General features: G+C 75.4%; 49 protein-coding genes and 1 riboswitch (2 of these 50 running past the window's edge). Of the genes, 19 read left to right on the top strand and 30 right to left on the bottom strand.

What is annotated here, in order from left to right; all coding sequences use genetic code 11:
• A protein-coding gene (locus CLV92_RS05880; RefSeq protein ID WP_146099430.1) for an Rv1352/Rv1906c domain-containing protein crosses the window boundary here: on the top strand, positions 1-230 show its final stretch. It extends 1246 nt beyond the left edge of the window; only the last 230 of its 1476 coding nucleotides appear in the window; its start codon lies beyond the left edge, outside the window; the stop codon is at positions 228-230.
• Positions 231-251: 21 nt separating this feature from the next.
• Here the strand turns inward: CLV92_RS05880 and CLV92_RS05875 are convergent, their stop codons facing one another.
• Positions 252-1811 (bottom strand): PHP domain-containing protein, encoded by a 1560-nt coding sequence (locus CLV92_RS05875; protein WP_158257146.1) that lies wholly within the window; start codon positions 1809-1811, stop codon positions 252-254.
• 82 nt (positions 1812-1893) lie between these two features.
• On the opposite strand from CLV92_RS05875, the gene CLV92_RS05870 reads away from it, so the two are divergent.
• Complete coding sequence (locus CLV92_RS05870) at positions 1894-3261, top strand: aldehyde dehydrogenase family protein (protein ID WP_158257145.1); 1368 nt, start codon at positions 1894-1896, stop codon at positions 3259-3261.
• Complete coding sequence (locus CLV92_RS05865; protein ID WP_158257144.1) at positions 3254-4054, top strand: aldehyde dehydrogenase family protein; 801 nt, start codon at positions 3254-3256, stop codon at positions 4052-4054. Before CLV92_RS05870 ends, CLV92_RS05865 begins: the two co-directional genes overlap by 8 nt.
• Before the next feature lie 123 nt (positions 4055-4177).
• On the opposite strand, the gene CLV92_RS05860 is transcribed toward CLV92_RS05865, so the two are convergent.
• The 10 genes from CLV92_RS05860 to CLV92_RS05815 all read right to left on the bottom strand — a co-directional run bounded on the left by CLV92_RS05860 (position 4178) and on the right by CLV92_RS05815 (position 16435).
• Positions 4178-5323 carry an adenosine deaminase gene (locus tag CLV92_RS05860; RefSeq protein ID WP_104431854.1) on the bottom strand — a complete coding sequence of 382 codons (1146 nt, stop codon included), beginning with the start codon at positions 5321-5323 and terminating at the stop codon, positions 4178-4180.
• A gap of 74 nt (positions 5324-5397) precedes the next feature.
• On the bottom strand, positions 5398-6627 hold the full coding sequence (locus CLV92_RS05855; protein ID WP_104431853.1) for a GGDEF domain-containing protein: 1230 nt from the start codon (positions 6625-6627) through the stop codon (positions 5398-5400).
• A gap of 113 nt (positions 6628-6740) precedes the next feature.
• Positions 6741-8024, bottom strand: coding sequence for a thymidine phosphorylase (locus CLV92_RS05850; protein WP_104431852.1), 1284 nt, complete (start codon positions 8022-8024; stop codon positions 6741-6743).
• Positions 8021-8551: a cytidine deaminase gene (locus tag CLV92_RS05845; RefSeq protein WP_104431851.1), complete on the bottom strand. Its 531-nt coding sequence runs from the start codon at positions 8549-8551 to the stop codon at positions 8021-8023. Before CLV92_RS05845 ends, CLV92_RS05850 begins: the two co-directional genes overlap by 4 nt.
• 92 nt (positions 8552-8643) lie before the next feature.
• Entirely contained in the window at positions 8644-9984 is a 1341-nt protein-coding gene (locus tag CLV92_RS05840) for an ABC transporter permease (protein ID WP_245886455.1), read from the bottom strand.
• On the bottom strand, positions 9981-11174 hold the full coding sequence (locus CLV92_RS05835; RefSeq protein ID WP_104431850.1) for an ABC transporter permease: 1194 nt from the start codon (positions 11172-11174) through the stop codon (positions 9981-9983). The genes CLV92_RS05840 and CLV92_RS05835 overlap by 4 nt, the downstream gene beginning before the upstream one ends.
• Positions 11171-12718: an ABC transporter ATP-binding protein gene (locus tag CLV92_RS05830; RefSeq protein WP_104431849.1), complete on the bottom strand. Its 1548-nt coding sequence runs from the start codon at positions 12716-12718 to the stop codon at positions 11171-11173. Before CLV92_RS05830 ends, CLV92_RS05835 begins: the two co-directional genes overlap by 4 nt.
• A 7-nt stretch (positions 12719-12725) precedes the next feature.
• The gene (locus CLV92_RS05825) at positions 12726-13823 is read right to left on the bottom strand and encodes a BMP family lipoprotein (protein WP_104431848.1); all 1098 of its coding nucleotides are present in this window, start codon (positions 13821-13823) and stop codon (positions 12726-12728) included.
• A 170-nt stretch (positions 13824-13993) separates the two neighbouring features.
• Complete coding sequence (locus CLV92_RS05820) at positions 13994-15217, bottom strand: amidohydrolase (RefSeq protein WP_104431847.1); 1224 nt, start codon at positions 15215-15217, stop codon at positions 13994-13996.
• Positions 15218-15229: 12 nt separating this feature from the next.
• On the bottom strand, positions 15230-16435 hold the full coding sequence (locus CLV92_RS05815) for a mannose-1-phosphate guanylyltransferase (RefSeq protein WP_104431846.1): 1206 nt from the start codon (positions 16433-16435) through the stop codon (positions 15230-15232).
• A 205-nt stretch (positions 16436-16640) separates the two neighbouring features.
• Here CLV92_RS05815 and sdhC point away from each other — a divergent pair, with 205 nt between their 5' ends.
• The 5 genes from sdhC (at position 16641) to fdhA (ending at position 21752) form a co-directional block, all read left to right on the top strand.
• A complete protein-coding gene (gene sdhC, locus CLV92_RS05810) occupies positions 16641-17051 on the top strand; it encodes a succinate dehydrogenase, cytochrome b556 subunit (RefSeq protein ID WP_245886454.1) in 411 nt (136 codons plus the stop codon).
• Positions 17052-17058: 7 nt separating this feature from the next.
• Entirely contained in the window at positions 17059-17544 is a 486-nt protein-coding gene (locus CLV92_RS05805; RefSeq protein ID WP_104431844.1) for a succinate dehydrogenase hydrophobic membrane anchor subunit, read from the top strand.
• Positions 17545-17567: 23 nt separating this feature from the next.
• On the top strand, positions 17568-19421 hold the full coding sequence (locus CLV92_RS05800) for an FAD-binding protein (protein WP_104431843.1): 1854 nt from the start codon (positions 17568-17570) through the stop codon (positions 19419-19421).
• A complete protein-coding gene (locus CLV92_RS05795; protein ID WP_104431842.1) occupies positions 19421-20293 on the top strand; it encodes a succinate dehydrogenase iron-sulfur subunit in 873 nt (290 codons plus the stop codon). The genes CLV92_RS05800 and CLV92_RS05795 overlap by 1 nt, the downstream gene beginning before the upstream one ends.
• A 196-nt stretch (positions 20294-20489) precedes the next feature.
• Entirely contained in the window at positions 20490-21752 is a 1263-nt protein-coding gene (gene fdhA / locus CLV92_RS05790; protein WP_245886453.1) for a formaldehyde dehydrogenase, glutathione-independent, read from the top strand.
• Between the two features lie 185 nt (positions 21753-21937).
• Here fdhA and CLV92_RS05785 read toward each other — a convergent pair whose 3' ends face one another.
• The 4 genes from CLV92_RS05785 to trpS all read right to left on the bottom strand — a co-directional run bounded on the left by CLV92_RS05785 (position 21938) and on the right by trpS (position 25012).
• The gene (locus tag CLV92_RS05785) at positions 21938-22165 is read right to left on the bottom strand and encodes an SCO4848 family membrane protein (protein ID WP_104431841.1); all 228 of its coding nucleotides are present in this window, start codon (positions 22163-22165) and stop codon (positions 21938-21940) included.
• Between the two features lie 61 nt (positions 22166-22226).
• A complete protein-coding gene (locus CLV92_RS05780) occupies positions 22227-23324 on the bottom strand; it encodes a YihY/virulence factor BrkB family protein (RefSeq protein WP_245886500.1) in 1098 nt (365 codons plus the stop codon).
• 81 nt (positions 23325-23405) lie between these two features.
• A complete protein-coding gene (locus tag CLV92_RS05775; RefSeq protein WP_104431839.1) occupies positions 23406-23966 on the bottom strand; it encodes a 2'-5' RNA ligase family protein in 561 nt (186 codons plus the stop codon).
• Positions 23963-25012 (bottom strand): tryptophan--tRNA ligase, encoded by a 1050-nt coding sequence (trpS, locus tag CLV92_RS05770; RefSeq protein WP_104431838.1) that lies wholly within the window; start codon positions 25010-25012, stop codon positions 23963-23965. Before trpS ends, CLV92_RS05775 begins: the two co-directional genes overlap by 4 nt.
• Positions 25013-25191: 179 nt before the next feature.
• On the opposite strand from trpS, the gene CLV92_RS05765 reads away from it, so the two are divergent.
• The 4 genes from CLV92_RS05765 (at position 25192) to galK (ending at position 30590) form a co-directional block, all read left to right on the top strand.
• On the top strand, positions 25192-27285 hold the full coding sequence (locus CLV92_RS05765; RefSeq protein WP_104431837.1) for a beta-galactosidase: 2094 nt from the start codon (positions 25192-25194) through the stop codon (positions 27283-27285).
• Positions 27282-28151, top strand: a complete 870-nt coding sequence (locus tag CLV92_RS05760; RefSeq protein WP_245886451.1) for a DeoR/GlpR family DNA-binding transcription regulator — start codon at positions 27282-27284, stop codon at positions 28149-28151. Before CLV92_RS05765 ends, CLV92_RS05760 begins: the two co-directional genes overlap by 4 nt.
• Before the next feature lie 83 nt (positions 28152-28234).
• Positions 28235-29332 carry a galactose-1-phosphate uridylyltransferase gene (gene galT / locus CLV92_RS05755; protein ID WP_104432000.1) on the top strand — a complete coding sequence of 366 codons (1098 nt, stop codon included), beginning with the start codon at positions 28235-28237 and terminating at the stop codon, positions 29330-29332.
• 1 nt (position 29333) lies between these two features.
• Positions 29334-30590 carry a galactokinase gene (gene galK / locus CLV92_RS05750; RefSeq protein WP_245886449.1) on the top strand — a complete coding sequence of 419 codons (1257 nt, stop codon included), beginning with the start codon at positions 29334-29336 and terminating at the stop codon, positions 30588-30590.
• Between the two features lie 57 nt (positions 30591-30647).
• Here galK and CLV92_RS21300 read toward each other — a convergent pair whose 3' ends face one another.
• Genes CLV92_RS21300 through CLV92_RS05735 form a run of 4 tightly spaced genes read right to left on the bottom strand, consistent with a single transcriptional unit; the run spans position 30648 to position 34319 of the window.
• On the bottom strand, positions 30648-31379 hold the full coding sequence (locus tag CLV92_RS21300; protein WP_104431836.1) for an ABC transporter permease subunit: 732 nt from the start codon (positions 31377-31379) through the stop codon (positions 30648-30650).
• Positions 31376-32371: an ABC transporter ATP-binding protein gene (locus CLV92_RS21295; protein WP_158257143.1), complete on the bottom strand. Its 996-nt coding sequence runs from the start codon at positions 32369-32371 to the stop codon at positions 31376-31378. The genes CLV92_RS21300 and CLV92_RS21295 overlap by 4 nt, the downstream gene beginning before the upstream one ends.
• Complete coding sequence (locus CLV92_RS21290) at positions 32368-33288, bottom strand: ABC transporter permease (protein ID WP_158257142.1); 921 nt, start codon at positions 33286-33288, stop codon at positions 32368-32370. The genes CLV92_RS21295 and CLV92_RS21290 overlap by 4 nt, the downstream gene beginning before the upstream one ends.
• Positions 33285-34319: an ABC transporter ATP-binding protein gene (locus CLV92_RS05735; protein ID WP_158257141.1), complete on the bottom strand. Its 1035-nt coding sequence runs from the start codon at positions 34317-34319 to the stop codon at positions 33285-33287. The genes CLV92_RS21290 and CLV92_RS05735 overlap by 4 nt, the downstream gene beginning before the upstream one ends.
• Before the next feature lie 85 nt (positions 34320-34404).
• On the opposite strand from CLV92_RS05735, the gene CLV92_RS05730 reads away from it, so the two are divergent.
• Together CLV92_RS05730 and CLV92_RS05725 are read left to right on the top strand one after the other, a co-directional pair.
• On the top strand, positions 34405-35805 hold the full coding sequence (locus CLV92_RS05730) for a dihydrolipoyl dehydrogenase family protein (protein WP_104431834.1): 1401 nt from the start codon (positions 34405-34407) through the stop codon (positions 35803-35805).
• A gap of 22 nt (positions 35806-35827) precedes the next feature.
• Entirely contained in the window at positions 35828-36238 is a 411-nt protein-coding gene (locus CLV92_RS05725) for a PPOX class F420-dependent oxidoreductase (RefSeq protein ID WP_104431833.1), read from the top strand.
• A gap of 10 nt (positions 36239-36248) precedes the next feature.
• On the opposite strand, the gene CLV92_RS05720 is transcribed toward CLV92_RS05725, so the two are convergent.
• From CLV92_RS05720 to CLV92_RS05700, 5 genes are all read right to left on the bottom strand, one after another.
• Complete coding sequence (locus tag CLV92_RS05720; protein ID WP_104431832.1) at positions 36249-37064, bottom strand: exodeoxyribonuclease III; 816 nt, start codon at positions 37062-37064, stop codon at positions 36249-36251.
• Positions 37065-37107: 43 nt separating this feature from the next.
• Positions 37108-38667 (bottom strand): hypothetical protein, encoded by a 1560-nt coding sequence (locus CLV92_RS05715; protein WP_104431831.1) that lies wholly within the window; start codon positions 38665-38667, stop codon positions 37108-37110.
• A 58-nt stretch (positions 38668-38725) separates the two neighbouring features.
• Positions 38726-39637: a bifunctional methylenetetrahydrofolate dehydrogenase/methenyltetrahydrofolate cyclohydrolase gene (locus tag CLV92_RS05710; protein ID WP_245886447.1), complete on the bottom strand. Its 912-nt coding sequence runs from the start codon at positions 39635-39637 to the stop codon at positions 38726-38728.
• A complete protein-coding gene (glyA, locus tag CLV92_RS05705) occupies positions 39634-40941 on the bottom strand; it encodes a serine hydroxymethyltransferase (protein ID WP_104431830.1) in 1308 nt (435 codons plus the stop codon). Before glyA ends, CLV92_RS05710 begins: the two co-directional genes overlap by 4 nt.
• 45 nt (positions 40942-40986) lie before the next feature.
• Positions 40987-41077: riboswitch (ZMP/ZTP riboswitch) on the bottom strand.
• Between the two features lie 3 nt (positions 41078-41080).
• A complete protein-coding gene (locus CLV92_RS05700) occupies positions 41081-42319 on the bottom strand; it encodes an isochorismate synthase (RefSeq protein ID WP_104431997.1) in 1239 nt (412 codons plus the stop codon).
• A gap of 64 nt (positions 42320-42383) precedes the next feature.
• On the opposite strand from CLV92_RS05700, the gene purU reads away from it, so the two are divergent.
• Positions 42384-43241 carry a formyltetrahydrofolate deformylase gene (gene purU, locus CLV92_RS05695; protein WP_170112719.1) on the top strand — a complete coding sequence of 286 codons (858 nt, stop codon included), beginning with the start codon at positions 42384-42386 and terminating at the stop codon, positions 43239-43241.
• Between the two features lie 18 nt (positions 43242-43259).
• Here purU and CLV92_RS05690 read toward each other — a convergent pair whose 3' ends face one another.
• The 3 genes from CLV92_RS05690 to CLV92_RS05680 form a co-directional block, all read right to left on the bottom strand.
• Complete coding sequence (locus tag CLV92_RS05690; protein ID WP_104431828.1) at positions 43260-44387, bottom strand: polyamine ABC transporter substrate-binding protein; 1128 nt, start codon at positions 44385-44387, stop codon at positions 43260-43262.
• Positions 44388-44612: 225 nt separating this feature from the next.
• Positions 44613-45827, bottom strand: coding sequence for an NADP-dependent isocitrate dehydrogenase (locus CLV92_RS05685; RefSeq protein WP_104431827.1), 1215 nt, complete (start codon positions 45825-45827; stop codon positions 44613-44615).
• Between the two features lie 96 nt (positions 45828-45923).
• Positions 45924-46412, bottom strand: coding sequence for a hypothetical protein (locus tag CLV92_RS05680; protein WP_104431826.1), 489 nt, complete (start codon positions 46410-46412; stop codon positions 45924-45926).
• A 103-nt stretch (positions 46413-46515) separates the two neighbouring features.
• On the opposite strand from CLV92_RS05680, the gene CLV92_RS05675 reads away from it, so the two are divergent.
• Positions 46516-47808 (top strand): metallophosphoesterase family protein, encoded by a 1293-nt coding sequence (locus tag CLV92_RS05675; RefSeq protein WP_211290894.1) that lies wholly within the window; start codon positions 46516-46518, stop codon positions 47806-47808.
• Positions 47805-51590 (top strand): AAA family ATPase, encoded by a 3786-nt coding sequence (locus CLV92_RS22795; RefSeq protein WP_104431825.1) that lies wholly within the window; start codon positions 47805-47807, stop codon positions 51588-51590. The genes CLV92_RS05675 and CLV92_RS22795 overlap by 4 nt, the downstream gene beginning before the upstream one ends.
• Before the next feature lie 64 nt (positions 51591-51654).
• On the opposite strand, the gene CLV92_RS05665 is transcribed toward CLV92_RS22795, so the two are convergent.
• On the bottom strand, positions 51655-52854 hold the full coding sequence (locus tag CLV92_RS05665) for a glycosyltransferase family 4 protein (RefSeq protein WP_104431824.1): 1200 nt from the start codon (positions 52852-52854) through the stop codon (positions 51655-51657).
• A 1-nt stretch (position 52855) separates the two neighbouring features.
• On the bottom strand, positions 52856-54004 hold the full coding sequence (locus CLV92_RS05660; protein WP_158257140.1) for a lysylphosphatidylglycerol synthase domain-containing protein: 1149 nt from the start codon (positions 54002-54004) through the stop codon (positions 52856-52858).
• A 211-nt stretch (positions 54005-54215) separates the two neighbouring features.
• Here CLV92_RS05660 and CLV92_RS05655 point away from each other — a divergent pair, with 211 nt between their 5' ends.
• Positions 54216-55025, top strand: coding sequence for a PIG-L family deacetylase (locus CLV92_RS05655; RefSeq protein ID WP_211290893.1), 810 nt, complete (start codon positions 54216-54218; stop codon positions 55023-55025).
• A gap of 231 nt (positions 55026-55256) precedes the next feature.
• Complete coding sequence (locus tag CLV92_RS05650) at positions 55257-56960, top strand: rhamnogalacturonan acetylesterase (protein WP_104431821.1); 1704 nt, start codon at positions 55257-55259, stop codon at positions 56958-56960.
• A gap of 34 nt (positions 56961-56994) precedes the next feature.
• Here CLV92_RS05650 and CLV92_RS05645 read toward each other — a convergent pair whose 3' ends face one another.
• Positions 56995-57671 carry the 3' portion of an alpha/beta fold hydrolase gene (locus CLV92_RS05645; RefSeq protein ID WP_104431820.1) on the bottom strand. Its footprint extends 52 nt past the window's final position, so the window shows 677 of its 729 coding nt (coding positions 53-729); its start codon lies off the right edge, out of view; its stop codon occupies positions 56995-56997.

The following is a 57671-nucleotide window of genomic DNA, read 5'->3' as shown; positions in this document are numbered from 1 at the left end:
ACGTGTTCGGCGAGGGCGACCACCTCGTGGGCGTCGACATCGCTCCCGGGCGGTACGCCGCCGAGCGACCGGAGGAGCTGTGCCGCTGGGTGCGGGGCCGCGACGCGACCCACGACCGGGGCGCCGAGATCGAGGGCGACTACGCCGACGGCCCCGTCACCGTCGAGATCCTGCCCACCGACGTCCTGTTCAGCTCCGAGTCCTGCGGCGAGTGGCGCCGGGTCGGCTGACGCCGCAGCGAGCCCGGGCCGTCAGCCGACGTCGACGAACACCGGGTTCGTGTAGCACCAGAGGTCGTCCCACGGGTCGCTGTCGCCGATGACGTCCACCAGGGGGTGCCCGTCGTCGCGGCAGTGCCGGCCGTCGCTCGCCCGGAACCGCAGGTACAGCGGATCGGCGACACCGCGCAGCACGAACTCGAACCGCTGCCGGCCGCGGGCGCGGGCGGGCACCTCGAACGTCTCGACGACCCGGGTCCCCGGTGCCTCGAACAGGTCCGCGTCGGCGTCCGCGACCCGGCCGGTGACCGTGCCGGCGATGACGTCGATGCGCGCCACCCGCGGCACCTCCCCCGCCCCGTTCGGGACGGAGGCCGGGTCCAGCAGCAGTTCCACGTGGACGTCGTCGCCGCGGTCGATGCGCAGGCGAGACCCGAAGGTGACCCCCGGGCCGGACGCCCCCGGGCCGGTTCCGGGCCGCACCCTCGCCTCGATCGCGTCGAGCAGCCCGCCGTGCGTGACGAACACCCGCCCGGTGCGCAGCGCCGCCATCACCGCGCGGTGGTCGCGGCTCTGCGCGCCGACGTAGGTGCGGCTGTAGAAGCCGGGGGCGAAGTCGACGTAGCCGTGCTGGGGGGTGCCGGTCTGCACCGGCACGCCGCGGTGGCCGTGCTCCTCGTAGAACGCCCGCGACGGCTCGCCGACGACGACGGTGTCCATGTGGTCGAAGTGGTTGTCGGAGTTCGCCGTGATCCACCACGGCAGTCCCTCGGCGAGCAGGCTGTCCCACAACCCGCCGACCCGGGCGGTGGCCGCGTCGAAACCGCCCCAGGTGCGGTACTGGTCGACGTCGTAGCCGGGGAAGGACAGCGGCCCGGGGAACTCGTCGTACTGCCCGCGCCCACGCGCCCGGCTGTACGGCTCGGGCAGGGCCGCGGCCTGGTGGCCGGGTGCGCCCTCCCAGCCGACGAAGACGCCCGGGGCGGCGTCGCGCCACTGCCGGATGCGCGAGGGGTCCAGACGGCCGGTGCGCATGGGGTGGTTGCCGAGGACGAGGGCGGTGTCGACGGTGCCGCGCTCCAGCTCGGCGCACATCCACGCCAGTGCCTCCAGCCCGAGCCGGCGGGCAAGCTCCCCGCCCTCCGTGGAGTGCCGCAGGAGCCGCGGGCCCGCGGGGTTGGAGGCGGCGGCGAGGATGTCGCCGTCCCAGCGCCGCTCGAACTCCTCGAGGAACGGCACGGTCCGCTCGTGCGGGGGCACGATGACCGTGGCGTGCTCCGCGCCGGGGATGTTCCACTCCAGCCCCTGGAACACCAGCGGCGAGTACCGCTCGCGGGCCGCGGCGATCTCCGGGGCCTGCCGGGCAACGGAGAGCTTCTGGTGGTCCGGGCCGCCGTGGTCGGTGATGACCATCCAGTCCAGGCCGCACTCCTGCCCGCGCCGGACCTGGTCGTCGATGGTGTACATCGCGTCGCGGGAGAACGTGGTGTGGATGTGGTGGTCCCCCGCGTACCAGGAGAAGCGCCGGTCGTCGCCGTCGCTGGGGGCCTCCTGGACGGGACCGGGCAGGTGGCTGTGGGGGTGCGCGGGCACGGCCCCACCCTGCCATCCGGCCGCCGCGCCTCCCGCGCCGGTCCTCCCGCCGGGCGGCCTCCCCGACCGTAGACTGCGCTGCGTGACGGGGCTGCCACCCACCGCGGACGGCACGGAGGTGCGCCCCGCCGGGGCCCTCCGCTCCGCAGCCGGCCTCCTGCCGCGGTACCCGGTCGTCGTCCCCGGACCCGCCGCCACCGGCGGCCCGGTCTCCCCGCTCCCCGACCCCGTCACAGGTTCGGTCCTCGCGGAGGTGGCCGAGGCGCTGCCGGCCGACGTCGAGCGGGGCCTGGACGCCGCCGCCCGCGCCCGCGACGAGGCCTGGGCCTGGGCCGGCAGCGCCGACCGCGCCCGCCACCTCCTCGCCCTCGTCGACGCCCTCGCCACCGAGGTGCGCCCGCTGGCCGCCACCGACGCCCTCACGCGGGGGCGCCCGGCCGCCCTCGCCCTCGCGGAGGCCGAGCAGCTCCCCGACCGCGCCTTCTCCGCCGCCGGGTGGGCCGACAAGCTCGACTGGGCGCCGCTGGGGGGTGCCGCCGTGGGTCTGGTGGCCGTCCTCGCCGGCTGGCGCACGTCGCCGGCGGCGCTGGTGGTCACCGCCGTCGCCGCCCTGGCCTGCGGCAACGCGGTCCTGCTGCGCCCGCGCCCGCCCGCCGCTCCCCTGGCGCACCGCCTGGCCGAGGCCGCCGAGCGCGCCGGGCTGCCCGCCGGACTGGTGACGGTGCTGCCCGGCTCCGCCGCCGAGGCCGACGCCGCCCTGCTGCGCGGGGTGGGGGCCGTCCGCGCCGGTGGCCGGGCGGAGGAGCTGCGGGCGCTGCGGGTGGCGATGGCGGAACGGGGAGCGGTGCTGAGCGCGGACCCGGACGCCCTCACGGCGGAGGTGGTGCTGCCCGCCGCCGACCTGGGCGAGGTCCTGCCCGCGCTCACCGCTGCCCTGCGCGAGGGGGCGGCCGGCCGGCCGGGCGGGACGCTGGTGCTGGCGCCGCAGGCGGTCCTCGACGAGCTCGCCCCGGCGCTGCAGGAGGCCGCCGACGGCCTGCGCCTGGGGGACCCGCTGGACCGCGCCACGGACGTCGGGCCGTGCCCGTCGCCGGAGCTGGCGGCGGATGCGGTCGCCGCACTGGGCGCGCGCGTGCCGCGGACGGTGCCGCTGGGCGGCTGGTGGTGCCCTCCCGGCGTGCTGCGCCAGGCGGGGCGCCGCCCGGCCCTGCCGCCGCCGGGGCCGGTGGTGGCCCTGCGCAGCGCCCCGTCGACGGCTGCCGCCGCGGCCGACCTCGCCCGCTACGGCGCCGCCGGGGCCGTCGAGGTGCGGGTCTGGGGCGCCCCGGCTGCCGAGGTCGCGCACCTGGCGGACGTGCCGGGCGTGCGCAGCGTGCGCACCGGTCCCGGCGGGGACGACGCGTGGGCCCCGGTGGCCGTCCTGGCGCAGATGGCGGCCTTCCGTGGCTGAGCGCGCCGGGGCCCGGGTCCTGCGGTCCCTCCCCTCCCGTCCCCCGCTGGGCGGCGGTGCGCGCACGGCGCCCCGCGAGCCGGCGGAGCTGCTGGCCGCGGCCGCGGCGGCGGCGCAGGAGTGGTGGCGGCTGGCCCCGGTGGCGCGTGGACGGGCGCTGGCGGCGCTGGCCGCGGAGGTCGAGGGGCGCCGCGGCCCCTTCGTGAGCGAGCTGCGCCGCAGCGGCCGGCCGCTCTCCGCGGCGCTGGGTGAGGTCGAGGCCGCGGTGGACCGGCTCGTGTGGTGGGCCGGGTGGTCCGACAAGCTCGACCTGCTGCCCGCCCCGGTGACCTCGCGGGGGCGGGTGGTGGAGCGCAGCGCCGGGGTGGTGCTCACCCTCGCCCCCACCACGCACGTCCTCCTCGGTGCGGTGTCGGTGCTGGCTCCCGTGCTGGTGGCGGGCGGGGCGTGCGTCCTCGTGCCGGGCCCCGGCGGCACCGGCGCGGCGCTGCAGCTGGCGGACGCCTCGGTGGTGGCGGGCATCCCGGTGGGGCTGGTGACGGTCCCCCAGGGCAGCGGGGCGGGGCGGCTGGGCGTGCTGGACCGGCTCGCCCCCGGGGTGGACGCCGTGGACGCCCGCGGTGGTGCGGGCCTGGAGGAGGGCGCGCTGCGGGCCCTGCGGGTCGCCGCGGCGGAGCACGACCGGGTGGTGCTGGCGCCGCTGGCCGGGGAGGTTCCGGGCCTGGCCGAGGGCTCCGCGCCGGACCCGGGCTGGCTGTTCCCGCTGCGCCGCAGCAGCACCGTCCGCTCGTAGCGTGCCCAGCCCGACTCCGGAGAGGACCCCTTCCGTGGTCCGGAGGCGGATCGGGACCACGGAAGGGGTCCTCCCCGGGCGTCAGCCGACCGGGAGGAAACCCTCTGCGCGGGGAACGGCGCCTCAGCCCGCCGCGTGGCGGGGGGTGCGCCCCTGGGCGGCGGCGAAGCCGGGCTCGACGACCGAGCTGATGATGCGGATGCGCTCGTCGTAGGGCAGGAAGGCGGCGCGCGCGGCGTTCGTCGTCGCCCAGCGCACGTCGTCCAGCGTCCAGCCGGCCTGCTCGACGAGCAGCGCGAACTCCCGGCTCAGCGAGGTGCCCGAGACGAGGCGGTTGTCGGTGTTCACGGTGACCCGGAAGCGCAGGTCCTTCAGCAGCGTCACCGGGTGCTCGGCCACGCTGCTCGCGGCCCCCGTCTGGACGTTGCTCGTGGGGCACAGCTCCAGCGGGATGCGCCGGTCGCGCACCCAGGACGCGGTGCGCCCCAGGCGGACCCGGGGGCGGCCGGCGTCGTCCGTCCCGCCGAGGACCTCGATGTCGTCGACGATGCGGACGCCGTGGCCGATGCGCTGGGTGCCGCAGACGGCGACCGCCTCGCGGATGCTCTCCAGGCCCGCGGCCTCACCGGCGTGGATGGTGACGGGGAACTCCCCCTCGTGCAGCATCCGGAACGCCTCGAGCTGGCGCGTGGGGGGGAAACCGGCCTCGGCGCCGGCGATGTCGAAGCCGACCACGCCGGCGTCACGGTGTCGCAGGGCCAGTTCGGCGATCTCCAGGCCCCGCTCGGCGTGGCGCATCGCGGTCACGAGGGTGCCGACCCGGATGGTGCGGCCCTGCTCGGCGGCGAGCTGCTCACCGCGGCGGAAACCCTCCTCGACCGCCAGGACGACCTCGTCCAGGCTCAGGCCCTGCGTGAGGTGCTGCTCGGGGGCGTAGCGCAGCTCCCCGTAGACGACGCCGTCGGCGGCGAGGTCCAGGACGGTCTCGGTGGCGACGCGGGCGAGGGACTCGGCGTCCTGCATCACGGCGGTGGTGTGGGCGAAGGTCTCCAGGTACAGCTCCAGCGACCCGGAGTCGGCCGCGGTGCGGAACCACTCGCGCAGCTCGTCGGGATCCGTCGTCGGCAGCGCGTGACCGTTCGCCGAGGCGATCTCCACGATCGTCTCGGGGCGCAGGCCGCCGTCGAGGTGGTCGTGCAGGGAGACCTTGGGGAGCGCGCGGACCGTGTCGAGCAGGTCCGCGGTGGGGGTGGGGACGTCAGCTGCCATGGTGCGAGCCTAGGGCCGCACCACGGCAGCGGTCGGGCCGGTCGGTCGGGCTGGCCGGGCCGAGCGGGTCGGGGTCAGCCGGCCCGCTCGGAGGTCACGTCCGCGCTGAGGGACTCCACCGGCTCGCTGAGCAGCTCGGCGGCGTTGACGACCTGGTTGCGCCCGCTGCGCTTGGCCGCGTACATCGCGACGTCGGCGTGCTCGACGAGGGACTCCGCGTCCGGCGCGCTCGCGTCGAGGCCGGCGACGCCGATGCTGGTGGTGACGCCCTCCACCGAGAACTCCACGGTCTCGCGGACCCGCTCGGCCACGTCGAGCCCCTCCTCCAGGGTCGCACCCGGCAGCAGCAGGGCGAACTCGTCGCCACCGAGGCGGTAGGCGCAGCCCGGCGGGACGTGCTCGCGCAGGACGAAGGCGACGGAGGCCAGCACCGTGTCGCCGCGGCGGTGGCCGAAGGTGTCGTTGACCTGCTTGAACCCGTCGAGGTCCACCAGCACGAGCGTGAGCGGGCGCCCGCCGCGCTGGGCCGCGCCCAGCTCCTCGCGCAGGGTCTCGTGGAAGCTGCGGTGGTTGCGCAGACCGGTGAGGGCGTCGGTGGTGGAGCTCTGCAGGGCCTGCCCGTGGCGGTTGCTGAGCTGGCGGCCGCCCAGGAGGTAGAACGCCGGCATGGCCAGCGCGAGCCCGAGCGCCAGGGTGAGCAGGAGGACGCTGCGCAGGTCCGCGACCTGCTGGCGCACCTCGTCCCCGGAGCGGACGACCTCCAGGACCCCGTGCTCCTGGCGCAGCAGCAGGGGCACGCGCACGACCTTGTCGCGGCCGTCGGCGTGGACGGTGGGCTCGCCGCTCCGGCTGACGGCGAGCACCAGGGCAGCGGTGGCGTCGTCGACGCGGCGCTTGACGATGCGCTGCGGGTCGAGGGCACCGCGGAAGGCGGTGGCCTCGGCGCCCTCGTGGACGGAGTGGGCGCCCACGTCGTGGCGGGGCCGTCCGACCGCGAGGACGAGGCCGGTCGCGTCCAGCAGGGCCACCCGGTGCACGCCGGGGCGCGCGGCGAGGTTGTCCAGGGCCTCCTCGGCCTCCAGGAGGCCCGCGCCGGGGGCGTTGTACAGCTCGCGCAGGACCTTCGCGTCGGCGGAGTGGTCCGAGGCCAGCTGCTCGTCGGCCCGCTGCGTGACGGTGTGGGCGACGAGGCCGTACTGGACCCCGCCGACGGCCGCCAGCGTCAGCCCGAGGCTGAGCATCATGCGCGTGGCGAAGCCGAGTCCCCGCTTGGGGGATCCGGACGAGGCGGCCTTGGTGAACATGCCATGAGTCTCGACACGCGGTGAGCGGGAGTGCACCCCGAGTCGACGGATTCACCTCCACGGCTCAGTCGCGGGGGCGGGCGCGCCCGAAACGCCCGCCCCGCAACCGGTCCTCAGGCGGTGATGCGCTCCCGCACCAGCGGGACCGCCGCCGCCCCACCGCCGACGGCGATGCCGCCCTCGAGCGCCTGCAGCGCCCACTCGAAGCGCTCCGGGGTGTCCGTGTGCAGGGTCAGCAGCGGCTGACCGGCGCGCACCCGCTCACCGCGCACGGCGTGCAGCTCCACCCCCGCACCCGCCTGCACGGCCTCCTCCCGGCGCGCGCGGCCGGCACCGAGGCGCCAGGCGGCCACGCCCACCGCGAGGGCGTCGACCGTGCTGAGCACCCCGTCGGCCTCGGCGGTGACGACGTGGGTGTGCCTGGCGGTGGGCAGCTCCGCGTCCGGGTCCCCGCCCTGGGCGGCGATCATCCGCCGCCACGCGTCCATGGCCCGCCCGTCGCGCAGGGCGTCGGCGGGGTCGACGTCGCGGATCCCCACCGCGTCGAGCATCTCCCGGGCGAGGACCACGGTGAGCTCGACGAGGTCGGCGGGGCCACCGCCGGCGAGGACCTCCACCGACTCCCGCACCTCCAGGGCGTTGCCGGCGGTGCGGCCCAGCGGGGTCGACATGTCCGTGATGAGGGCGCGGGTCTCGACCCCGGCGTCGGTGCCCAGCGCGACCATCGTCGTCGCCAGCTCCCGCGCGAGGTCGAGGTCCTTCATGAAGGCCCCCGAGCCGACCTTCACGTCGAGCACGAGCGCCCGGGTGCCCTCGGCGATCTTCTTGCTCATGATGGAGCTGGCGATGAGCGGCACGGCCTCCACGGTGCCCGTGACGTCCCGCAGGGCGTACAGCTTGCGGTCGGCCGGCGCCAGGTCGGCGGTGGCGGCGCAGATGACGGCGCCGACGTCGCGCAGCTGGGCGTCGACCTCGTCCAGGCTCAGCGCCGCGCGCCAGCCCGGGACGGACTCCAGCTTGTCCAGCGTCCCGCCGGTGTGGCCGAGGCCGCGGCCGGACAGCTGCGGCACGGCCGCGCCGCAGGCGGCCACCAGCGGCGCCAGCGGCAGGGTCACCTTGTCGCCGACGCCACCGGTGGAGTGCTTGTCGACCGCGGGGCGGGGCAGCCCGGAGAAGTCCAGCCGCGAACCGCTGGCGATCATCGCCCGCGTCCAGCGGCTGATCTCCGCGCGGGTCATGCCCCGCAGCAGGATCGCCATCGCCAGCGCCGACATCTGCTCCTCGGCGACCTCCCCGCGCGTGTAGGCGTCGATGACCCAGTCGATCTGGGCGTCGCTCAGCGCGCCGCCGTCCCGCTTGGTGCGGATGACGTCGACCGCCGCGAACTGCTGGCTCACTCCTGCACTCCCCCCGCACCGGTCCGGCCCGCAGGGGCCCGGCGCGTCTCGTCGTTGCCGGGTGCGCGTCGCGCCCCGTCGTCCTCCGGCGCGCGTCGCGCCTCGTCCTCGAGGTCCGCCGGCCCGAAGGCGTCCGGCAGGACCTCCGTCATCGCCACCACTCCGCGCGCGGAGTCCACCAGCAGCGAGGGCCCGCCGAACTCCCACAGCAACTGCCGGCAGCGCCCGCACGGCATGAGCACCCCACCGGCGCCGTCCACGCAGGCGAAGGCGACCAGTCGGCCGCCACCGCTCATGCGCAACTGCCCCACGAGGGTGCACTCCGCGCACAGCGTCAGCCCGTAGGAGGCGTTCTCGACGTTGCAGCCGCTGATGACGCGGCCGTCGTCGACGAGCGCCGCAGCGCCGACGGGGAAGCGGGAGTAGGGCACGTAGGCCCGCTCCGCGGCCTCCCGCGCCGCCGCCCGCAGCGCCTCCCAGTCGACCCGCGGGCCCGGTGCCGCCTGCGCACCGTCCGTCGCGTCCACGCTTCCGGGATCCACGCTTCCGGGATCCACGCTTCCGGGATCCACGCTTCCGGGATCCACGCTTCCGGGATCCACGCTTCCGGGATCCACGCTCACCTGGCCGGGTAGGGCTGGTTGCTGGCGGCGGGCGGGCGGACCCGGCCCACGAGCCCGGCGACCGCGAAGACGGTCACCAGGTACGGCAGCATCGCCAGCAGGCTGGAGGGCACGGGCACCGGCGTCTGCAGCGTCCCGACGAGCTGCTGCAGGGCGGTGGCGAAGCCGAACAGCAGCGCCGCCGCGGTCGCGCCCCGCGGGCTCCACCGGCCGAAGATGACCGCCGCCAGGGCGATGAACCCCTTCCCGGCGGACATGTTGTCGGTGAACGTGCCGATCGTGCCGATCGACAGGAACGCCCCGGCCAGCCCCGCCAGCGCACCGCCGGCGATGACGTTGACCCAGCGCACCCGCAGGACGCGGATGCCGACGGTCGCCGCCGCCTTGGGGTGCTCGCCCACGGCGCGCGTGCGCAGGCCCCAGCGGGTCCGGAACAGCACGACGTCGACGACGACGATCAGCGCGAACATCAGGTAGACGATGATGTTCTGGTTGAACAGCAGCGGCCCGAGGACCGGGATGTCCGACAGCAGCGGGATCGCGATGGGCTGCAGGAAGCCGTTCGGGGAGTTGTAGCGCTGCGGGTCGCGCTGCAGCAGCGCCTCGTACGCCCAGCCGGTCAGCCCCAGGGCCAGGGCGTTGAGGACGACGCCGAGGATGACCTGGTCCACCCGGTACTTCAGCGCGAACAGCGCCAGCAGCACACCCATCAGCGCACCGGCGACGACCGCCGCGACCACGCCGACACCGAGGCTGGCGGCGAGCGAGGCACCCACCGCACCGGCGAAGGCCCCGAGGAGCATCTGCCCCTCGATGGCGACGTTGACGACGCCGCTGCGCTCGCAGAGCACACCGGCCAGCGCACCCAGGATGAGCGGGGTGGCGAGGAACACGCTCGCCCGCAGGATCCGGGTGATGTCGACACCCGCGCCCGCCGCGCCGCTCTGCGCCCAGCAGAGGAAGCTCACGACGAAGCACACGGCCGCGAACGCGACCACGAACGGCGCCCACCGGCGCGGGAAGCCGCGCACGGCCTGCCACGCCGCCACGAGCAGGACCGCCACGCCGAGGGCGATGGGCGTCCCCGGCACGGGCAGGGTGAACGCGCCGGTGTCGCCCGCGACGCGGAAACCCGCCTCGGCGCGCTCCCCGGCACCCAGGCCCCAGCCGAGGATGCACGCCAGGCCGGCGACGGCGAGGACGCCCGCCCCGGCGAGGCGGCGCCCGGGCGGCGGCGGGGCGTCGACGTGCTGGTGGCTGGGGACCATCTCCGGGACCACGGGCCCGTCGGCGGGCCCGACGGGTTCGGTGGCCGCACCGGCTGGACGAGCGCTCACCGGGCACCTCCGAGGGCGAGCTGGGAACCGGCCCCGGCCCCGGTGCGGACGCGGAAGACGGTGCGCACCAGGGCGGGTGCGGCGATGAACAGGACGATGAGCGCTTGCAGCACGCCGACGAGGTCCACGGGGACGCCGCTGACGGACTGCATCTGGACGGCGCCCGCGCGCAGCCCGCCGAACAGCAGCGCCGCCCCCACGACCCCGGCCGGGCTGTTGCGTCCGAGCAGGGCCACGGTGATGGCGTCGAAGCCGATGGTGCCCGCGACGCTGCCGGTCACGCTGCCGGTCACGCCGAGCACCTGGGTGCTGCCGGCCAGCCCGGCGAGCCCACCGGCCAGCGCCATCGCCAGCACCTGGGTCCGCCCGACGTTGATCCCCGCGGTGCGCGCCGCGTCGGGGTTCGCCCCGACCGCACGCAACCGGAAGCCCGGCGTGCTGCGGGTCAGCAGCCACCACGCGCCGGCCGCGGCGAGGGCGGCGAGGAGGAGGCCGAGGTGCAGGCGCAGCCCCCCGCCGAGCAGCAGCGGCAGCCGCGCGGTCGGGTCCACGGTCTCCGAGATGGCCTGCCCGTACGGCGGTCGCTGGAACCCGGGCACGCCGAGCAGGAAGCCCAGCAGGTTCAGCGCGATGTAGTTCAGCATGATCGTCGTGATGACCTCGTGGGCGCCGGTGCGGGCCTTCAGCCAGCCCACCAGGCCGCCCCACAGGGCACCGCCGAGGATCCCGCCGACCAGCGCGAGGAGCAGGTGCAGGCCGACGGGGAGGTCGAGGGCGAAACCGATCCACGCCGCGCAGATCGCGCCGAGGATGATCTGCCCCTGGGCCCCGATGTTGAACAGCCCGGTGCGGAAGGCAAGCGCGACGGACAGCCCCGCCAGGACCAGCGGGGTCGCGTTGACGAGGGTCTCCGACAGCGGGCGCAGCGCGGCCCAGACCGAGCCGGTCTGCGCGGGGTTGAACACCGCCCCGTGGAACAGCGCGGTGTAGGCCTCGACCACCGCCCAGCCGGCCTCGGTGAAGGTGTCCAGGGGGTAGCTGAAGAAGTAGCCGGCAGCGGTGCGGGTGCGCTCGTCGCCGATGGCGATGAGCACGGCACCCACGAGCAGGGCGCCGACGACCGCCAGCAGGGTCACCAGCCACTCGCCCGTCCGGCCCCTGCGGGCGGTGGTGGCGCGTTCGGTGGTCACGCGGTGCTCTCCGGTGTCGAGGGGGCGGTGGTGCGGGTGCCGCCCGTGGGCTGCGAGCCGGCCATCAGCAGGCCGATCTCCTCCGAGGGGGCGTCGGGGCCCACCTCGCCGGCGATCCGCCCGCGGTACATCACCGCGATGCGGTCGGCGAGGGCGCGGACCTCGTCGAGCTCCGTGGAGACGAGCACGACGGCGGCACCGGCGTCGCGCTCCCGGATGATGCGCTGGTGGACGAACTCCTGGGAGCCGACGTCCACGCCGCGGGTGGGCTGCGCGACGACGAGCAGCCGCAGCGGGCGGGACATCTCCCGGGCGAGGACGACCTTCTGCTGGTTGCCGCCGGAGAGCGTGCTGACGGCGGCGTCGGCCGAGGAGGTCCGGATGTCGAACTCCTCGATGCGCTGCTCCGCGTTGCGCCGCAGCGCCGCCCGGTCCAGCGAGAACCCCTTGGAGTAGGGGGCGGAACCCACCAGGTCCAGCACGAGGTTCTCGATGATGCTGAAGGAACCGACGAGGCCGTCGTGCAGGCGGTCCTCGGGCACGTAGCCGACACCCCTCGCCAGGACGCGGTCGACGGGCTCACCCGTCACGTCCGTGTCGTCGATGCGGATGCGGCCCGTCTGCGGGCGCAGCAGCCCGACGATGCAGCGGGTCAGCTCGGACTGGCCGTTGCCGTCGACCCCCGCCAGCGCGAACACCTCGCCACCGCGGACGGTGAAGGAGACGTCGTCGACCAGGACCGTGCCGTCGTCGTCGACGACGCGCAGGTCCTGCACCTCGAGGACGGGCTCCGCCGGCGTCGCCGGGGCCTTGTCCACGACGAGCTGGACGGGACGGCCGACCATGAGCGCCGCCAGTTCCTCCGAGGAGGACGTCGGCGACGCCTCCCCCACGACCTTGCCGCGGCGGATGACGGTGATGCGGTCGGCGACCGCCCGGACCTCGCGCAGCTTGTGGGTGATGAAGACGATCGACGTCCCGGCGTCCGCGAGCTCCCGCATGACGCGCATGAGGTCGTCGGTCTCGCTGGGGGTGAGGACCGCCGTCGGTTCGTCGAGCACGAGCACCTTCGCATCGCGCACGAGCGCCTTGACGATCTCCACGCGCTGCTGCACGCCCACGGCCAGGTCGGCCACGAGCGCGTCGGGGGGCACGGCCAGGCCGAAGCGCTCCGACGTCTCCCGGACGAGTTCGCGGGCGCGGCGGGTGTCGAGGAACCCGCCCGCACGGGTCTGCTCCGCACCGAGCACGACGTTCTCCGCGGCGGTGAAGGTCGGCACCAGCATGAAGTGCTGGTGGACCATCCCGATGCCCGCGGCCATCGCGTCGCCCGGCCCGCCGAAGCGGACCGGGCGGCCGTCGATGACGATCTCACCCTCGTCGGGCTGGTACAGGCCGTAGAGCACGTTCATCAGCGTGCTCTTGCCCGCACCGTTCTCCCCGAGGAGGGCGTGGACCTCGCCGGGGCGCACGACGAGGTCGATGCCGTCGTTGGCGGTGAGGGAGCCGAACCTCTTGGTGATCCCTCTGAGTTCGAGCTCCACGCCAGCCCTACTCCTTCGGCTGGCTCTGGGAGGTGATGGTGATGGAGCCGTCGATGATGCCGGCCTTGACCTTGTCGAGGTCGGCCTTCAGCTCGGCCGGCACCTGGGAGTCGAACTCGTGGAACGGCGCGATGCCGGTGCCCTCGTTCTCCAGGGTGCCCAGGTACTGGCCCTCGGGGAACTCCCCGCCGGCGGCGGCCGTGGTGTACTCCTCCACCGCGCCGCTGAGGTTCTTCGTGACGCTGGTGAGGAAGAACGGGCAGTACTGCGCGGCGCTCTCGCAGCCGTCGGTGTCGACCCAGATGAGCTTGACGTCCTTGCCCTCGGCCTTGGCGGCCTCGGCGGCGGCGCCGGCGCCCAGGCCGGACTGGCCCGCCACCGGCAGGACGATGTCCGCACCCTGGGAGATCAGGGTCTCGGTGATGGAGCGGCCCTTGGCCTGGTCGAGGAAGTCCTCGGAGAAGGAGCCCTGCTGGGTGGTCTCGTCCCAGCCGAGGACCTGGACGTCGGTCCCCTTCTCCTTGTTGTGGTGCTGCACGCCCTCCCAGAAGCCGTCCATGTAGGCGGTCACGGGCGGGATGTTCAGGCCGCCCCAGGTGCCGACCTTGCCGGTCTTGGTCATCCCGGCGGAGAGGTAGCCGGCGAGGAAGCCGCCCTCGGCGGTGTTGAACTGCATGCCGTAGACGTTGTCCGCGGCCGGCGCCGCGTCGATCTGGGCGAACTGCTGGTCGGGGTTGGCCGTGGCGACCTCCTCCACGGCGTCGGTCATCAGGCCACCGACGGCGATGACGGTGTTGCAGCCCTTGCTCACCTGCGCCTGCAGGTTGGGCACGTAGGCGGCGTCGTCCGTCGACGGCACGTGCGAGATCTCGATGTCCGGGTTCGCCTTCTGCGCGGCCTGCAGGCCGGCCCAGGAGGACTGGTTGAACGAGCGGTCGTCCACGCCGCCGACGTCGAGGACCATGCACGCGCTGAACTTCTCCTCAGCGGCTCCGCCGGTGGCACCCGGGGTCGCCCCGGCACCCTCGTCGGGGCGCTCCCCACAGGAGGCCAGCAGCAGGGCGGCAGCGCCGACGGCGGCGGCGCGCGCGAAAGTCTTGGTCACGAGTTGAACCCTCCAGACGGACCGGGTGGGCACCCGGGCTGGGACACTGTAGGTGGAAGTCCACCCGTTCAGGAGCCCGACCACAGGAGATTGTCCAGTCGTTACCTGGCTGCAACGCACATCACCCCCGCGCCGCAACCTGCGGGCACCCCCCGGCGGGCGCGGGCGGCTCAGCGGGCGGTCGCGCTGCGCGGGTCGGGGCCCCAGGGCGGGCCGTCCAGCGCGGCGCCGGGGGCCACGGCAGTGGCCACCAGCAGGCGGGCGCCGACCTCGATGCACCCCTCGTCGGGCGCGTAGTCGCCGCGGTGCAGGTCGTAGGTGGGTCCGCCCGGGGTGCGGGTGCCGAGGCGGGCCATGGCGCCGGGCAGCTTCTGCAGGTACCAGGCGAAGTCCTCCCCGCCCATCGACTGCCGGGTCATCTCGACCCCCGCCGGCCCCAGCTCCGCGCGCGCCGCCGCGTCGAGCACCGCGGTGGCCCCAGGGTCGTTGTCGACCGGGGGCACCCCCCGCACCAGCGTCACCTCCGCCTGCACGGCGTAGGGGCGCACGAGGTCGGCCACGACGTCCTCGACGATCTCACCCGCGTGCAGCCAGGCGTCGCTCTCCATGCAGCGCAGCGTCCCGGCCACCCAGCCCTCGCTGGGCACCGCGTTGGGGGCCTCGCCGGCGCGGACCGCGCCCCAGGTGAGGTTGAGGCCCGAGCGGGGGTCGACCCGGCGCGTGAGGACGGCCGGCAGCTGCGTCACCACCTGCCCCAGGGCGAAGACCAGGTCGCCGGCGAGGTGCGGGCGGGAGGTGTGCCCGCCCGTGCCGCGCAGGTGCACCCGGACGTTGTCGGAGGCGGACGTGATCGGCCCCGCCTTGAGGCCGACGCGCCCCACCTCCAGGCTGGGGTCGCAGTGCAGGCCGTAGACGGCGGAGAGCCCGTCGACGGCCCCGGCCGCGACCACGTCGATCGCACCCCCGGGCATGACCTCCTCCGCCGGCTGGAAGATCAGCCGCACGGCCCGGGGCAGTCCGCCCGCGCGGTGCAGGTCGGCCAGCACGAGGCCGGCCCCCGCGACGCAGGCGGTGTGGATGTCGTGCCCGCAGGCGTGCGCCATCCCCGGCACGGTCGAGGCGTAGGGCAGCCCGGTGGTCTCCTGCAGGGGCAGGGCGTCCAGGTCGGCGCGCAGGCCGATGCGCGGCTCACCGTCGCCGACGTCCGCGACCAGCCCCGTGCCCGGCAGCCGCTGCACGCGCAGGCCCGCCGCCGCCATGCGGTCGGCGAGCAGGGCCGTCGTGCGGTGCTCCGCGCGGCTGCGCTCGGGGTGCGCGTGCAGGTCCCGGCGCAGCGCGAGCACACCGCCCGACCCGTGCAGGTGGGGCGCCAGCAGCTCGGCGAGGGAGGTCACAGTAGGTCGACGCTAGAGCACGTCCCCGCGGTCGGCCTCGCGACAGCGCTCGACCAGGCGCTTGACCTCCTGCGCCCGGGCCCGCGTGGTCACCATGAGCGCGTCCGGGGTGTCCACCACGACGAGGTCGTCGACGCCGAGCAGGGCGACGACGCGGCCGGAGGAGGGGACGACCAGGCCGCCGGCCACGCCGTCCGTCACGACGAGGTCCGGGTCGCCGAGCACCCGCGGGCGGTCGACGTCGGCCGGCAGCAGCTCCGCGAGGGAGGAGAAGTCCCCCACGTCGTCCCAGCCGAAGGTCGCCGGGACGACCGCGACCCGGCCCACCGCGGCGGCCGGCTCGGCCACGGCGTGGTCGATGGCGAGCGAGGGCAGCGTGGCCCAGCGGTCGGCGAGGACGGCGTCGCGCTCGGGGGTGTCCCAGGCGGCCGCGATCTCCACCAGACCGGCGTGCAGCTGCGGGACGTGCTCGGCGAGCAGGTGCAGCAGCACGTCGGCGCGGGCGACGAACATGCCCCCGTTCCAGCGGTAGTCGCCGGTGGAGAGGTAGGCGGAGGCGGTGCGGGCGTCCGGCTTCTCCTTGAACTGCAGGGCCCGACGGGCGCTGGGGGCACCCTGCAGGCGCAGGCGCTTGCCGAGACGGATGTAGCCGAATCCGGTCGCCGGGTGGGAGGGGGCGATGCCGATGGTCACCACGAAGCCGCGCCGGGCCGTGACGACCGCCTCCTCCACGGCGGACTCGAAGTCGTCGCGGCCGGAGATGACGTGGTCGGCGGCGAAGGAGCCCACCACGGCCTCGGGGTCGCGGCGCACCAGCACCGCGGCGGCCAGCCCGATGGCGGCGGCGGAGTCGCGCGGGCCGGGCTCGGCGAGGATGTTGGCGGCGGGCAGGTCGGGCAGCTGGGCGGCCACGGCCTCGGCATGGGAGCGCCCGGTGACCACGAGCGTGCGGGAGGCCCCCGCCAGCGGCTCCAGGCGGTCCCAGGTGGACTGCAGCAGCGTGCGCCCGCGCCCGGTGAGGTCCAGGAGGAACTTGGGCCGGTGGCTGCGGGAGAGCGGCCACAGCCGGGTGCCCGCCCCGCCCGCGGGGACCACGGGGTAGAAGTCGCTCAGGTCGATCGTGCCGTCCTCGAGGTCCGGCTCGGCCCACTCGAACGCGCCCGGGCCGGCGCCGGGGTCCTCCGGTCCCCCGGAGGCCCGGGTCTCGTCGCTCGCCATGGTGAGGAACCTACCGGGGGGCGGGGCCGGGGGACCGCGGGGCGTGAGTCCTTCGTCACAAACGCCGCGGGCGCGGCCGTCTCGAGCGGACCGTGAGCGACCGGGTGCCTACGATGTTGCTCGGACGACGCCGTTCCGCCCCGGGTGGTCCGCCCCGGGTGGTCCGACCTGTGACGGCCGTCCACGGACGACGAGGAGGACGCCGGTGGCCACCAGCCTCACACCCACCGCGAAGGACGGGCCCAAGCGCCCCGTCGGGACCCTGTACCGGGGGCGGGAGGGGATGTGGTCATGGGTCGCGCACCGGATCAGCGGTGTGGCGATCTTCTTCTTCCTCTTCGTGCACGTCCTCGACACCGCCACGGTGCGCATCTCGCCCGAGGCCTACGACGCCGTCATCGGCCAGTACAAGAACCCCGTCATGGGCGTCGGCGAGCTCGGCCTCGTCGGGGCGGTGGTCTTCCACGCCCTGAACGGGATCCGCATCATCCTCGTGGACTTCTGGTCCAAGGGCACCCAGCACCAGCGCAAGCTCTTCTGGGGCGTCGTGGTGCTGTTCACGCTGATGATGGTGCCGTTCGCCATCCGCCACCTCACCTTCGTCTTCGGCCACTGAGGTCCCCATGAGCTCTTCGACCGACACCCAGGGCACCGGCGCCTACGCCCCCGCCCTCGAGTCGCCCCGCTCCCCCTACCGCCGCGGCAAGCCCACCCGCAGCAACTGGGAGCTGCACGGCTGGCTCTTCATGCGCATGTCCGGCGTCCTGCTGCTGGTCATGGTCTTCGGCCACCTCTGGGTCAACATGGTCGCCGGCGAGGGCATCAACCAGGTCGACTGGAGCTTCGTGGCGGGCAAGTGGTCCAGCCCGTTCTGGCAGACCTGGGACCTCATCATGCTGTGGCTGGCCCAGCTGCACGGCACGAACGGCGTCCGCACCATCATCAACGACTACGCCGAGCGCGACGCCACCCGGTTCTGGCTGAAGATGGCGCTCTACACCGCCACCCTCGTCGTGCTGGTGCTCGGCACCCTCGTCATCTTCACGTTCGACCCCTGCATGGACCCTGCGTCCACGCTCGAGGTCTGCCGCACCGGCAGCGCCGGCTGATCCGGCGCAGAGAGGCAGCAGCCATGCAGACCCACAAGTTCGACGTCGTCATCGTCGGTGCCGGCGGCGCGGGGATGCGCGCCGCCCTGGAGTCGGGCCAGCGCGCGCGCACCGCCGTCCTGACGAAGCTCTACCCCACGCGCTCCCACACCGGCGCCGCGCAGGGCGGCATGTGCGCCGCCCTCGCCAACGTCGAGGAGGACAACTGGGAGTGGCACACCTTCGACACGGTCAAGGGCGGCGACTACCTCGTCGACCAGGACGCCGCGGAGGTGATGTGCAAGGAGGCCATCGACGCGGTCCTCGACCTGGAGAAGATGGGGCTGCCGTTCAACCGCACCCCCGAGGGCCGCATCGACCAGCGCCGCTTCGGCGGGCACACCCGCAACCACGGCGAGGCCGCCGTGCGCCGCTCCTGCTTCGCGGCCGACCGCACCGGCCACATGATCCTGCAGACCCTCTACCAGCAGTGCGTGAAGCACGAGGTGGAGTTCTTCAACGAGTACTACGTCCTGGACCTGCTGCTGCTCGACGCGAAGGACGCGCGGACGGGCGCGGAGATCGAGGGGATGGACGAGCGGCCCGAGGGCGGCTCCCAGGACCACGGCCCGGCCGGGGGCCCCGTGGCGGGCGTCCCGGCGGGCAAGCGCGTCGCGGGCGTCGTGGCCTACGAGCTCTCCACCGGAGAGATCCACATCTTCCAGGCGAAGGCGGTCGTCTTCGCCACGGGCGGCGCGGGCAAGGTCTACAAGACGACGTCGAACGCCCACACGCTCACCGGCGACGGGATGGCCATCGCCTACCGCCGCGGGCTGCCGCTGGAGGACATGGAGTTCTTCCAGTTCCACCCCACCGGCCTGGCCGGGCTCGGCATCCTGCTGTCGGAGGCCGCCCGCGGTGAGGGCGGCATCCTGCGCAACGCCGACGGCGAGCGGTTCATGGAGCGCTACGCGCCCACCATCAAGGACCTCGCACCCCGCGACATCGTGGCCCGCTCGATGGCCAACGAGGTGCGCGAGGGGCGCGGCGCGGGCCCCAACAAGGACTACGTCCTGCTGGACCTGACGCACCTGGAGCCGGCGCACATCGACGCCAAGCTCCCCGACATCACCGAGTTCGCCCGCACCTACCTCGGCGTCGAGCCGTACACGGAGCCGGTGCCCGTCTACCCCACCGCGCACTACGCGATGGGCGGCGTGCCCACGAACGTCAACTCCGAGGTGCTCAGCGACAACACCACCGTGGTGCCGGGCCTCTACGCCGCCGGGGAGGTCGCCTGCGTCTCGGTGCACGGCTCGAACCGGCTGGGCACCAACTCCCTCCTCGACATCAACGTCTTCGGCAAGCGCGCGGGCATCGCGGCCGCCGAGTACGCCAACCGCGCCGACTGGGTGGCGGTGCCGGAGGGCGCGGAGGCCGAGACGGTGGCGATGCTGGAGGGCATGCTCGCGCGCACGACCGGCGAGCGTCCGGCCGCCATCCGCCGTGCCCTGCAGGACACGATGGACGCCAACGCCCAGGTGTTCCGCACCGAGGGGACGCTGAAGCAGGCGCTGAGCGACATCGAGCGCCTCAAGGAGCGGTTCTCCCGCGTGGTGGTGCAGGACAAGGGCCGCCGCTTCAACACCGACCTGCTGGAGACGGTGGAGCTGGGCTTCCTGCTCGACCTCGCGGAGGTCATCGTCCTGGGGGCCCTGGAACGCAGGGAGTCCCGCGGCGGGCACTTCCGCGAGGACTACCCCAACCGCGACGACGTGAACTTCATGCGGCACACGATGGTGTACCGCGAGACCACGGCCGACGGCAGGCTCGTGAACCGCCTGGACTTCAAGCCGGTCGTGCAGACCCGCTACAAGCCGATGGAGCGCAAGTACTGATGGCAGGCGAGAAGGAACCAGGCACCCGCTCGGCGACGGGCGAGGAGGGCGGCGAGGGCATCGCCACGTCCGGCGCGGCACCCTCGTCCGACTACGACCACGCCGGGAAGGGCGGCGCGTCGCCCCGGCAGGAGAAGGGCACCGACGGGGCCGGTGGCATCCCGTCCTTCGACGTGACGATGCGGCTGCGCCGCTACAACCCGGAGCTGGACACCGAGCCGCACTGGGAGAACTACACCGTCACGATGTACGGCACGGACCGCGTGCTGGACGCCCTGTCCAAGATCAAGGCCGAGATCGACGGCACCCTGACCTTCCGCCGGTCCTGCGCCCACGGCATCTGCGGCTCCGACGCGATGCGCGTCAACGGCCGCAACCGGCTGGCGTGCAAGACGCTGCTGAAGGACCTCGACATCTCCAAGCCCGTCGTGGTGGAGCCCATCAAGGGCCTGCCCGTCGAGAAGGACCTCGTCGTCGACATGGAGCCGTTCTTCGCGGCCTACCGCGAGGTCATGCCCTTCCTCATCACGAGGGGCGCGGAGCCGACGCGGGAGCGGGTGCAGTCGCAGCCGGACCGCGAGCGCTTCGACGACACCACCAAGTGCATCCTCTGCGCGGCGTGCACCTCGTCCTGCCCGGTCTTCTGGACCGACGGGCAGTACTTCGGGCCGGCGGCGATCGTCAACGCGCACCGGTTCATCTTCGACAGCCGCGACCAGGGCTCCGACCTGCGCCTGGAGATCCTCAACGACCGCGAGGGCGTGTGGCGCTGCCGCACGATCTTCAACTGCTCGGAGGCCTGCCCCCGCGGCATCCAGATCACGAAGGCGATCGCCGAGGTCAAGCAGGCGCTCATCGCGCGCAAGCTCTGACCACCGCACCGCCCCGGAGAGGGCCCCCTCCGTCCCGCGCGCCCCGCGGCCGACGGAGGGGGCCCTCTCCGACGTGCGGGGACCGACGGGTGATACCCCCCTCAACCTCCCCTTGCGCCCCGCCGATCGCAGGAGTTGGGTGGGGCCGAGGCCCGGCGACGATGCCGGCGCCCGCCCCGACGGAGGGAGTGCCATCGTGAGCACCAGCACCTCGGAGGACCTGCAGGTACGCAAGAGCACCTCGAACAGCAACCGGGCGATCGCCTACACCGGCCCGGGCAGCGTCGAGGTCCAGACCATCGACTTCCCCGACTTCGTCCTCAAGGACGGCCCCGGGGTCAACCCCGCCAACGTCGGCCGCCGCGTCGACCACGGCGTCATCCTCAAGCTCGTCGCGACGAACATCTGCGGCTCCGACCAGCACATGGTGCGCGGGCGCACCACCGCACCACCGAACCTCGTGCTCGGTCACGAGATCACCGGCGAGGTGGTCGAGAAGGGCCGCGACGTGGAGTTCCTCGAGGTCGGCGACCTCGTCTCCGTCCCCTTCAACATCGCCTGCGGGCGCTGCCGCAACTGCAAGGAGCGCAAGACCGGCATCTGCCTCAACGTCAACCCCGACCGTCCGGGGTCGGCGTACGGCTACGTCGACATGGGCGGCTGGGTGGGCGGGCAGGCGGAGTACGTCCTCGTCCCCTACGCCGACTTCAACGCACTGAAGTTCCCCGACCGCGACCAGGCGATGGAGAAGATCCTCGACCTGACGATGCTGTCCGACATCTTCCCCACCGGCTTCCACGGCTGCGTCACCGCCGGGGTGACGGTCGGCTCGACCGTCTACATCGCCGGAGCCGGGCCGGTCGGTCTCGCAGCGGCCGCAGGGGCGCACCTGCTCGGCGCGGCCGTCGTCATCGTCGGCGACCTGAACGCCGAGCGGCTGGAGCGCGCCCGCAGCTTCGGCTGCGAGACGGTGGACGTGTCCAAGGGCGACCCCCGCGACCAGATCGAGCAGATCCTCGGCGTCCCCGAGGTCGACTGCGGCGTCGACGCCGTCGGCTTCGAGGCCCGCGGGCACGGGGAGGGCGCGAAGCAGGAGGCGCCGGCCACGGTGCTGAACTCGCTGATGCAGCTCACCGCCGCGGGCGGCGCGCTCGGCATCCCCGGCCTCTACGTCACCGGCGACCCCGGCGGGGTCGACGAGGCCGCGAAGAAGGGCTCGCTGTCCCTGGACCTCGGCACGGGCTGGGCGAAGTCCCTGGCCTTCACCACCGGCCAGTGCCCGGTGATGAAGTACAACCGCCAGCTGATGATGGCGATCCTGCACGACAAGGTGCAGATCGCGAAGGCCGTCGGCGCGACGCCCATCTCCCTCGACGAGGCACCGGACGCGTACGCGAAGTTCGACGCCGGGGCTCCGCAGAAGTTCGTGATCGACCCCCACGGGATGATCCCGCGCTGACCCCTCGCCCATCCGGCCACTCCCCCGGGCGCACTCCCCCGGGCGCACTCCCCCGGGCGCACTCCCCCGGGCGCACTCCCCCGGGCGCACTCCCCCGGAAAGGACCCTTTCCGGGGGCGGGGGTGTGCCGGGGGGCGGGCCGGGGGTGTGCCGGGGGGCGGGCCGGGGGGTGGGGTCGGGAGCGGTCAGCGCGGGGCGCGGCGCCAGCCCTTGACGCCCAGGACCCCGATCGCCGTGCCGATCGCCAGGCTGGCCACCACCAGGACCAGGTGCACGTAGAAGAAGGGCTGCGGCGCGCCGCCGACGAAGGACTTCTCGTTCTCGGCGATGTTGCGCAGGAAGTTCGGCCAGATGGCCCAGGTCCACAGGCCGACGGCGATGAGGAAGGCGCTGGTGCGGCGGGTCAGGAGCACCCCGCCATCCTCCCCCACCGCCCGCGGTGCCCCCGCCGCAGCCATCCGGTCGGGGCCGGGCTCAGCGTCGCCGGCGCAGCAGCACCCGGGCGCCCGTGGCCTTGCGCGCGGCCAGGGCGGCACCCGTGCCCAGCGCCCCGAGGAACAGCGCCCCGGCGTAGGTGACGGGGTCGGCCAGCAGCCCGCGCCGCGGCCGCGGGGTGCGGTGCGCGCCGGCGAAGACCCGCTCCGGCTCGGCCTCGGCGCCGTCCTCTGCAGCCGCGTGCGGGTGCAGGGTGCCCCGGTCCTCCGCGTGCTCGGCCGCCCACGCCGCCGCGAACAGCACCAGCCGGCCGATGAGGTTCATCAGGATGAGGATGACCACGATGCCCGCCGCGGCCTTGAGGAAGGGGTTCTCGGCGCTGCGGCTGGCGACGAGGGTGCCGACCTGCTTGAGGATGCCGAGGCCCACGCCCCCGACGACGGCCCCGGAGAGCAGGTCCCGCAGCGGCACGTCCGCCCCCGGCATGAGGCGGAAGACGGCCACGAACATGGCGGTGTCCACCACCAGCGGCACGACGATGCCCAGCCCCCGCAGCAGCACGTAGCTGACCGCGGAGTGGTCGAGGTCCACCTGCGCGAGCAGGAAGTCCGTCGCAGCGACGCTGGCGACGACCGAGAGCACCGAGACCACGACGCCGAGGCCGATGACGATGAGCACGCCGAGGTCGTAGATCTTGACCACGACGATGTTGCCGCCGGCGTCCTCGTCGCCGAAGACGGCCCGCACGCTCTGGCGCAGCGCGTCCATCCACCCGAGCCCCGAGACCAGCAGGGTCACCACGCCCACGCTGGCCACGACCCCCAGGACGTCGCTGGAGAGCCAGTCCTGCACGTAGATGCCCGGCTGGTCCACCCCCGAGGCGCTGCCGGGGTGCAGGAGGCCGGGGACGTAGGAGTTGACGCCCTCCACGATGCGCTCGATGAGTTCGTCGCGCCCCCGCAGCAGGGTGCCGAGGATGCTCAGGCCGACCGCCAGGGCGGGGAAGAGGGAGAAGAAGGCGAAGTAGGCGATCCCCCCGGCGAGCACGTTGCCGCGCACGGACGTGTAGCGGTCGTAGGTCCGCATCGGGTGCGACCCCTTGACCGCCGCGACCACCGCGGCGACCCGCTCCTTCACCGTCAACGCCGTTCCTCCCCGACTGCCGGGCGCCCCGCACGGTGCGGGGCGCGCCTCGGGCAGCCTCGTCCCGACTCCGCCCTACCCACCGGGCGCGAGGGGGAACGTGAACTCCTCGCGCGGGCGCCAGACGCCGTCCTCACCGTGCTCGTAGAGGCAGAAGCCCGTGACGGTGAAGGTGGCCTCCCAGTCCCGCAGCGTGCGCTCCGCGCGGTCCAGCGAGGCCTCGTCCACGTCGTGGGCGACGGTGACGTGCGGGTGGTACGGGAAGGCGAGCTCCCGGTGCAGGGGCCCACCCCGCACCGCCGCCTCCAGCAGCTCGCACTCCGAGATGCCGCGCGCCACCTGCACGAACACCACGGGCGAGACGGGCCGGAACGTGGCCGTGCCGCGCAGGTGCATGGGGAAGGGCTGCGCCGCGGCCGCCACGGCGCGCAGGTGCGCCCGCACCACGTCCAGCTCCGCCAGGGGCAGCACGGTGGGCGGCAGCAGGGTGACGTGCGGGGGGATGCGGTCGGCCAGGGGGTCGCCGAAGTCGCTGCGCCAGCGGGTCAGCTCCGCGTCGTAGGGCGCGGGGACGGGCACGGCGATGCCGATGGTGCCGACCTCCTCGCCGCCCGCAGACGGACCGGCCGCGCTCACCGCCTCGCCGCCAGCAGGCCCACGCGCTCGTAGACCCGGGCGAGCGTCTCCGCGGCGAGGCCGCGGGCGCGGCGGGCGCCCTCGGCGAGGATGTCGTCGAGGGTGGCGGGGTCGGCCAGCAGCTCCAGGGTGCGCTCGCGCACGGGCCCGAGGGCGTCGGTGACGACCTCGGCGAGCTCCTTCTTCAGGTCGCCGTAGCCCCGCCCTGCGTAGTCGGCCTCGAGCTCGGGGACGGTGCGCCCGGACAGCGCGGAGTGGATGGCCAGCAGGTTGGAGATGCCGGGCTTGTCCACCGGGTCGTAGCGGACCTCCCGGCCGGTGTCGGTCACGGCGGAGCGGATCTTCTTCGCGGTGACCTTGGGGTCGTCGAGCAGCTCGACGATGCCCCCGGGCGAGGACGAGGTCTTGCTCATCTTCGACGTGGGGTCCTGCAGGTCGAAGATCTTCGCGGTCTCCTTGAGGATGTGCGGCTCGGGCACCGTGAAGGTCTGCCCGTAGCGGGAGTTGAAGCGCTGCGCGAGGTTGCGGGTCAGCTCCAGGTGCTGGCGCTGGTCCTCGCCCACGGGCACGGCGTCCGTGCCGTACAGCAGGATGTCCGCGGCCATCAGCATCGGGTAGGTGAAGAGGCCCACCGAGGAGGCCTCCGCCCCCTGCTTGGCGGACTTGTCCTTGAACTGCGTCATCCGGCTCGCCTCGCCGAAGCCCGTCAGGCAGCTCATCACCCACGCCAGCTCGGCGTGCTCGGGGACGTGGCTCTGCAGGAAGAGCGTCGAGCGCTGCGGGTCGATGCCCGCGGCGAGGTACTGCGCGGCGGTGCGCCGGCAGCGCTCCCGCAGCGCCGCCGGGTCCGGCCCGACGGTGAGGGCGTGCAGGTCCACGACGCAGTAGATGGCCTCGTGGGTGTCCTGCAGTGCGACCCACCGCGTCAGCGCCCCCAGGTAGTTGCCGAGGTGCAGGGAGTCCGCGGTGGGCTGCATGCCCGAGAAGATGCGGGGCCGGCGGTCTGCCGCACCGGGGGATGCTGCGGAGGGGGCGAGCTCGGACATGCGCTCCATCCTGCCAGCCGGTCGCCGGTGCTCCGGGCGCCGGTGGGGCGCGGGACACCCGGGTGCCCCGTCCCGACCCTCGGTGATGTCAACGTCACGCGCCGTCGACCGCACAGATCAGCACACCGCTGTGTTCGATCGTGTTGACTTCATGTCCGTTCGTGCCGCATCCTCGACCCGTGAGGCACTGGAACGGCCCGGCCCTGGCCTTCGGGGGCGACTACAACCCTGAGCAGTGGCCCGAGGAGGTGTGGGCCCAGGACCGCCGCCTGATGCGGGAGGCCGGCGTGACGCTGGCCACCGTCGGCGTCTTCTCCTGGGCCCTGCTGGAGCCCGAGCCCGACCGCTTCGACGCCGGCTGGCTCGACCGGGTCCTCGACGGGCTGCACGGCGACGGCATCGGCGTCTGCCTCGCCACCGCCACCGCCTCCCCGCCGCCCTGGCTCAGCGAGCGCTGGCCCGAGGTGCTCCCCGTCGACGCCGACGGCCGGCGCGCCGTCTTCGCCAGCCGCCAGACCTACTGCCCCAGCTCCCCCGTCTACCGCGAGCGCTCCCTGCTGCTCGTGGAGCGGATGGCCGAGCGCTACGGCGAGCACCCCGCGCTGCGGCTGTGGCACGTCAACAACGAGCTCGGCTGCCACAACTCCCGCTGCTACTGCCCCGTCTCCACCGCCGCCTTCCGGCAGTGGCTGCGGGCCCGCTACGGCAGCGTCGAGGCCCTCAACGACGCCTGGTGCACCCGCTTCTGGTCGCAGGGCTACACCTCCTTCGAGCAGGTGCAGGCGCCCGCGCACACCACGACGTTCCCCAACCCCACCCAGGCGCTGGACTTCGACCGCTTCTCCTCCGACGCCCTGCTCGGCCAGTACACCGCCGAGAAGGACGTCCTGCGCCGCATCACCCCCGACGTGCCGGTGACCACCAACCTCATGGTCCACAGCGGCACCCGGAACATGGACTACGGGCGCTGGGCGCGCGAGCAGGACGTCGTCTCCAACGACCACTACGTCCTGCACCGGCCGGCCAACCCCACCACCGACCCCCGCGCGGAGCTGGCGTTCTCCGGGGACTGGACCCGCGGCCTCGCCGGCGGGCAGCCCTGGCTGCTCATGGAGCACTCCACCTCCGCCGTGAACTGGCAGCCGGTCAACTACGCCAAGCTGCCCGGTGAGCTGGTGCTGGACTCCCTCACCCACGTCGCCCGCGGCTCCGACGGGGCCTGCTTCTTCCAGTGGCGCGCCTCGGCCGGCGGCGCCGAGAAGTGGCACTCCGCGATGCTCCCCCACGGCGGGACCGACACCAGGGTGTGGCGGGAGGTCGTGGAGCTCGGCGGGATCCTCCAGCGCATCGCGGAGGTCCAGGGCTCCCTCGTGCAGTCGGACGTCGCGATCCTGCTCGACTACGAGAGCTGGTGGACGGTCGAGCAGCCCGGCAACCCCGCCCACACCGAGGAGCTGCGCTACCTCGACGTCGCCCTCGCCCTCCACCGCCGGCTGCGGGAGCGGCAGGTCACCGCCGACGTCCTCACCGTCAGCGCCGAGCACGACGCCCTCGCCGAGCGCCTCGCCGGCTACCGGGTCGTCCTCGTGCCGACGCTGCACCTGAGCGACGACGCCACCACCCGCGCGCTCGCACAGGCCGCCGCCGCCGGCACCCAGGTCCTCGTCACCTACTTCTCCGGCGTCCTCGACCCCGACGGGCGGGTCCGCCTCGGCGGCTACCCCGGCGCCTTCCGCGACCTGCTCGGGGTGCGCGTGGAGGAGTTCGCCCCGCTGCCGCCGGGCACCACGACCCCCCTCGACGACGGCACCCGCGCCGCGGTGTGGTCGGAGCTGGGTCGCGCGGAGCCGGGCACCGAGGTCCTCGCCTCCTTCACCGAGGGCCTCGCCGCCGGCAGCCCCGCCCTGACCCGCCGCGACACCGGCACCGCCGGGGGCGCCGCATGGTACCTGGGGACCGCGCTCGACGACGACGGCTACGACCGCCTCCTCGACCGGCTCCTCGCCGCCGGCCGGGTGCAGCCGGTCGTGAGCGGGGCACCCGCCGGCGTCGACGCCGTGCGCCGCGCCGCCGCCGACGGCAGCGCCTCGTGGCTGTTCCTCCTCAACCGCACCGACGCCGCCGTGCGGGTCCCGGCCCGCGGCCACGACCTCGTCGGCCGCCGCGACGCCGAGGGCGCGCTGGAGCTGCCGGCGCGCGGGTGCGCGGTGGTGCGGGAAGTCCCCGCCCAGCCGGGCGGGCAGCGGGCGTCCGCCCGGCTGGAGCCGGAGTGAGCGCCGCGCTGGCCCGGCAGCGGCAGGCGCTCATCCTCGAGGCCGTGCGGCGCGACGGGGCCGTGCGCGTCTCCGACCTCGTCGAGCAGCTCGGCGTCTCCGACATGACGATCCGCCGCGACATCGGCGAGCTGTCCCGGCGCGGACTCGTCGCCCGCGTCCACGGCGGCGCCGCGGCACCGGAGGGGCGCAGCAGCGAGGAACCGGGCTACGTCGCGAAGTCCGCCCTGCAGACGGAGGAGAAGCGGGCCATCGGCGCCGTGGCGGCCGCCCTGGTGCGGCCGGGCTCGTCCGTGGCGCTGTCCGCGGGGACCACCACGGTGGAGGTGGCGCGGGCGCTGCTCGACGTGCCCGGCCTCACCGTGGTCACGAACTCCCCCCGGGTGGCGGAGGTGCTGCACGAGCCCGCCCGCCACGACCGCACCGTCATCCTCACCGGCGGCATCCGCACTCCCTCCGACGCGCTGGTGGGCCCCGTCGCCGTGCGCAGCCTGCAGACCCTGCACGTCGACCGGCTCTTCCTCGGCGTGCACGGCCTGCACCCCGACGCGGGGCTGACGACCCCCAACCTCGTCGAGGGAGAGACCGACCGGGCCCTCATGGCCGCGGCCAGCTCCGTCGTCGTGGTCGCCGACCACACCAAGTGGGGCGTCGTCGGCCTGAGCACCATCGCGGCGCTGGACGAGGTGGACGTCCTCGTCAGCGACACCGCCCTGCCCCCCGAGGCCCGGGAGATCGCCCGGGAGCGCACCGGCCGGCTCCTGCTGGCCGGCGCCCGCCCCGGCGACACCGGGCACCCCGGCGACGCCCCCGACGCGGGACCCGACACCGACACCCACACCGAGGACGAGGAGAGCCTTCCGTGAGCGCTCAGCCCACCGACCCGCCGCGGACCGCCGACGGCGCCCTGCTGGGTGGCGCGCACCCCGTGCGCAAGACGTCGCGGCGGATGGCCGACGGCCGGGAGATCGTCTACTACGACGACAGCGAGCCGTACCTGTCCGGCGCGACCCCGCGCGAGGCCGTGGACACCCGGCCGCTGCCCCCGGCGGAGGACGTCGTCCGCGGCGGCGCGCAGGTCCGCTACGACCCCCTGACGGGCGAGTGGATCGCGATGGCCTCCCACCGCAACGACCGCACGTTCATGCCGCCCGCCGACGAGGACCCCCTCGCCCCCACCGTGCCGGGCAAGTTCCCCACGGAGATCGCCGAGCCCGACTACGACGTCGTCGTCTTCGAGAACCGCTTCCCGTCGTTCTCCACCCGCATCGGCGGTGAGCCGGGACTCGTCGACGGCGAGGAGCTGTGGCCCGTGCGCCCCGCCGCCGGCCGCACCGAGGTCATCTGCTTCTCCCCCGAGCACGCCGGCTCCTTCGGGTCGCTGCCGCCGCACCGCGCCCGCACGGTCATCGAGGCGTGGGTCGACCGCACCCGCGAGCTGTCCCGCGTCGAGGGCGTCGAGCACGTCTTCATCTTCGAGAACCGCGGCAAGGAGATCGGCGTCACGCTGCCCCACCCCCACGGGCAGATCTACGCGTTCCCGTTCATCCCCCCGCGCGCCGCCCGCATGCTGGAGATGGCGCGCAAGCACCGCGACGCCACGGGCCGCAACCTGCTCCGCGACGTCCTCGACGCGGAGCGGCGCGCGGGCAGCCGCATCGTCGCCACCTCCGAGCACTGGACGGCCTACGTCCCGGCCGCCTCCCGCTGGCCCGTCGAGGTCCACCTCGCCCCCCACCGCGACGTGCCCGACCTGCCCGCCCTCGACGACGCGGAGAAGGCCGACCTCGCGCAGATCTACCTGGACGTCCTCGGCCGCCTGGACCGCTACTTCCCCGGCGACGACCCGCTGCCCTACATCTCCGGGTGGCACCAGGCGCCGGTCCACCAGGACCGGGACCTGATGCGCCTGCACCTGCAGGTGTTCTCGGTGCTGCGCGCGCCGGGGAAGCTGAAGTACCTCGCGGGGGTCGAATCGGCCATGGCCGCGTGGATCAACGACACGACGCCGGAGCGGGTCGCCGCCCGGCTGCGAGAGGTGGGCTGACGTGACGAGCACCGGGACGACCGGGCACGGGCTGGAGTTCCTCGAGGCGCCCGCGCGCCCGTCCGCCGCGGCGGACGCGGCGCAGCGGTTCCGCGAGGCCTTCGGCGCCGAGCCGGCCGGGGTCTGGTCCGCGCCCGGGCGCGTGAACCTCATCGGCGAGCACGTCGACTACACCGGCGGGCTGGCCCTGCCGCTGGCCCTGCCGCACCGCACCTTCGTCGCCCTCGCCCCGCGCACCGACGGCACCGTGCGGGTGCGCTCCGCGCAGGAGGCGAGCGGCTGGGACGGCTCCCTCGCCGACGTCGGCCCCGGCCGCCCCGACGGCTGGGCCGCCTACGTCGCCGGGGTCCCGTGGGCCATGGCGCAGGTCGACGGCGCCCCCTTCAGCGGCGCCGACGTCCTGAGCGGCGGGTTCGACGTCCTCGTCGACGGCCACGTGCCGCTGGGCTCCGGGCTGTCCTCCTCCGCGGCGCTGGAGTGCGCCGTCGCGGTGGCGCTGGCCGACCTCGCCGGGGTGGACCTGCGCGACCCGCGGGCCTCCGACGCCGTCCGCGCCCGGCTCGCCGAGGCGTGCGTGCGCGCCGAGAACGACGTCGCCGGCGCCCCCACCGGGGGCATGGACCAGGCGGCGTCGCTGCGCTGCCACGAGGGGGCGGGCATCCTCCTGGACTGCCGCGACGGCACCGTCCGGCACGTCCCCCTCGACCTCGCCGCCGCCGGGCTCGCCCTGCTCGTCGTGGACACCCGCGCCTCCCACTCGCACTCCGGCGGCGAGTACGGCCAGCGCCGCGCCTCCCTGGAGGCCGCCTGCGCCGCCCTCGGCGTCCCCGACATGCGCGCCGTCGACCCCGCCGGCCTCGACGCCGCCCTGGCGGAGCTGCCCGACGACGTCACCCGCGCCCGCGTGCGCCACGCCGTCACGGAGATCGACCGGGTCCGCCGCGCCGCCGCGCTCCTCGCCGAGGGCCGGGAACGGGAGATCGCGGGCCTGCTCGACGCCTCCCACGAGTCGCTGCGCCACGACTACGAGGTCTCCTCCGTCGAGCTGGACCTCGTGGTGGACACCGCCCGCAGCGCCGGTGCGCTGGGGGCCCGGATGACCGGCGGCGGCTTCGGCGGCTCCGCGATCGCCCTCGTGGAGATCGACGCGGTGCGCTCCGTCGCGGCCGAGATCGGGATCGCCTTCGCGGCCCAGGGCCTGCGGGCCCCGCAGTTCCTGCCCGCCCTGCCCTCGGCGGGAGCGGCGCGCGACCTGTGAGCAGCGGCCCGTGCCCGCAGCCGCTCGTCGTGGGCGGCTGCGGGGCGGGCCGGTGCCTCAGCCCGTCGTGACGTCCATCCGGTGCAGGCGCACCCCGCTGAGCGCCCACGTCCCCGCCACCACCGCCAGCAGCACCACCACCGCCCACGGCGCCGAGAGGGTGGAGACCACACCCGTCTGCACGTCGTCCGGCAGCGCCAGCTCCGCCACCCGCCGCGCGTAGGAGCCCACCGACAGCCCCCGCAGACCCGGCGACAGCCCCGCCAGGAACCCCTCCCACAGCACCACGTACGCCAGGCCCGCCAGCAGTGCCCGCCGCGTCAGCAGCGACAGCAGCACGAACAGCCCGCAGTAGGCACCCGCCGCCAGCGCCGTCGCCAGCAGCACCCCGCCCACCACCGGCACCAGGGGCTGGTTCACCGAGGCCGCGAACACGATGCACGCCACGCTCGCCGGCAGGCACACCAGCCACGTCGACAGCCACGCCGCGAACAGCTTCGCCGCCACCAGGTGCCAGCGCGGCCGGGCCACCCCCCGCAGCAGCGGCAGCGTCCCGCCGTCGCGCTCGTCGCCGAACGCGCCGGTGCCCAGCACCAGCGCGACCACCGGGACCACCAGGCCCACCAGCAGCTGCGCCGTCACCGTCCCCACCGCCCCGTAGCGGCCCGGCACGCTCGTGAGGAACACCACCGCCAGCACCACCGCCGCCACCGCCAGCGGCAGCAGCGCGAACGCCGCCGTCCGCCCCCGCAGCAGCACGCCCCGCAGGGCCGCCTCGAACAGGCTCACCGTCCCACCCCCCGCGCCGCCGCCGTCAGGTGCGCGAACACGCTCTCCAGGTCGTCGCCGACGGCCTCGACCCGCCGCAGCGTCGCCGCGCAGTCCCGCGCCAGCGCAGGCAGCCGCGTCGCCAGCGCCATCGCCGCCGGGGTCTCCACCACCAGCGCCTCCTCGTCGTCGGAGCGCACCCCCGCCGCCACGTCGTGGCGCACCGCCGTCACCAGCCCCTCCCCCAGCAGCACTCCCGCCAGGGCCGCCACCCCCCGCCCCGCCAGCCGCAGCGTCCGCGGCCGGTCCGTCATGAGGTCGCGGATCGCCGCCGGCTCCCCCTCCGCGACGAGGCGGCCGTTCACCACGACCAGCACCTCGTCCGCCATCCGCTCGACCTCGCCGAGCACGTGGGAGGACACCAGCACCGTGCGGCCCTCCGCGCCCAGCGCCCGCACCAGCTCCACGTCGGCGCGCCGCTGCACCGGGTCCAGCCCGTTCAGCGGCTCGTCCAGCAGCAGCACCTCCGGGTCGTGGGCCAGGGCCTGCGCGAGCTTCACCCGCTGCCGCATGCCCTTGGAGAAGCCACCCACCCTGCGGTCCGCCGCGTGCGAGAGCCCCACCCGCTCCAGCGCCGCGCCGGCGGCCGCCCGCGGATCCGCCACCCCGCGCTGCTTCGCCAGCAGCGCCACGTTCTGCCGCGCCGTCAGGTACGCCCAGGTGCCCTCCCCGTCCGGCACCACCCCCAGGCGCCGGTGCACCGCCAGGTCCGAGTGCGGGTCCACCCCCAGCACCCGCACCTCCCCCTGGCTCGGCCGCGCCGCCCCGGACAGCAGCGACAGCACCGTGGACTTGCCGGCGCCGTTGTGCCCCAGCAGCCCCGTCACCCCGGGGCGCAGGGCGAAGCTCACGTCGGAGAGCGCGACCGTGTCCCCGAACCACTTGCTCGCCGCGCGCACCTCCACCGCGGCGTCCAGCGCCGTCCGCCCGGGCACCGCCGTCGCACCGCTCACGAGTCCCGCCCTCCCCGGTACCGCAGCCACAGGCCCAGCGAGCCACCGCCCACCACGACCCCCCACATCCCCCAGGCCAGCGCCCCGGAGCCCTCCATCGGATCCCCGAGCACGCGGGTCGCCAGGCGCATCGGCCCGCTCGCCGGGTCCAGCCCCAGCCAGCCGTCGTCGCCCAGCACGTTCGCCAGCAGCACCGCCAGCGCCGGCCCCACCAGCACCACCGCCAGGTAGCCGCCGACCGCGAACACCCGGCGCGACGTCAGCGAACCCACCAGCAGCCCCAGCACCGCGTGGAACCCGCCGACCACCAGCGCCGCACCCACCAGCCGGGGCAGGTCCCCGGCGTGCTCGGCGAGCCACTCCCCCGGCGCGTCCGCGCTGATGACCGAGCCCCCGAACAGCACCAGCAGCGGCCCCAGCACGATGATCAGCACCAGCGACAGCGCCGCCAGGGCCTTGCCGAGCACGTACTCCCCCGGCGACAGGGCCGTCGCGAAGTACAGCGACAGCACCCGGTCCCGGCGGTCGCGCGTCAGCAGCGACGGCACCGTCGTGGCGACGAACGCCAGCAGCACCATCGTGTCGGTGGCCAGCAGCGCGCTGTAGCTGAGCATCTCCAGCGGTTCCAGCGGCACGCCGGGCACCAGCAGCGGCACGGCCACCACCGCCAGCGCCGGCAGGTACGCCGCCGCCAGCAGCAGGAACGGCCACACCTTCGCACCGGCGCTGCGGCGCAGCCCCAGCGGGCGCATCACGTCGGTGCGCACCAGGTCCGCCACCGACGACGCCCGGGAGCGCAACTGCCCCGAGAACCGCGAGTAGCGGATGTCGTGCAGGACGGCGCGGGACGACTGCCGCCCGCCCACCTCGTCCCGCGTCCCGCCCGTCGCCGGGCTCCCCGTTCCGGGCACGCTCACCGCCGCACCACCGCCTCCTGCCCGCCGGGCCGCCCGGGCTCCGGCAGCGCCGGAACCCCCGCCCCCGCGGTGGTCGCCATCGCCGCCACCACCGTCTCCTCCAGTCCCGCGTCCTCGCTGCTCAGGCGCAGCAACCCCACGCGCCGCTCGGCGGCCAGGTCCCGCACCAGGTCCAGCACCCGGTCGCTGGAACGGTCGAGGCCGATGTCGCCGTCCTCCCGCGGGGCGAGCACCACCCGCTCTCCCACCGCCTCCAGCCGCTGCGCCAGGACCGCGGCGAACGCGGCGAGGTCCCCCGTCACCCGCAGCGCCACCGGGCCGCCCCGGCGCGGCGCCAGCACCACCGGGCGCTGCGCCGCCAGCCGGCCCGCGTGCACCACCACCACCTCGTCGCAGGTGCGCTCGATGTCGTCGAGCACGTGCGAGGAGGTCACGACGTGCACGCCCAGGTCCCGGGACAGGTGCCGGACGATGCTCAGCATCTCCGCCCGCCCCGCCGGGTCCAGCCCCGACGTCGGCTCGTCCAGCAGCACCAGGTCCGGGCCGTGCACCAGCGCCTGGGCCAGCTTCGTGCGCTGCCGCATCCCCAGGGAGTACGTGCCCACCGGCCGGCGCCGCTCCTCCTCCAGCCCCACCGCGAACAGCACCTCGCTCGCGCGGCGCACCGCGTCCCGCCGCCCGAGCCCGCGCAGCCGCGCCAGGTGCACGCACAGGTCCTGCGCCGACATGTCCACCGGCAGGCACGCGTGCTCCGGCATGAAGCCGATGCGCCGGCGCAGCTCCCGCCGCTGCCGGCGCGCGTCCAGGCCGAGGACGCGCAGGCTGCCGGAGTCGACGGGGATGAGGCCGAGCGCCGCGCGCATGAGGGTGGACTTGCCCGCGCCGTTCGCGCCGAGGAGGCCGGTCGCGGGGGACGTGAGCCGGACGCTGAGCCCGTCCAGCGCCCGCACGGCACCGAAGCTCCTGACGACCTGCTCGCACTCGAGCACCGGCGCCGTCGGGGGCGCCGCGCTCGCGGTCTGATGCGTCACGCCTGCCAGCCAACCACCGTCGTCCAGACGCGGGCGTCCGTCGATCGACGTGCCGTCCCTACGACCTTCGGGAAGCATCGTCCCCATGACGCAGCCTTCCAGCCGGACGTTCGACGTGGTGGTCATCGGAACGGGGTCCGGGGGCAAGATGGCCGCCCAGGAACTCGCCCGGCAGGGCCGCCGGGTGGCGGTCGTCGAGGACACCCGCGTCGGCGGCTTCTGCCCGTACCTGTCCTGCGTGCCCGCCAAGTCGATGCTGCTGTCCGCGCAGGCCGGCATCCCCTTCGACGAGGCCGTGCGGATGCGCGACGAGTCCGTGGCCCACCGCGACGACTCCGGCGCGGCCGAGGGGCTGTCGGAGGACGACGTCGAGCTGGTCCGCGGTCGCGGCCGGCTCGCCCCGGGGACCCCGCGCACGGTCCTCGTGGAGCGCGCCGACGGCGGCACGGAGGAACTGCGCGCCGCGATCGTCGTCCTCGCCGCGGGCAGCGTCTCCGCCCGGCCTCCCGTCGACGGCCTCGACGACGTCCCCGCCTGGACCAGCGAGGACGCGCTGTCGGCGATGCAGCAGCCCGAGCGGCTGGTCGTGCTCGGCGGGGGCTCGGTCGGCTGCGAGCTGTCGCAGGCCTACCAGGGCCTCGGCACCCAGGTCGTCCTGGTGGAGATGGGCGAGCAGCTCCTGCCCGGCGAGTCCCGCGAGATCGGCGATTTCATGGAGCGCACCCTGAGCGGCGGCGGCGTCGAGGTCCGCACCGGCGTCACCGCCAAGCGCGCGACGCGCAACGGCGACGGGGTGGTCCTGCACCTCGACGACGGCAGCGAGGTGCGCGCCGACCGGGTGCTCGTCGCGGGCGGGCGCAGCCCCCGCACCGGGGGCCTCGGGGTCGAGGAGGCCGGCGGGTCCCTCGGGGAGGACGGCTCCGTCCGCATCGACAGCCGCTGCCGGGTGCTGTCCCCGGCAGGGGAGCCGGTGGAGGGCCTCTACGCGGTCGGTGACGTCACCGGGGTGTCCACCTACACGCACTCCGCCAACATGCAGGCGCGGGTGGTCTCGGAGTGCCTCGCCGGCCGGGACCGGGAGGCCGACTACTCCGCCGTCCCCCGGGCCGTCTACACCGCGCCGCCTGTGTTCGCCGTGGGGATGACGCAGCGGGACGCGGAGGAGGCCGGTCACGAGGTCGACGTCGCGCGGTTCCCCCTCACCGACCTCAAGCGCGCCAACCTCATCGAGATCGGCTGCGGCGATGACGTGCCGGGCCTGGTGGAGGTGGTCGTCGACGCCCGCACCGGTGTCGTCCTGGGGGCGGCGTGCGCGGGCCGGGAGGCGGACTCGTGGGGAGCGGAGCTGGCCCTGGCCGTGCGCGCCCGCCTCGACGTGGAGCTGCTGGAGCAGCACGTCCGGGGCTTCCTCACCTGGTCGGAGGCCGTCTACCCGGCGATCGAGCAGCTGCGGGAGCGGCGGCTGGAGCGCACTACCGGCGGCTGAGCGAGGCGGACAGGATGGGGCGATGGAGATCGCCGAGGCAGTCCGCTTCCTGTCGGAGAACCACCGCGCCGTCCTGCACGTCGCCCGCCGCGACGGCGGCCCGGCCCTGTCGCCCGTGACCGTCGGCGTGGACGACGAGGGGCGGGTCTGCATCAGCACCCGCGAGACGGCGGTGAAGGTCGCGCACGCCCGCCGCACCGGGACCGCGGCGGTGTGCGCGTTCACCGATGCCTTCTTCGGGCCGTGGGTGCAGGTCTCGGGGCCCGTGGAGGTCGTCTCGCTGCCGGAAGCGATGGACCTCCTCGTGGACTACTACCGCCGCATCTCCGGGGAGCACCCCGACTGGGACGACTACCGCGCGGCGATGCTCCGCGAGCACCGCTGCATCCTGCGCATCACGCCGGAGCGGGTCGGCCCGACCGTCAGCGGGTGAGGGGCGCGGGTCAGCCGTAGGCGACGACCACCGGCGCGTGGTCGCTGAAGCGCTCGGCGTAGGACGCGGCGCGGTCGACGACGGCCTCGCCGGCCAGGGCCGCCAGCTCCGGCGTCGCCAGCTGCAGGTCGATGCGCCAGCCGGTGTCCTTGTCGAACGCCTGCCCGCGCCAGGACCACCACGAGTAGGGCCCGTCCACGCCGGGGTGCAGCGAACGCACCACGTCCACCCAGCCGAGCTCGTCGAACCAGTGGTCGTAGTGGGCCCGCTCCTCGGGGAGGAAGCCGGCCTTCTTCAGGTTGCCCTTCCAGTTCCTGATGTCCTCGTTGCGGTGCGCGATGTTGAAGTCCCCGCACACCAGCGCCGGCCGACCCGCGTCCCGCAGCTCCGCCATCCGCGCGGTCATCGCCTTGAGGAAGGCGTACTTGTCGTCCTGCTTCGGGGTGTCCGCCTCGCCGGTGTGCACGTAGACGGACACGACGGTCACGGTTCCCGCGGGGGTGTCGACGTCCAGCTCCACCCAGCGGCCGGCGCCGTCGAAGCGGGGGTCGAGGCAGGCCCGCTGCTCCCCCACCGGCAGCCGGGTGGCCACCGCGACCCCCGCCCTGCCCTTGGTGCCGGTGTCGGTGGGCTCGCAGTGGGCGATGTGCCAGCCGTCGCCGAGGGCGTCGGTGAGGATCTCGCAGAGCACCTCGTCGGGCGCGCGGACCTCCTGCAGGCACAGCACGTCCGGGTCGCGCTCGGCGAGCCAGGAGCACATGCCCCGGCGCACGGCGGCGCGGATGCCGTTGACGTTCACGGTGGCGACGGTGAGGGGGGTGGGCACGGGTCGCCAGGCTACCGGCGCCGCCCGGCGCGGACGGCCGGGATCAGGCCGGTTCCGGCGGGTCCAGGACCAGGGCGACGTATCGGCGCCACGGGTAGAGGTCCATGTGCCAGAACGAGGACCCCGCGGGGACCTCGTGCGGCTTGAGCAGGCGCAGGGAGCCGGCCACCGGGACCTCCGCGGCACCCAGGTCGCGGTGGCGGTAGTTCAGCTCCAGCAGCCACCGCCCCGCCCCGTCGGCGTCGGCCAGGGCCTTCCGGATGCCGGGCACCACCCGGGCCGGGTCGGCGAAGCCGTCGACGACGCAGTCGCAGACGTAGGCGAGGTGGCCGATCTCCCCGAACGTCATCACGCGCCGGCCCCGCAGCTCGGCGGCCAGGTCTGCCCCCATGACCTCGTAGCGGGCGGAGGTGGCGTAGTTCGTCTGGATCGGCATGACCCGCCAGGGCTGGTGCCGGGCCGCGTCCACCACGAGGGAGGCGCCGATCTGCACGAGCAGCAGGGCGGCCACCACCACGCGCAGCCGGGCGCGGCGGGCCACCAGGGCGGCGGTGGCCGCGACCGCGCCGACGGTGCCGAGCCCGAGGACGGGGGCGAAGTACCAGTGGTACGGCGGCACGCCCAGGACCACCAGCGTCAGCCAGTGCCCCGCCCCCGCGGCGGTCAGCGCCAGCCACGGCAGGGTGCGCGGCACGCCCGGCCCGGACCTGCGCCGCAGCAGCGCGACCAGCACGACGAGGGCGAGGGCGGCGAGCAGCATCGGGGCGAACGCGACGACCGCCACCGTGCCGTAGAGCTCGCGGTACCAGCCCCACCCGTTCCCCACCGTCCAGGGCCCGAAGCTGCCCTGCTGGGTCTTGATGAGGAACGTGTCGGGGATCGCGGTGCCGAGCGCGTACCAGCTCCACGACATCCACGACAGGGCCACGGCCAGCGCGGGCAGCACGGCCAGGTGCAGGCGGCGCAGCACCGGCGGGCTCAGCAGGGCCAGGAGCACCAGCGTCGGGCCGGCGTCCATGCGGGTCAGGAAGACCGCCCCGGCGAGCAGCCCGAACAGCACCGGGCGTCCCGCTGCGCCCGCCAGCGTCGCCGCCGCCAGGAGCAGGACGAGCAGGCCGCTCTCCATGCCGGTGACGCTGAGCAGCAGCGGCTGCACGACGACCGCGGCCGCGGCGGCGGGGCCCGTCCACACCGGCAGGTGCGTGCGCCGGGCGAGGGCGCTCAGGACGGGGACGAGGCCGGCGCTCACCCCGACGTGCGCGAGGGCCAGGGCGGTGAACGGGTCGGCGGTCAGCGACGTCAGGCCCGCCAGCACCAGCACCCACAGCGGGGAGGTGGCGGTGGCGGAGGGGACGTCGGACAGCAGCCCCCACGTTCCGTGCTCGGCCAGGTTCCGGGCGTAGGTGAGGGTGATGTAGGCGTCGTCGATGAGGGCGCCGCGGGTGACCCACGCGGCGCACGCGGCGAGCAGGGCCACCAGCAGCGTGGGCGCGAGGAGGCGCAGCAGCCGCACGGGCAGGGGCGGGGCGACGGCCACGGCGGCCCCCCGCTTCAGGGGGGCCGCCGTGGCCGGGCCGTCGAGGAGAGCGCCCGGTTCGATCACACGCGGATCCAAGCAGACGCCGGGGCGATCCGGTCCCTTTCAGTGCGCACGAGGGCCGTCAGCGCAGCCCGGCAGCGCGTTCGGCGGTCTCGACCACGTTGGTCAGCAGCAGCGCCCGCGTCATCGGCCCGACCCCGCCGGGGTTGGGCGCGAGCCAGCCCGCGACCTCCGCCACGGCCGGGTCGACGTCGCCGGCGAGCCTGCTCCTCCCCGTCTCGGGGTCGAGGACCCGGGAGACGCCGACGTCGAGCACGGCGGCGCCGGGCTTGACGTGCTCGGGGCGCACGAGGCCCGCCACCCCCGCCGCGGCGACGATCACGTCGGCGCGGCGCAGGTGCGCGGCGAGGTCGCGGGTGCCGGTGTGGCAGAGGGTCACGGTGGCGTTGACGCCGGCGCGGGTCAGCAGCAGCCCGATGGGCCGGCCGACGGTCACGCCCCGCCCCACGACGACCACCTCCGCACCGTCCAGCGGCACGTCGTGGCGGCCCAGCAGGTCGATCACCCCGCGCGGGGTGCACGGCAGCGGCGAGGTGACGTCCTCCCGGACGCGCAGGACCAGGCGCCCGAGGTTGGTCGGGTGCAGGCCGTCGGCGTCCTTGTCGGGGTCGACCAGCTCCAGGACGCGGTTGGCGTCCATGCCCTTCGGCAGGGGCAGCTGGACGATGAACCCGGTGCAGGCGGGGTCGGCGTTGAGCCGGGCGATCTCGCTCTCCACCTCCGCCTGGGTGGCGGTGGCGGGCAGCTCGACCTGGATCGAGGCGATCCCCACCTCGGCGCAGTCCCGGTGCTTGCCGCGCACGTAGCTGGCGCTGCCGGGGTCGTCGCCGACGAGGACCGTGCCGAGGCCGGGCACGACGCCCCGCTCGCGCAGGGCGGCGACCCGCCCGGTGAGGTCGTCCTTGACGGCCGCGGCCGCGGCCCGGCCGTCGAGGACGACCGCCGTGGTGGACTGCACGGCCGGCTCCGTCACGCGCTCACCTGGGCGGGGGTGGAGGGGTAGAGCGGGAACTGCTCGGTGAGCTTGCGGACGCGGGCGCGCAGGGCGTCGGCGTCGAAGCCGGGCTGAAGGGCGGCGGCGATGACGTCGGCGACCTCGGTGAACTCCTCCGCGCCGAAGCCGCGGGTGGCGAGCGCCGGGGTGCCGATGCGCAGGCCGGAGGTGACGCGCGGCGGGCGCGGGTCGAAGGGGACGGCGTTGCGGTTGACGGTGACGCCGACCTCGTGGAGGCGGTCCTCCGCCTGCTGCCCGTCGAGGGCGGAGTTGCGCAGGTCGACGAGCACGAGGTGCACGTCGGTGCCGCCGGTGAGGACGGAGACGCCCGCGTCGACGGCGTCCTTCTGCATGAGGCGCTCGGCGATGATCTGCGCGCCCTCGAGGGTGCGGCGCTGGCGGTCGCGGAACTCCTCCCCCGCGGCGAGCTTGAACGCGACGGCCTTGCCCGCGATGACGTGCATGAGCGGGCCACCCTGCTGGCCGGGGAAGACCGCGGAGTCGATCTTCTTGGCGAACTCCTCGCGGCAGAGGATGACGCCGGAGCGGGGACCGGCGAGGGTCTTGTGGACCGTGGAGGTCACGACGTCGGCGTGCGGCACGGGGCTGGGGTGCAGGCCGGCGGCGACGAGGCCCGCGAAGTGGGCCATGTCCACCATGAAGTGGGCGCCGACCTCGTCCGCGATGGCGCGGAAGGCGGCGAAGTCGAGGTGGCGGGGGTAGGCCGACCAGCCGGCGATGATCAGCTTCGGGCGGGCCTCGAGGGCCTTCTCGCGCACGACGTCCATGTCGACGCGGAAGGTCTGCGGGTCCACGCCGTAGGCGGCGACGTCGTACAGGCGCCCCGAGAAGTTGATCTTCATGCCGTGGGTGAGGTGGCCGCCGTGGGCGAGCTCCAGGCCGAGGATGCCGTCGCCGTGGCGGATCAGCGCGTGCATCGCCGCGGCGTTGGCGGTGGCGCCGGAGTGCGGCTGGACGTTGGCGTGCTGCGCGCCGAAGAGGTCCTTCACGCGGGCGATGGCGAGCTGCTCGGCCACGTCGACGTGCTCGCAGCCGCCGTAGTACCGCTTGCCGGGGTAGCCCTCGGCGTACTTGTTGGTCAGGGCGGAGCCCTGCGCCTCGAGGACCGCGCGGGGGGCGAAGTTCTCGCTCGCGATCATCTCGAGGGTGTCGCGCTGCCGGCCGAGCTCGGCGTCGAGGACCGCGGCGATCTCGGGGTCCACCTGGGCGAGCGGGGCGTCGGTGAGCTGGGCGGTCGTGGCGTCGGGCAGGACGTCGGTCACGGGGTCCTCCGGGGCATCTCGGCGGTCGGGTGCGCTGTCGGTGGCGACCAGGGCCCAGGCGGACGACCCGTCAGTCGGTGTGCCTCGTGCGCCGCTCCCCGGTGGTGACCCACCTTCGCCAGTCGCGACTGCGCCCAGGTTAGCCGACGGCGCGGCCCGTTCCGCCGGATCCGGCGACGCTCCCCCGTCCGGAGGCCACCCCGGCCTCGATGCCCAGGGCGTCGAGCACGGTGCGCAGCTTCGCGCTGGTCTCGGCCAGCTCCGCCTCGGGGTCCGACCCGGCGACGATGCCCCCGCCGGCGAACAGGCGCAGGCGGTTGCCGGCCAGCTCCGCGCAGCGCACCCCGACCGACCACTCACCGTCCCCGGCGCCGTCCTGCCACCCGATCGCCCCCGCGTAGCAGCCCCTGTCGAAGCCCTCCAGCTCCGCGATGAGGGCGACCGCGGCGTCGCGGGGGGTGCCCGCGACGGCCGGGGTGGGGTGCAGCGCCGCCACGAGGTCGGCGGACGTGGTGGCGGGGTCGCGCAGCCGCCCGGTGATGGTGGTGGCCAGGTGCCAGACGGCCGGGGTGGCGAGCAGCTCGGGAGCCGGCGCCCGCACCTCCGTGCACAGCGGGCGCAGGGCCTCCACGATGGCCTCCACGACGAAGTCGTGCTCGCGGCGGTCCTTGTCCGAGCCGACCAGCCGGGCGGCGCGGGTCGCGTCCACCGCCGGGTCGGACGAGCGCGGCTGGGAACCGGCCAGGGGCACCGACACCACCTCACGGCCGCGGCGGCGCACCAGCAGCTCCGGGGTCGCGCCCACCAGCCACGTCCCGGCCGGCGCCGGCAGCGGCACGGCCAGCACCCGGGCGGTCGGGTTGGCCGCGGCGAGGCGCTCCACGACGTCGGCGACCGCGGGTGCGTTCCGCAGGCGCACGTCGACGGAGCGGGCCAGCACCACCTTCGCCAGGTCCCCGGCGGCGATGCGCCGCACCGCGTCGGCCACGGCCTGCCGGTGCTCCTCCGGCGAGGGCCGGGGGGTCGAGCGCAGCACCTGCAGGCCCCCGCCGCCGGGCACCGAGGGCGGGACCGCGGCGCCGCGGCGGTGGCTGCGGGGCAGCCGCAGGACGTCGGTGGCGATGGCGAGGGCACCGGGTGCGGCGGGGTCGAAGGGCACGGCACCGATCGCCAGGGAGCCGGCGGGGGCCGCCGCGAGCTCCTGCGCCAGCCCTGCGAGCTGCTCCCGCCCGCTGCGCCCCGCGACCGGCGTGCGGCGGGCACCGACCAGCAGCTCCTCCGGCGAGACCAGCACGGCCGCGTCGCGCTCGAGGGCGGCGGTGACCTGCGGCGGCAGGACTCCCCCGCCACGACCGGCGGGTCCTCCGGGGCTGCTCACCGCCGTCCTCCCGCTGCCTGCACCGCGCACACCCTCGACACCCCAGCACCCTAGGCTCACGCAGGTGACCGACCGATCCCGGGTTCTCACCCTCTCCTGCCCGGACCGCCCCGGCATCGTCCACGCCGTCTCCGGCGCCCTGGTGGCGCTGGACGCGAACATCACGGACAGCCAGCAGTACGGCAACCCCGCCACCGGGCAGTTCTTCATGCGCGTCGCCTTCGAGGCCGACGCCTCCGACGAGGCGCTGCGCGCGAACCTGCAGGTGGTGGCCCGCCGCTTCGACCTGGCGTGGCGGCTGGTGCACGCCGAGCGCCCGGTGCGGACGGTGGTGATGGTGTCCAAGGAGGGGCACTGCCTCAACGACCTGCTGTTCCGGCAGCGCTCCGGGGCCCTGCCGGTGGAGGTGGTGGCCGTCGTGTCGAACCACCCCGACCTGGCGCCGATGGCGGAGTTCTACGGCGTGCCGTTCCACCACGTGCCGGTGGTCGCCGGGGACCCGGAGTCCAAGCCCGCGGCGGAGCGGCGCCTGCTGGAGCTCGTCGAGGCCGAGGCGGTGGAGCTGGTGGTGCTGGCCCGCTACATGCAGGTGCTCTCGGACGCGCTCTGCCAGTCCCTGGCGGGGCGCGCCATCAACATCCACCACTCGTTCCTGCCGAGCTTCAAGGGGGCGCGGCCCTACCACCAGGCCCACGACCGCGGCGTGAAGCTCATCGGCGCCACGGCGCACTACGTCACGGCGGACCTCGACGAGGGGCCGATCATCGAGCAGGACGTGGAGCGCGTCGACCACCGCTCGACCCCGGCGGACCTGGTGCGCCTGGGCCAGGACGTGGAGTGCCGCGCGCTGGCGCGCGCGGTGCGCTGGCACGCCGAGCAGCGGGTGCTGCTCGACGGCCACCGCACCGTCGTCTTCCGCTGACCGCCCCGGCGGGGGTGGTCAGCGACCGAGCTTGCTGCGCATGGCGTTGACGGCCTCGGCGATGACCGAGGTCCCCTGGTTGCTCTTCAGCCGGGTGGCGCGCGTGCGGACGTCCTCGGTGGGGAAGACCAGCTCCGGCAGTTCCACGTCGAGGCGCGCCACCTCGTCCCGCAGGCCACCGATGCAGGTGTCGTAGCCGTGCACGCGGACCTCCTCGGCGGAGGCGTCGCGGTGGAGGAGGTGGTCGATGAAGGCGTGGGCGACGTCGGGCTGGGACGCCTCGGCGAGGATGCACCAGTTGTCCATCCACATGTTCGCCGTCGGCTTCGGGTAGACGAAGCGCCACTTGGCCGGGTCGGCGGACTTGAGGATCCCCTTGCGGGCGTCGCCGTTGTAGCACTGGCTCAGCGCGTAGCGGTCCGCGGCGAGCGCCCCGATGCCGATCTTCGAGTCGAAGCCGGCGATGTGCGGGGCGAGGACGTCGACGAGGAACGGCTGGATCTGGCGCAGGGCGGCGACGTCCTCGGTGTTGGGGTCCAGCCCGCGGGCGGCCAGCACCGCGCAGCCGATCTCCAGGGGGTCCTCCAGCAGTGACGTGCGCCCGCTGGCCTCGTGCTGGGCGGCGTCGAGGAAGTCCGCCCACGACGTCAGCTCCCGCGGGATCACCGTGGTGTCGTAGACGAAGCCGGTGGCGCCGGAGTTCTTCGGCACCGACCAGCGGTTCTCCGGGTCGAACTCGAGCCCGAGGTGGGCGACGTCGAGGTTGTCGAAGTTCTTCAGCTTCGCCCTGTCCAGCGGCAGCAGCAGGCCCGCGGCGGCCAGGTCGCCCACGTAGTGGCTCGACGCGACGATGACGTCGTACTTGACCGTCCGCTTGGGGTCGAGGAGCTTGGTGACCATGTCCTCGCTGGAGTCGTAGACGTCGATCTTGACCCAGGGGGCGCCCGCGAAGGCGCTGATGTTGGCCGCCGCCACGGGGTCGGCACCGGAGAAGAGCTGGAGGGGCTCCGGCGGCGGCGCCGTCGCCGGGGCCGAGCCGGTCTGGCAGCCGGTGAGGGTGAACGCCGCACCACCGGCCAGGCCCGCCAGCACGGCACGTCGCCCGAGGGCGCCGCGGCGGTCCGCGAGCACGTTGATGTCGTCCATCTCTCCCCAACCTCCACGAGGGCCGGTGACGGTCTCACCGGTCTTCTCTCCGTGTCGGCTCGCGCAGGTCCCGCGTCGAGCGCGGTCACCCGAACGGCCGCACCGGCGGGTGAGCCGTTCGGGCTGCGCACGCGGGGCGTCGAGGGCGCCCCGACGCCCGGTCCCGGACGTGCCGGCGGCCCGGAACCCCGCGGGGTTCCGGGCCGCCGGCGACGAGCGGTCGCGTCAGGCCAGGCGGGCCTGCAGGTTCTCGTCCAGCGCGCCCAGGAACTCCTCGGTGGTGAGGAAGCCCTGCTCCGGGCCGACGAGGATCGCGAGGTCCTTGGTCATCTGCCCGCCCTCGACGGTCTTGATGACGACGTCCTCGAGGGTCTCGGCGAAGCCGGTCACCTCGGGGGTGGAGTCCAGCTTGCCGCGGTGGGCGAGGCCGCGCGTCCACGCGTAGATCGAGGCGATCGGGTTGGTGGACGTGGGCTTGCCCTGCTGGTGCTGGCGGTAGTGGCGGGTGACCGTGCCGTGCGCCGCCTCGGCCTCCACGGTGCGCCCGTCCGGCGTCGCCAGCACGGAGGTCATCAGGCCCAGGGAGCCGAAGCCCTGCGCGACGGTGTCGGACTGCACGTCGCCGTCGTAGTTCTTGCAGGCCCAGACGTAGCCGCCCTCCCACTTCAGGGCAGAGGCGACCATGTCGTCGATGAGGCGGTGCTCGTAGGTCAGCCCGGCCTTCTCGAACTGCTCCTTGAACTCCGACTCGTAGACCTCCTCGAAGATGTCCTTGAAGCGGCCGTCGTAGGCCTTGAGGATCGTGTTCTTCGTGGACAGGTACACCGGGTAGTTCCGGGCCAGGCCGTAGTTCAGCGACGCGCGGGCGAAGTCGATGATCGAGGAGTCGAGGTTGTACATCGACAGCGACACGCCCGCGCCCGGTGCCTGGAACACCTCGTGCTGGATGGGCTCGGAGCCGTCCTTCGGCGTGAAGGTCACCGTGAGGGTGCCCTCGCCGGGGAAGCGGAAGTCGGTGGCGCGGTACTGGTCGCCGAAGGCGTGCCGGCCGACGATGATCGGCTTGGTCCAGCCGGGGACCAGGCGCGGGATGTTCGAGATGATGATCGGCTCGCGGAAGATGACGCCGCCGAGGATGTTGCGGATGGTGCCGTTCGGCGAGCGCCACATCTTCTTCAGGCCGAACTCCTCGACGCGGGCCTCGTCGGGGGTGATGGTGGCGCACTTGACGCCGACACCGTGCTCCTTGATGGCGTTGGCGGCGTCGATGGTGACCTGGTCGTCGGTCGCGTCGCGGTTCTGCATCCCGAGGTCGTAGTACCGCAGGTCGACGTCGAGGTAGGGGTGGATCAGGCGGTCCTTGATGAACTGCCAGATGATCCGGGTCATCTCGTCGCCGTCGAGCTCGACGACGGGGCCCTGCACCTTGATCTTCGCCACGCCTGGTCTCCTCGCTAGGTCGGACGCCCGCGGCGGCGCGAGCGGCACATCTGTTTCGACATCAAGATACCGGGCATCGCCGTGCGGCGGCACGGCTCAGGGGCGCCAGCCCTCGCTGCGGTCGGCACCGACCTGCTCCCCGCGCCGGCGCGGGACCTCCGGCCTCGGCGCGCCCTGCCACTGCGCGGCCGGCTCCGGAGCCCAGCGCGGCTCCCCCCACACCGGCTCGCCGGGGGCCGGGGCCTCCCGCTCCACCGGTGCGACGGAGGGCGCGTCCCACGCCTCCGCCTCCCGCGCCTGCGACTCCCGGGCCACCCGCATGCCGGCCACGATGCCCTCCCGGACGCCCTCGCGCACGGCGGAGCGCACCAGCCGCGGCAGCACCACCAGGGCCACCACGACGACCACCACGAGCACCGCCGGGGCGAAGACCGACAGCAGCTGCAGCGCCACGAAGTACCAGGGCATCCCCTCCAGCCCGAAGTACCCCAGGAACGAGGAGGGCTGGACCACGTACGAGCTGCTGTAGGCGGTGAGCGCGGCATCACCGGTGGACTCGGCGAGCGCGGCGGCGAGGCTGGGCACGGGCCCGATGCTAGGCGCAGCGGCCTCGCCTCCGGGAGCCCCCGCAGGCACCGGTCGCCGCGGCTGCGGCCCGGTGTCCGCGGGATCGCCTAGCGTTCGGGCCATGCCCGCCGACCACCGCGACGCCGCGCCCGCCCCGGCGCCCGCGCGCCCGCCCTCGGCCGTGCGCATCGTGCACGCGGCGGACATCCACCTCGACTCCCCGCTGCGGGGCCTGGCCCGGCTCGGCGACGACGACCTCGCCCGGACCCTGCGTCAGGCCAGCCGCGGGGCGCTGGCCAACCTCGTCGCGCTCTGCGAGGAGCAGGGCGCCGACGTCCTCGTCATCGCGGGCGACCTCTACGACGGGACGTGGCACGACTACGCCACGGGCCGCTTCTTCACCGAGCAGATGCGCCGCCTCGCCGACTCGGGGATCCGCGTCTTCCTCGCCTCCGGCAACCACGACGCGGAGAGCCAGATCACCCACTCCCTCACGCTGCCGCCCAACGTGCACCTGTTCGACGTGGGCGCCGCCGAGACTCTGGTCCTCGACGACCTCGGCCTCGCCGTGCACGGGCAGGGCTACCGGACCAAGGCCGTCAGCGACAACCTCGCCGCCGACTACCCCGAGCGCGTCAGCGGCCTCGTCAACGTGGGCGTCCTGCACGCCGCCGTCGACGGCAGCGCGGGCGAGCACGCCCGCTACGCCCCCTGCAGCGTCGCCGACCTGCGCGCGCTCGGCTACGAGTACACGGCCCTGGGGCACATCCACGTGCGGCAGGTGCTGCTCTCCGGTGAGCACACCGTCGCCTACTCCGGCAACCTGCAGGGCCGCCACCCCCGCGAGACCGGACCCAAGGGCGCCTACGTGGTGGACCTGGAGCCCGGCGCCGAGGCGCGCGCGAGCTTCCACGCCCTCGACGTGGCCCGCTGGGAGGCGCTGGAGGTGGACGTGTCGGGCGCGCAGGACTACCCGGAGGTGCTGGAGCGGGTGCAGGCGGAGTTCACCACCGCCCGCGCGCAGGCCGGGGACAGGCCGCTCGTCGTGCGGGCCACGCTGGTGGGCACCACGCCCGCCGCGGCCCGGCTGGCGGACGCCGAGCGCCTGCGCGAGGAGGTCGGGCAGGTGGCGGCGCTCACCGGCGTCACCTGCGAGCGGGCCCGCTCGCGCGCCGCCGCCCCGGCCGCGCTGCAGCCGGTGGACGCCGACCTGCTGGCGGCCGTGCGCCGGGCGGCGGCGGCCCAGGTGGCGCAGCCGGGCGAGCTGACCAAGCCGCTGCGGCAGCTGCGCACCGAGGTCGGCCTGGACCTCGCCGAGGGCGAGCTGCTGGACCTGAAGGACCCCCGCACGCTGGCCGCCCTCGCGCAGGAGGCCGCCGCGGAGCTCGAGGCGCGGCTGGGGGGCCTGCGGTGAGCGTCCCCGAGAGCACCCGGCCCGCCGCCGGCTCCGCCGCGGCCGCCCCCGGGCACCTGGCCGAGGTCCGGCTGGAGCGCTACGGCGCCTTCACCGGCGCAGCCGTGGAGCTGCCGGCACGCGTCACGGTGGTCGCCGGCCCCAACGAGGCCGGCAAGTCGACCCTGCTGGCGGCCGTCGGGGACCTGCTGTGGGGCATCGAGGCGCGCCCGCGCTACGCCTTCGAGCACGCCCGGCAGGCGCTGCGCCTGTCCGCCCGCTGGTGCGGGCCCGGCGGCGAGCTGGAGGTGGCGCGGACCGCGCGCGGCCTGCACCGGGCCGACGCCGGGCCGGACGCCGGGCCGCTGGACCCGCCGTGGGGCGGCGCGACGGACCGGGCCGGGTGGGAGCAGCGCCTCGGCCTGTCCCACGAGCAGCTGCGCGAGGGCGGGCGGGCGGTGCTCACCGGGGGCGGGGACCTCGCGGCGCTGGTCTTCACCGCCCACCACGGCAGCGGTCTGCGCGAGGTGCTGGCCGCGCTGGAGGCGGAGGCCGAGCGGCTGTGGAAGCCCCGCGGCACGAGGGTGGTGGTCCGCGAGCGTGCGGCGGCGCTGGCGCAGGCGCGGGCGGACCTGGCGGCGGCGGAGACGCGCGCCGGCCTCGTGGCGCAGGCCCGCGAGCGTTCCACGGCCGCGGCGACGGCCGCGGCGCACGCCGACGCCGCGGTGCGCGCGGCCCGCAGGAGCGCCGGGGCGGCGGCCGCGGAGGCCCGGGACCTCCCCCGCGTCCGGGAGGTCCTGCGGTTGCGGGACACCCGCGCCAGGCTGCTCGCCGAAGGGCCGCTGCTCCTCGGGCCCGACCTGCTCGCCCACGCCGACGCCACCGCCCGTCGGCAGCAGGCGCAGGCGGAGCTGGCGGAGCTGGCGGAGGAGGCGGAGCGGCTGCGCGCGCAGCGGGCGCGGTGCTCGGTCGACGAGCCCCTGCTCGCCGCCGCGGCGGAGGTCGAGGAGCTGCGCGACGCCGCCGAGGCCCGGGCGCTGGAGGAGGAGCAGGCAGCGGCGGCCGCAGCGGAGGCGGACGCGGCGGAGGCGCAGGCCCGGCAGCGGCTGCGGGAGCTCGGGGTCGACGGCGACGCCCCGCTGGCGGCCCTCCTGGCGCGGGTGGAGGTGCCGGCGGACGTCGCCGCGGACCTCACCGCCCTCGGGCAGCGCTGCACCGAGCTCGCCGGCCGGGCCGACCACCTCGCCGAGGCGCTCGCGCAGGCCCGGGCCGCCGAGCACGAGGAGGCCGCCGCGGGGACCGGCCCCGACGAGGCCGCCGTCGTGGCGCTCGGCGACCTCGTCTCCACCCTGACCAGGGAGGGGTCCGCCGCCGCGCAGTGGCGCGCGGCGCTGACCGAGCGCGACGCGCAGGCGGCCCTCGCCCGGCGGGCCGCCGCCACGGCGGGTGCCCTCGACCCGGCGGCCGCGGTGCCCGGCCTCGACGCCGGGGAGGTGCGGCGCGAGCACGCGCTGCTGGCGGCCGCCCGCCGCCGTGCGGAGGACGCCGCAGCCGAGGCCCGGCGCTGCGCGGTCGAGGTCGAGGACGCCACGACGGCGCTGGCCGCCTCCGACCGCGGCAGCGCCCCCACGTACGAGGACCTGCGCGCGGCCCGCCAGGCCCGTGACGCGGCCTGGGGGCCGCTGGCCTCGCACGGCATCGTCATGGCGGAGGAGGCCGAGGCGCTGGGTCGCGCGCTGGCGCACCTGGACTCGGTGACGGACGCACTGCTCGCCGACGCGGACGCGGCTGCGCGGCACGAGCTGTGCCGGCGCCGGCTGGCCGCGGCGCGGGCGGAGGCGGCGGAGGCGGGCGCGGCGCAGGAGCGGGCCGAGGCGGAGTGCTCCGGCCTGGAGGCCGCCTGGGCGCGGCGCTGGGCCGGTGCGGGCCTCTCACTGCCCGCCGACGAGGAGGTCCCCGACGTCCTGCGCGCCCTCGGCGAGGCACGCGAGGCGGCCGCTGCGGCGACGGCCGCGGAGCAGCGGGCCTCGGCGCTGCGCGGCGACGTGGACGCCCAGCGCCTGCAGCTGCTGGCCGTGCTCCGCTCCTGCGGGGACTCCCCCGACGGACACCCGGAGGGCGCGGGCAGCGCACCCGACCTCGACACCGCGCTCGTCCGTGCGCAGCGCGTGCTCGCCACCGCCGACGAGGCGCGGGAGCAGCGGGCGCTGGCGCGCGAACGCGGCTTCGCGCGGCGGCGGGCCGAGGAACGCTGGCGCGCTGCGGCGGAGGAACTGGCCGGCGCGGAGAGCGCGTGGGAGCGGGCGGCGGCCGCCGCCGGGCTGCCGCCGGCAGTGCGCCCGCCCGGCTGGGCGCAGCGCCTGCGCGTCCTGGAGGCGGCGGCCGCCGCGACGGCGCGCGCCGGGCAGCAGCGGGACCTCAGCCGCCGCCTCGCCGAGCGCGTCGCGCGCTTCGAGGAGCAGGTCGGCGAGCTGGCCGCCCGGCTGTCCACCGGCACCGGGGCCGACACGGACACCGGCTTCGACACCGGCACGGACACCCGGGCGGACGCCGGAGCCGGCGCTCCCGCCGGGGCCCGTGCCCGCGCGGTGGTGGCGGAGCTGAGCCACCGGCTCTCCGACAGCCGCGCCGATGCACGGGTGGCGGCGGACCTCGACGAGCGACTGGCGGCCAGGGCGCAGGACCAGGCGGCGGCCGCTGCGGCCCTCGCGGCGGCCGACGCCGACCTCACCGGCCTGCTCGGCGCGGCCCGGTCACTGCGGGAGGGCGCCGGGCCGGCGGCCGTCGAGCTCGACGGCACCGCGGCGCTCGCGGGAGCGGCGGAGCGCGGGGAGCAGGCGCAGCGGCTGCAGGAGGCCGAGTCGGCGCTGCTGACCCGCCTCGCCGAGGACCACCCCGACGTGGAGGGCCTGCTGCACCGGCTGCGGGAGCGCGACGACGTGGACGTGCGCACCGACGCCGAGCAGCTCGGGGCAGCCAGGGAGGAGGCCGAGGAGGCCTACACCGCCGCCCAGCAGGAGCTCGGCTCCGCGCGGGCGGAGGTCGCCCGGCTGGAGGGCGCCGGCGACGCCAACGTGCTGGCGGCGCGCGCCGCGGAGGCCCTGGCGGCCCTCGCGGAGGCCACCGAGCGCTACGTGGTGGTCGACCTGCAGCGGCGCCTGCTGCGCGAGCAGCTGGAGGAGTTCGCCGCCCGCCGCGCCAACCCCCTGCTGGAGGAGGCCGGGAAGCTGCTCACGGCGCTGACCGACGGGCGCTGGACGGGGCTGTCCGCCGGCGACGACGGCGGGCAGCGGCAGCTGCTGGTGCACCGCGGGGACGGGCTGGAGGCCGTGGCGGGCCAGGGCCTGTCGGAGGGGACGGCGGACCAGGTGTTCCTCGCACTGCGGCTGGCGGCGATCGCGCAGCAGCACCGCGGCTGGCGCGCCGCCGGTGCCGCCGGGCTGCCCGTGGTGCTCGACGACGTGCTCATGACGTTCGACGAGCACCGCGTCGCCGCCGCGCTGCGGGTGCTGCGCAGCCTCGGGGAGGACCTGCAGGTGGTCCTGCTGACGCACCACCTGCACGTCGCGGACGCCGCCCTGGCGCTCGGCGAGGGCGTGGCCGTCACCTCCCTGCCCGGCCCGGGCCGGCTGTCGCGGGACGGCGCCACTCCCCCGGCCCCGCGCCGGGAGTCCGGCGGGGCCGGCGTGGAGGCCCAGCTCGTCCGGACCTGGGCGCGGCAGCAGGGCATCGAGGTCTCGGCCAGCGGGCGCGTCGCCGGCGAGGTGGTGCGCCGGTACAAGGAGGCCCACGGCCTGGGCTGAGCAGACGGCCCACGGCCTCGGGCGGCCTCGGGCGGGCTCGCGACCGACGCCCGCCGGGTCCCGGTCAGCGCCCCCCGGCGGATCGCCCGGCGAGCACGCCGGGCTGGTGGACGGGGCCCGCCGGCAGGTCGATCACGCGTCGCGGCCACGGCACGACGGGTGGCGCCCCGGCCGCCGTGTACTGCGCCAGCCCGGCCCGCAGCACCTGCGGCCACGTCATGGCCGGCTCGGTGCCGAGGTTGTGGGCGCGCACGGCCGCCAGCACCTCCGGCTGGGCGGCGATCCGCGAGACCACCGCCGCCATGTCGTCGTCGTCGCGCGCCAGGAAGCCCTCCACCCCCGGGCGGACGAACTCCTCGACGCCGCTGCCGGCGAAGGCCACGACCGCCAGCCCCGCGCAGCGGGCCTCCAGCGCGGCCAGGCCGAAGGACTCCAGGCGGGCTGGAGCCAGGTAGACGTCCCCGCGGGCGAGGACGTGCCGCACCTCCTCGCGGGTGCAGCGGCCGGGCATCTCCACCCAGCCGGCCATGCCGAGGGCGCGCACGCGGCGTCGGGCCGCCGCCCACATCGGGCCGTCGCCCATGAGCACGGCACGCAGCTCGACGTGCGGCCCGACGTCGCGGCGCACCGCCGCCAGCAACCGCAGCAGGGCGTGGGGGCGCTTGCGGCGCGCGAAGCGCAGGGCGCTGACGAGGGTGACGACCTCGCGGCCCGCACCGGGTGGGCGTGGGTGGGGACCGGGGCGCCACAGCGCGGGCTGGATGCCGTTGTGCAGGACGCTCACCGGCTGCCCGAGGGCCTCCTGGAGGGGCCGGGCCGCCACCCTGCTGACGGCGGTCCAGCGGATCCCCTCGACGACGGCTGGCCCCAGCGCCCGGCGCATGCCGGTGGTCGCTGCCCCGTCGCGCACCATCGAGTGCAGCGTCGCCACGACGGGCAACCCCAGCCCCCGGGCCTGCCGCGCCGCCGCCCACGCCAGGGGGGAGACGACGGAGGAGTGCACGTGCACGACGTCGGCCTCCGCCGCCTCGAGGGCGGAGCGCAGGAGGGCACCGGGGCGGCGCGGGTCCAGCAGGTCGCGCGGGGCCAGCCGCACGACGCCCACCTCGGTGCCGTCCTCGGTGCCGGGCTGCGCCGCGGGGGTCGCGGTGAGGACGCGCACGTCGAGGCCGGCGGCGCGCTGGACGGCGGTGAGGTCGTGCACGTGCGTCTCGATGCCCCCCAGCCGGGGCAGGTAGCAGTCGCTGACGTGGAGGACGCGCACGTCACGCGCCCTTCGCGGCGCGCACGCGCGAGCGCCGCGCCAGCAGCCAGCCGGCGAGCGCGAGACCCCCCACCGGGATCTCCAGGAGCACGACGAGGACGCGGTAGAGGACGATCCCGGCCACGGCGGCGGAGGCCGGGACTCCCCCGGCGACGAGGACCGCGGCGCTGCCCGCCTCCGCGAAGCCGGTGCCGCTGGGCGTGATCGGCAGCATGGTGGCGAGGCGGTCGACGGCGAAGGCGGTCAGCACCACCGCCCAGGCGGCGCCCACGCCCACGGCGGCGAGGCAGGCGGCCAGCAGCAGCGCCTGCAGCAGCAGGTAGCCGAGGGAGCCGGCCGTGAAGTCGCGCCACCCGTGGCGCAGGGTGCCGAGGGTCTCGCGCCGGAAGGCGGGCAGGTCCACGGCCGTCGGCCGCGGCGCGGGGATGCGCCGCAGCCGCGACCACAGCCGCAGGGACGCGCCCGCAGTGGCCTGCAGCGCACGGCCGAGGGCGACGGACGCCCGGTGGCTCGCGACGAGCACGCTCACCAGCAGCGTCGCGACACCGCAGGTGACGAGGAGCGCCCGGAGCCCGGGCAGTGGCGCGTCGCCGGTGGCACGCATCCCGAGCAGCGCGACGGCCAGGACGGCGCCGGCCACGAGGACCTTGCTCACCACGTCGACCACGTTGCTCACGACGGTGAACGAGGCGGTCGCGCGGCGGCTGTGGCCCCACGAGGTGGTCATCGCGGCATTCAGCGCGACACCGGCCGCCCCGCCGAGCGGCAGGACGTTGGCGACGGCGCTGCCACTGAGGTTGAGCAGCAGCGCACGCCGGCGGGTGAGGCCGGGCAGGGAGGCGGTGAGCACGCGCGAGTAGCACCAGAGGCCCGCGGCCCAGAGGAGGACGAGGCCCGGCACCACGAGGGGGTGGACGCCGGAGACGACTCCGGCCACGGCCGCCCAGCTGGTGCCGGTGGCGCGCGGCACCAGCGCGACGAGGACCACCGCGACGGTGAGCGCCGCCGCCGACAGCAGGAGCCCGCGCAGCCCGCGGGACCGTCCGGCGTCGGGCGTCGGACGCGCGGCCGGGCCGTCCAGCTCGGGGTCCCAACGGAGCGCGGACGGCGGGTCCTGCACCGCGAGGGGCCCTGCGGGGTCGTCGATCAAGGCGGCTCCTGCTCTCGGTGCGCAGCCCGTCGCGGGTGACGGGCTCGCGGGTGGCGGGGGTGCCGCCGGCGTCCACGGTACGAGGTAGCGCGGCACGCGCGATCCAGACGCGCGTGAAGGAACCGGACGGAGTGCGTGGCCGACCCGGAGGGAGGACGCCTCGATGGGGTGGTCCGACCGACGGCGGATGCGCTGCTGCCACCCTGTGCGGGTGCCCTTCACCCTCGTGTCCTTCCACGCCCATCCCGACGACGAGGCCCTGCTGACGGGCGGGACGCTGGCGCGGGCGGCTGCGGAGGGGCACCGGGTCGTGCTGGTGACGGCGACGGACGGGGAGGCGGGGCTGGCGGCGGCCGAGCGCACGGGGGACCTGGGGGCGGCGCGGGCCGCGGAGCTGGACCAGGCGGCGGCGGCGCTGGGCTGCGCGCGGGTGGTGCGCCTGGGCCATGCCGACTCCGGCTGGGGCAGCAGCCCGGCCCGGGCCGCGGGGCCCGGCTTCAGCGAGCTGCCCGTCGAGGACGTCGCCCGGCAGCTCGCGGCCGTCCTGCGGGAGGAGGGGGCGCACGTCCTGACCTCCTACGACCCGGCGGGCGGCTACGGCCATCCCGACCACGTCCAGGTGCACCGGGTGGGCGCGCGGGCCGCGGAGCTCGCCGCGACGCCGCTGCTGCTGGAGGCGACGGTGGACCGGACGCTGGTGCGGCGCGGGCTGCGCCTGGCCCGGCTGGTGCCGCGGCTGGACAGCGACGTCCTGGCGCAGCGCCTGGACACGGCGTTCACCGCACGGGAGGACCTGACGCACCGGGTGGACGTGCGCGCGCACCTGGCCGCCAAGCGGGAGGCGCTGGCCGCGCACGCCTCGCAGACGGAGTCCGACTCGGGGCTGCGCGGCATCCGTCTGCTGCTGCGGCTGCCGCGGCCGGTCTTCTCCGCGCTGCTGGGCCGGGAGTGGTTCCGGCAGAGCGGGCGGGGGCGGGTCCCGGGGCGGCTGCTGGACGACGTGTTCGCGGGCCTCGGCTGAGCCCGTGCGCCGGCGGCTGCGGCTGCGGGCAGCCCGCGGTGGTGTTGACACCTCTCGGTGATCGACCCAATACTCCCGGAAAGCCTTGCGGAAAGCGGTTCCCGACCGGGGCCGCTCCCTCCGTCGCGCTCGTCGGCACCCCGCTGTCCCACCGGCACCGGCCGGACCGGGTCCCGCGCCGCGCGTCTCGGCCGCACTCCCTGCAGATCCCGCTCACCGTCGAGGAGATCCATGAGGAAGCACCCGCGGCACCCCGGCACCCGCCGCCGCTCCGCCCCCGTCGCCGCCGTCACCGCGGCCGCCGCCGTCACCGCAGCACTGCTGACCGTGCCCGCGGCCACCGCGTCGGCGGTCCCGCTCGACCCGGGCGCCTCCCTGCGCTTCGACTTCGGCCCGGGGGCGCTGGCGTCCGGCCACACGAGGGTCGACCGGGGCACCGCCTTCTCCAGCTCGACGGGCTTCGGCTTCGCCGACACCACGAAGGTGACCTCCACCGACCGCGGTGGCAGCGACCCGCTGCGCGCGGACTTCGCCACCCCCCGGGACACCACGTTCTCCGTGGAGGTCCCCAGCGCCGACTACACGGTCTCCCTCGTCGCCGGGGACCGGGCGGGCGCCACCGACGTGGCGGTGCGCGCGGAGAGCGTCCTGAAGGTGCCCGCCGCGTCGCGGGCCGCCGGCCAGTTCCTGGAGACGAGCTTCGACGTGGCCGTCGTCGACGGCAGGCTGGACCTGGAGTTCAGCGGCGCGACGCCGAACGTGAACGCCGTCGTCCTCACGCGCCAGGCGCCGCGCACGGCCGGGGCGAAGCCGACCGTCTACATCGCCGGCGACTCCACCGTGCAGACGTACAACGCGGGGTGGAAGCCGGAGGCGGGCTGGGGTCAGATGCTCCCCCACTCCTTCACCACCGGCGTGGCCTTCAGCAACCACGCGATCGGCGGGCGCAGCTCGAAGTCCTTCCTCGTCGAGGGGCGCCTGGACACGGTGCTCCGGGCGCTGCGGCCCGGCGACTACTTCTACGTGCAGTTCGGCCACAACGACGCGACCGTCAGCCGGCCGGAGCGCTACGTCACGCCGGAGCAGTACAAGGAGTACCTGCAGCGCTACGTGGACGGCGCCCGCCAGCGCGGTGCGACGCCGGTGCTGGTGACTCCGGTGGGGCGCCGGTCCTACGACCCGGCGACGGGCCGGTTCAACGACAGCTTCGGCAGCTACACGCGTGCCATGAAGGAGATCGGGGCCCAGCTCGGCGCCACCGTCCTGGACCTCGGCGCCGCCAGCCGCGCCTACTACGAGGGCGTGGGGCCGGAGGGCACGAAGAACGTGTTCCTCCACACCCCGCCCGGCGCCTACCCGGCATGGGTGAACGGGGTCCAGGACGACACCCACTTCCAGGAGTACGGGGCCGTCCAGATCGCCCGGTTGCTGGCGTCGCTGACCCGCAGCGCCGGCCTGCCCCTGGCGCAGCACCTGCGGACCGCCACGCCGCCCGCGGCCGCACGCCGCTTCGACTTCGGCCCGGTCGGCTCCCCGGCGATGACGGGGTACGCGGCGGTGACCCGCGCGGACCTGTACTCCACCGCCCGCGGCTTCGGGTTCGTCTCCACCACGGGCATGATCGACCGCGACCGCGGCGAGGCCACCGATCCCCTGCGCCGGGACTTCGTCGCCTGCTTCGGCTGCACCTACGAGTTCCGCGCGGACGTGCCCAACGGCACCTACACCGTGCGCACCGTGCACGGGGACGCGCTGGGCAGCGCCCGCACGTCCGTCCGCATCGAGGGCGTCGACCGCGGTGCGGCCGCTGCGGCGCACGGCACGACGGTGGAGAAGACCGTCACCGGCGTGGTGGTCTCGGACGGGCGTCTCGACGTCGTGCTGAGCGGGGCGACGGCGCACCTCAACGGACTGGAGGTCGTCCCCGCGGGCTGATGCCCGTCGGGCCCCTGCTCGTCGAGGGCGCCGGCTAGCCCTGGGCCTCCGGCGCCCTCGACGGCTCCACCCAGCCGTCGAGGGCCTCCAGGAACCCCTCGAGGTCGTCGCGGAACACGTTGTGCCCGGCCCCGGGGACCGTCCGCACCTCGAACCCCGCCGCCTGCAGCCGTTGCGCGTCGGCGTCGCTCACCAGCTCACTGCCGTCCGCGCGCAGCACCAGCGAGGGAACCGCCGCGGACGACGGCAGCAGCGGGCCGTGGCGGCGCGCGTCGTGGAGGATCGCGACGGCGTCGGGGTCCCAGCGGCTGCGGGCTGCGAGGACGTGGTGGACGTCGCCGGCGCTCCAGCGGGGGTTCTCCCGGGCGATGTCGCCGCCGCGCTGCAGCGGCACCCGCCGGAAGCGCTCCGGGTCGGAGGTGTCGCGCTCCCCGCCGAGCTGCCAGGGCGGGTCCACGTACACCGCCGCCCGCGGTCGCAGCCGCTCCACCGCCGCGGTGAGGACCAGACCGCCGAGGGAGTGCCCGATCGCGAGGTCCGGGCCGGCGGGGACGGACTCCACGAGGGCGTCCGCGCAGGCGGCGAGGGTGTAGCCGTCGCGGGGGCTGCGGCCGTGCCCGGGCAGGTCCACGGCGAGGCAGCGGTACCCGAGCCGGGCGAGGCGGGGCGCCACGCGGTGCCAGGTTCCGGAGTCGGAGGTGACGCCGTGGA

The sequence above is a fragment of the Kineococcus xinjiangensis genome, assembly GCF_002934625.1.
GTDB classification, from domain to species: Bacteria; Actinomycetota; Actinomycetes; order Actinomycetales; family Kineococcaceae; genus Kineococcus_A; species Kineococcus_A xinjiangensis.
The sequence above is the reverse complement of the archived record's forward strand: the minus strand, read 5'-3'. Positions and strand labels throughout refer to the sequence as shown.

What these genes read in the sequence shown, in the direction of transcription:
- CLV92_RS05860 (WP_104431854.1), bottom strand. Translation starts at nt 5,323, where the DNA reads ATGGCAGCTGACGTCCCCACCCCCACCGCGGACCTGCTCGACACGGTC.
- CLV92_RS05855 (WP_104431853.1), bottom strand. Translation starts at nt 6,627, where the DNA reads ATGTTCACCAAGGCCGCCTCGTCCGGATCCCCCAAGCGGGGACTCGGC.
- CLV92_RS05815 (WP_104431846.1), bottom strand. Translation starts at nt 16,435, where the DNA reads ATGGCGAGCGACGAGACCCGGGCCTCCGGGGGACCGGAGGACCCCGGC.
- CLV92_RS05805 (WP_104431844.1), top strand. Translation starts at nt 17,059, where the DNA reads ATGAGCTCTTCGACCGACACCCAGGGCACCGGCGCCTACGCCCCCGCC.
- CLV92_RS05800 (WP_104431843.1), top strand. Translation starts at nt 17,568, where the DNA reads ATGCAGACCCACAAGTTCGACGTCGTCATCGTCGGTGCCGGCGGCGCG.
- CLV92_RS05795 (WP_104431842.1), top strand. Translation starts at nt 19,421, where the DNA reads ATGGCAGGCGAGAAGGAACCAGGCACCCGCTCGGCGACGGGCGAGGAG.
- trpS (WP_104431838.1), bottom strand. Translation starts at nt 25,012, where the DNA reads ATGTCCGAGCTCGCCCCCTCCGCAGCATCCCCCGGTGCGGCAGACCGC.
- galT (WP_104432000.1), top strand. Translation starts at nt 28,235, where the DNA reads ATGGCCGACGGCCGGGAGATCGTCTACTACGACGACAGCGAGCCGTAC.
- CLV92_RS05730 (WP_104431834.1), top strand. Translation starts at nt 34,405, where the DNA reads ATGACGCAGCCTTCCAGCCGGACGTTCGACGTGGTGGTCATCGGAACG.
- CLV92_RS05725 (WP_104431833.1), top strand. Translation starts at nt 35,828, where the DNA reads ATGGAGATCGCCGAGGCAGTCCGCTTCCTGTCGGAGAACCACCGCGCC.
- CLV92_RS05690 (WP_104431828.1), bottom strand. Translation starts at nt 44,387, where the DNA reads ATGGACGACATCAACGTGCTCGCGGACCGCCGCGGCGCCCTCGGGCGA.
- CLV92_RS05675 (WP_211290894.1), top strand. Translation starts at nt 46,516, where the DNA reads ATGCCCGCCGACCACCGCGACGCCGCGCCCGCCCCGGCGCCCGCGCGC.
- CLV92_RS05650 (WP_104431821.1), top strand. Translation starts at nt 55,257, where the DNA reads ATGAGGAAGCACCCGCGGCACCCCGGCACCCGCCGCCGCTCCGCCCCC.